Origin of the sequence: Paracoccus salipaludis (assembly GCF_002287065.1) — a bacterium.
In the GTDB taxonomy this organism is placed as follows: domain Bacteria; phylum Pseudomonadota; class Alphaproteobacteria; order Rhodobacterales; family Rhodobacteraceae; genus Paracoccus; species Paracoccus salipaludis.
This window is the reverse complement of sequence record NZ_NSJZ01000012.1, coordinates 1-54433: the sequence shown is the minus strand read 5'-3', so window position 1 is coordinate 54433 and position 54433 is coordinate 1. Positions and strand designations below refer to the sequence as shown.

55 protein-coding genes, 1 tRNA gene and 1 pseudogene (1 of these 57 cut by a window edge) are annotated in these 54433 nt (G+C 69.7%); 21 read left to right on the top strand and 36 right to left on the bottom strand.

What is annotated here, in order from left to right; genetic code table 11:
• The 5 genes from CK240_RS12885 to CK240_RS12865 all read left to right on the top strand — a co-directional run.
• Nucleotides 1-595 carry the final stretch of a replicative DNA helicase gene (locus CK240_RS12885; protein ID WP_095640742.1) on the top strand. Its footprint begins 899 nt before the window's first position, so 595 of the gene's 1494 nt are visible here — the last part of the coding sequence; its start codon lies beyond the left edge, outside the window; the stop codon is at nt 593-595.
• Nucleotides 586-942 (top strand): DMT family protein, encoded by a 357-nt coding sequence (locus CK240_RS12880; RefSeq protein ID WP_095640741.1) that lies wholly within the window; start codon nt 586-588, stop codon nt 940-942. Before CK240_RS12885 ends, CK240_RS12880 begins: the two co-directional genes overlap by 10 nt.
• Before the next feature lie 98 nt (nt 943-1040).
• Entirely contained in the window at nt 1041-2438 is a 1398-nt protein-coding gene (locus CK240_RS12875) for a helix-turn-helix domain-containing protein (protein ID WP_095640740.1), read from the top strand.
• Nucleotides 2439-2630: 192 nt separating this feature from the next.
• A complete protein-coding gene (locus tag CK240_RS12870) occupies nt 2631-3866 on the top strand; it encodes a DUF5930 domain-containing protein (RefSeq protein WP_095640739.1) in 1236 nt (411 codons plus the stop codon).
• Nucleotides 3856-4353, top strand: coding sequence for a bactofilin family protein (locus CK240_RS12865; protein WP_095640738.1), 498 nt, complete (start codon nt 3856-3858; stop codon nt 4351-4353). The genes CK240_RS12870 and CK240_RS12865 overlap by 11 nt, the downstream gene beginning before the upstream one ends.
• Before the next feature lie 51 nt (nt 4354-4404).
• Here CK240_RS12865 and CK240_RS12860 read toward each other — a convergent pair whose 3' ends face one another.
• The 4 genes from CK240_RS12860 to CK240_RS12845 form a co-directional block, all read right to left on the bottom strand.
• Complete coding sequence (locus tag CK240_RS12860; RefSeq protein ID WP_240517413.1) at nt 4405-5361, bottom strand: DUF2189 domain-containing protein; 957 nt, start codon at nt 5359-5361, stop codon at nt 4405-4407.
• Complete coding sequence (coaD, locus tag CK240_RS12855) at nt 5358-5876, bottom strand: pantetheine-phosphate adenylyltransferase (protein ID WP_095640737.1); 519 nt, start codon at nt 5874-5876, stop codon at nt 5358-5360. Before coaD ends, CK240_RS12860 begins: the two co-directional genes overlap by 4 nt.
• Before the next feature lie 82 nt (nt 5877-5958).
• Nucleotides 5959-6399, bottom strand: a complete 441-nt coding sequence (locus CK240_RS12850; RefSeq protein WP_095640736.1) for a CBS domain-containing protein — start codon at nt 6397-6399, stop codon at nt 5959-5961.
• A 55-nt stretch (nt 6400-6454) separates the two neighbouring features.
• Complete coding sequence (locus CK240_RS12845; RefSeq protein ID WP_095640735.1) at nt 6455-7351, bottom strand: LysR family transcriptional regulator; 897 nt, start codon at nt 7349-7351, stop codon at nt 6455-6457.
• A gap of 96 nt (nt 7352-7447) precedes the next feature.
• Here CK240_RS12845 and CK240_RS12840 point away from each other — a divergent pair, with 96 nt between their 5' ends.
• The gene (locus tag CK240_RS12840; protein WP_095640734.1) at nt 7448-8947 is read left to right on the top strand and encodes a CoA-acylating methylmalonate-semialdehyde dehydrogenase; all 1500 of its coding nucleotides are present in this window, start codon (nt 7448-7450) and stop codon (nt 8945-8947) included.
• A gap of 42 nt (nt 8948-8989) precedes the next feature.
• On the opposite strand, the gene CK240_RS12835 is transcribed toward CK240_RS12840, so the two are convergent.
• Nucleotides 8990-10471: an NCS1 family nucleobase:cation symporter-1 gene (locus tag CK240_RS12835; protein ID WP_095640733.1), complete on the bottom strand. Its 1482-nt coding sequence runs from the start codon at nt 10469-10471 to the stop codon at nt 8990-8992.
• A gap of 167 nt (nt 10472-10638) precedes the next feature.
• Here CK240_RS12835 and CK240_RS12830 point away from each other — a divergent pair, with 167 nt between their 5' ends.
• The 4 genes from CK240_RS12830 to CK240_RS12815 are packed head-to-tail and all read left to right on the top strand — an operon-like array spanning nt 10639 to nt 14171.
• The gene (locus CK240_RS12830; protein ID WP_095640732.1) at nt 10639-11784 is read left to right on the top strand and encodes an acyl-CoA dehydrogenase family protein; all 1146 of its coding nucleotides are present in this window, start codon (nt 10639-10641) and stop codon (nt 11782-11784) included.
• Nucleotides 11784-12791 (top strand): enoyl-CoA hydratase/isomerase family protein, encoded by a 1008-nt coding sequence (locus CK240_RS12825; RefSeq protein WP_095640731.1) that lies wholly within the window; start codon nt 11784-11786, stop codon nt 12789-12791. The genes CK240_RS12830 and CK240_RS12825 overlap by 1 nt, the downstream gene beginning before the upstream one ends.
• Nucleotides 12788-13672 (top strand): 3-hydroxyisobutyrate dehydrogenase, encoded by an 885-nt coding sequence (gene mmsB / locus CK240_RS12820; protein ID WP_095640730.1) that lies wholly within the window; start codon nt 12788-12790, stop codon nt 13670-13672. The genes CK240_RS12825 and mmsB overlap by 4 nt, the downstream gene beginning before the upstream one ends.
• Nucleotides 13673-13727: 55 nt before the next feature.
• Nucleotides 13728-14171, top strand: coding sequence for a hypothetical protein (locus tag CK240_RS12815; protein WP_095640729.1), 444 nt, complete (start codon nt 13728-13730; stop codon nt 14169-14171).
• 21 nt (nt 14172-14192) lie between these two features.
• Here CK240_RS12815 and recN read toward each other — a convergent pair whose 3' ends face one another.
• The 23 genes from recN to CK240_RS18295 form a co-directional block, all read right to left on the bottom strand.
• Nucleotides 14193-15872, bottom strand: a complete 1680-nt coding sequence (recN, locus tag CK240_RS12810) for a DNA repair protein RecN (protein ID WP_095640728.1) — start codon at nt 15870-15872, stop codon at nt 14193-14195.
• Between the two features lie 54 nt (nt 15873-15926).
• The gene (locus CK240_RS12805) at nt 15927-16772 is read right to left on the bottom strand and encodes an outer membrane protein assembly factor BamD (protein ID WP_095640727.1); all 846 of its coding nucleotides are present in this window, start codon (nt 16770-16772) and stop codon (nt 15927-15929) included.
• Between the two features lie 174 nt (nt 16773-16946).
• Entirely contained in the window at nt 16947-17882 is a 936-nt protein-coding gene (lpxC, locus tag CK240_RS12800; RefSeq protein WP_095640726.1) for a UDP-3-O-acyl-N-acetylglucosamine deacetylase, read from the bottom strand.
• Nucleotides 17883-18093: 211 nt separating this feature from the next.
• A complete protein-coding gene (gene ftsZ, locus CK240_RS12795; RefSeq protein ID WP_095640725.1) occupies nt 18094-19719 on the bottom strand; it encodes a cell division protein FtsZ in 1626 nt (541 codons plus the stop codon).
• Nucleotides 19720-19916: 197 nt separating this feature from the next.
• Nucleotides 19917-21254, bottom strand: a complete 1338-nt coding sequence (gene ftsA / locus CK240_RS12790; RefSeq protein WP_095640724.1) for a cell division protein FtsA — start codon at nt 21252-21254, stop codon at nt 19917-19919.
• Nucleotides 21255-21282: 28 nt separating this feature from the next.
• A complete protein-coding gene (locus CK240_RS12785; protein ID WP_240517412.1) occupies nt 21283-22302 on the bottom strand; it encodes a cell division protein FtsQ/DivIB in 1020 nt (339 codons plus the stop codon).
• Nucleotides 22290-23177, bottom strand: coding sequence for a D-alanine--D-alanine ligase (locus CK240_RS12780; protein WP_240517411.1), 888 nt, complete (start codon nt 23175-23177; stop codon nt 22290-22292). The genes CK240_RS12785 and CK240_RS12780 overlap by 13 nt, the downstream gene beginning before the upstream one ends.
• 198 nt (nt 23178-23375) lie before the next feature.
• Nucleotides 23376-24293, bottom strand: a complete 918-nt coding sequence (murB, locus tag CK240_RS12775) for a UDP-N-acetylmuramate dehydrogenase (RefSeq protein WP_095640722.1) — start codon at nt 24291-24293, stop codon at nt 23376-23378.
• Nucleotides 24294-24439: 146 nt separating this feature from the next.
• The gene (locus tag CK240_RS12770; RefSeq protein ID WP_095640721.1) at nt 24440-24736 is read right to left on the bottom strand and encodes a hypothetical protein; all 297 of its coding nucleotides are present in this window, start codon (nt 24734-24736) and stop codon (nt 24440-24442) included.
• 4 nt (nt 24737-24740) lie between these two features.
• Entirely contained in the window at nt 24741-26165 is a 1425-nt protein-coding gene (gene murC / locus CK240_RS12765; protein WP_095640720.1) for a UDP-N-acetylmuramate--L-alanine ligase, read from the bottom strand.
• Nucleotides 26162-27253 (bottom strand): UDP-N-acetylglucosamine--N-acetylmuramyl-(pentapeptide) pyrophosphoryl-undecaprenol N-acetylglucosamine transferase, encoded by a 1092-nt coding sequence (locus CK240_RS12760; RefSeq protein WP_095640719.1) that lies wholly within the window; start codon nt 27251-27253, stop codon nt 26162-26164. Before CK240_RS12760 ends, murC begins: the two co-directional genes overlap by 4 nt.
• On the bottom strand, nt 27250-28416 hold the full coding sequence (locus CK240_RS12755) for a peptidoglycan glycosyltransferase FtsW (RefSeq protein ID WP_095640718.1): 1167 nt from the start codon (nt 28414-28416) through the stop codon (nt 27250-27252). The genes CK240_RS12760 and CK240_RS12755 overlap by 4 nt, the downstream gene beginning before the upstream one ends.
• A 132-nt stretch (nt 28417-28548) precedes the next feature.
• Complete coding sequence (gene murD / locus CK240_RS12750; RefSeq protein ID WP_135058843.1) at nt 28549-29997, bottom strand: UDP-N-acetylmuramoyl-L-alanine--D-glutamate ligase; 1449 nt, start codon at nt 29995-29997, stop codon at nt 28549-28551.
• A 31-nt stretch (nt 29998-30028) separates the two neighbouring features.
• On the bottom strand, nt 30029-30235 hold the full coding sequence (locus tag CK240_RS12745) for a hypervirulence associated TUDOR domain-containing protein (RefSeq protein WP_095640772.1): 207 nt from the start codon (nt 30233-30235) through the stop codon (nt 30029-30031).
• A gap of 58 nt (nt 30236-30293) precedes the next feature.
• Nucleotides 30294-31373, bottom strand: a complete 1080-nt coding sequence (mraY, locus tag CK240_RS12740) for a phospho-N-acetylmuramoyl-pentapeptide-transferase (RefSeq protein WP_095640716.1) — start codon at nt 31371-31373, stop codon at nt 30294-30296.
• Nucleotides 31374-31378: 5 nt separating this feature from the next.
• The gene (locus CK240_RS12735; protein ID WP_095640715.1) at nt 31379-32764 is read right to left on the bottom strand and encodes a UDP-N-acetylmuramoyl-tripeptide--D-alanyl-D-alanine ligase; all 1386 of its coding nucleotides are present in this window, start codon (nt 32762-32764) and stop codon (nt 31379-31381) included.
• Nucleotides 32761-34248 (bottom strand): UDP-N-acetylmuramoyl-L-alanyl-D-glutamate--2,6-diaminopimelate ligase, encoded by a 1488-nt coding sequence (locus tag CK240_RS12730; RefSeq protein WP_240517417.1) that lies wholly within the window; start codon nt 34246-34248, stop codon nt 32761-32763. The genes CK240_RS12735 and CK240_RS12730 overlap by 4 nt, the downstream gene beginning before the upstream one ends.
• Before the next feature lie 13 nt (nt 34249-34261).
• Entirely contained in the window at nt 34262-36064 is a 1803-nt protein-coding gene (locus tag CK240_RS12725; RefSeq protein WP_095640714.1) for a peptidoglycan D,D-transpeptidase FtsI family protein, read from the bottom strand.
• Nucleotides 36065-36069: 5 nt separating this feature from the next.
• A complete protein-coding gene (gene ftsL, locus CK240_RS12720) occupies nt 36070-36507 on the bottom strand; it encodes a cell division protein FtsL (RefSeq protein ID WP_240517410.1) in 438 nt (145 codons plus the stop codon).
• Nucleotides 36507-37469 carry a 16S rRNA (cytosine(1402)-N(4))-methyltransferase RsmH gene (gene rsmH, locus CK240_RS12715; protein WP_095640713.1) on the bottom strand — a complete coding sequence of 321 codons (963 nt, stop codon included), beginning with the start codon at nt 37467-37469 and terminating at the stop codon, nt 36507-36509. The genes ftsL and rsmH overlap by 1 nt, the downstream gene beginning before the upstream one ends.
• Nucleotides 37469-37969, bottom strand: a complete 501-nt coding sequence (gene mraZ, locus CK240_RS12710) for a division/cell wall cluster transcriptional repressor MraZ (RefSeq protein WP_095640770.1) — start codon at nt 37967-37969, stop codon at nt 37469-37471. Before mraZ ends, rsmH begins: the two co-directional genes overlap by 1 nt.
• Nucleotides 37970-38615: 646 nt before the next feature.
• On the bottom strand, nt 38616-39716 hold the full coding sequence (locus CK240_RS12705) for an Mrp/NBP35 family ATP-binding protein (RefSeq protein ID WP_095640712.1): 1101 nt from the start codon (nt 39714-39716) through the stop codon (nt 38616-38618).
• Nucleotides 39707-40000, bottom strand: coding sequence for a hypothetical protein (locus CK240_RS18295; RefSeq protein WP_135058842.1), 294 nt, complete (start codon nt 39998-40000; stop codon nt 39707-39709). Before CK240_RS18295 ends, CK240_RS12705 begins: the two co-directional genes overlap by 10 nt.
• A 164-nt stretch (nt 40001-40164) precedes the next feature.
• Here CK240_RS18295 and CK240_RS12700 point away from each other — a divergent pair, with 164 nt between their 5' ends.
• Nucleotides 40165-40941 (top strand): 23S rRNA (adenine(2030)-N(6))-methyltransferase RlmJ, encoded by a 777-nt coding sequence (locus CK240_RS12700; protein WP_095640711.1) that lies wholly within the window; start codon nt 40165-40167, stop codon nt 40939-40941.
• Here CK240_RS12700 and CK240_RS12695 read toward each other — a convergent pair.
• Genes CK240_RS12695 through CK240_RS12685 form a run of 3 tightly spaced genes read right to left on the bottom strand, consistent with a single transcriptional unit; the run spans nt 40926 to nt 42647 of the window.
• Complete coding sequence (locus tag CK240_RS12695; RefSeq protein WP_240517409.1) at nt 40926-41375, bottom strand: GFA family protein; 450 nt, start codon at nt 41373-41375, stop codon at nt 40926-40928. The two genes, CK240_RS12700 and CK240_RS12695, sit on opposite strands and share 16 nt — an antisense overlap.
• The gene (locus CK240_RS12690) at nt 41368-41724 is read right to left on the bottom strand and encodes a chaperone modulator CbpM (RefSeq protein ID WP_095640709.1); all 357 of its coding nucleotides are present in this window, start codon (nt 41722-41724) and stop codon (nt 41368-41370) included. The genes CK240_RS12695 and CK240_RS12690 overlap by 8 nt, the downstream gene beginning before the upstream one ends.
• Complete coding sequence (locus CK240_RS12685; protein ID WP_095640708.1) at nt 41721-42647, bottom strand: DnaJ C-terminal domain-containing protein; 927 nt, start codon at nt 42645-42647, stop codon at nt 41721-41723. Before CK240_RS12685 ends, CK240_RS12690 begins: the two co-directional genes overlap by 4 nt.
• 153 nt (nt 42648-42800) lie before the next feature.
• Between CK240_RS12685 and CK240_RS12680 the strand changes: the two genes are divergently transcribed.
• Together CK240_RS12680 and CK240_RS12675 are read left to right on the top strand one after the other, a co-directional pair.
• Nucleotides 42801-42877: transfer RNA gene (locus CK240_RS12680), tRNA-Met, on the top strand.
• Between the two features lie 124 nt (nt 42878-43001).
• Nucleotides 43002-44027, top strand: coding sequence for a glycosyltransferase family 2 protein (locus tag CK240_RS12675; protein WP_095640707.1), 1026 nt, complete (start codon nt 43002-43004; stop codon nt 44025-44027).
• Nucleotides 44028-44117: 90 nt separating this feature from the next.
• On the opposite strand, the gene bfr is transcribed toward CK240_RS12675, so the two are convergent.
• The 3 genes from bfr to hemP all read right to left on the bottom strand — a co-directional run bounded on the left by bfr (nt 44118) and on the right by hemP (nt 45085).
• Entirely contained in the window at nt 44118-44603 is a 486-nt protein-coding gene (gene bfr / locus CK240_RS12670) for a bacterioferritin (protein ID WP_095640706.1), read from the bottom strand.
• Nucleotides 44604-44619: 16 nt separating this feature from the next.
• Nucleotides 44620-44874, bottom strand: coding sequence for a (2Fe-2S)-binding protein (locus tag CK240_RS12665; RefSeq protein ID WP_095640705.1), 255 nt, complete (start codon nt 44872-44874; stop codon nt 44620-44622).
• Nucleotides 44875-44959: 85 nt separating this feature from the next.
• Entirely contained in the window at nt 44960-45085 is a 126-nt protein-coding gene (gene hemP, locus CK240_RS12660) for a hemin uptake protein HemP (protein ID WP_095640769.1), read from the bottom strand.
• Between the two features lie 345 nt (nt 45086-45430).
• Between hemP and exbB the strand changes: the two genes are divergently transcribed.
• The 3 genes from exbB to CK240_RS12645 are packed head-to-tail and all read left to right on the top strand — an operon-like array spanning nt 45431 to nt 47933.
• Nucleotides 45431-46516 (top strand): tonB-system energizer ExbB, encoded by a 1086-nt coding sequence (exbB, locus tag CK240_RS12655; RefSeq protein ID WP_095640704.1) that lies wholly within the window; start codon nt 45431-45433, stop codon nt 46514-46516.
• Nucleotides 46516-46977 (top strand): TonB system transport protein ExbD, encoded by a 462-nt coding sequence (gene exbD / locus CK240_RS12650; RefSeq protein WP_095640703.1) that lies wholly within the window; start codon nt 46516-46518, stop codon nt 46975-46977. Before exbB ends, exbD begins: the two co-directional genes overlap by 1 nt.
• Nucleotides 46974-47933 carry an energy transducer TonB family protein gene (locus CK240_RS12645; RefSeq protein ID WP_095640702.1) on the top strand — a complete coding sequence of 320 codons (960 nt, stop codon included), beginning with the start codon at nt 46974-46976 and terminating at the stop codon, nt 47931-47933. The genes exbD and CK240_RS12645 overlap by 4 nt, the downstream gene beginning before the upstream one ends.
• A gap of 89 nt (nt 47934-48022) precedes the next feature.
• Here the strand turns inward: CK240_RS12645 and gltX are convergent, their stop codons facing one another.
• On the bottom strand, nt 48023-49351 hold the full coding sequence (gene gltX, locus CK240_RS12640; RefSeq protein WP_095640701.1) for a glutamate--tRNA ligase: 1329 nt from the start codon (nt 49349-49351) through the stop codon (nt 48023-48025).
• 87 nt (nt 49352-49438) lie between these two features.
• On the opposite strand from gltX, the gene CK240_RS12635 reads away from it, so the two are divergent.
• The 5 genes from CK240_RS12635 to yihA all read left to right on the top strand — a co-directional run bounded on the left by CK240_RS12635 (nt 49439) and on the right by yihA (nt 54169).
• Entirely contained in the window at nt 49439-49846 is a 408-nt protein-coding gene (locus tag CK240_RS12635) for a metallopeptidase family protein (protein ID WP_095640700.1), read from the top strand.
• Nucleotides 49843-50811, top strand: a complete 969-nt coding sequence (locus CK240_RS12630) for a 1-phosphofructokinase family hexose kinase (RefSeq protein WP_095640699.1) — start codon at nt 49843-49845, stop codon at nt 50809-50811. Before CK240_RS12635 ends, CK240_RS12630 begins: the two co-directional genes overlap by 4 nt.
• A 99-nt stretch (nt 50812-50910) precedes the next feature.
• Nucleotides 50911-52767, top strand: coding sequence for a membrane protein insertase YidC (gene yidC / locus CK240_RS12625; RefSeq protein WP_095640698.1), 1857 nt, complete (start codon nt 50911-50913; stop codon nt 52765-52767).
• Nucleotides 52764-53522: an MOSC domain-containing protein gene (locus tag CK240_RS12620; RefSeq protein WP_095640697.1), complete on the top strand. Its 759-nt coding sequence runs from the start codon at nt 52764-52766 to the stop codon at nt 53520-53522. Before yidC ends, CK240_RS12620 begins: the two co-directional genes overlap by 4 nt.
• A complete protein-coding gene (gene yihA, locus CK240_RS12615; protein WP_095640696.1) occupies nt 53519-54169 on the top strand; it encodes a ribosome biogenesis GTP-binding protein YihA/YsxC in 651 nt (216 codons plus the stop codon). Before CK240_RS12620 ends, yihA begins: the two co-directional genes overlap by 4 nt.
• Nucleotides 54170-54184: 15 nt before the next feature.
• Here the strand turns inward: yihA and CK240_RS12610 are convergent.
• Nucleotides 54185-54433, bottom strand: a pseudogene (locus tag CK240_RS12610) (ABC transporter permease); the annotation flags it as partial.

Genomic DNA, 54433 nt, shown 5'->3' with positions numbered 1-54433 from the left:
AGAGGAGTTCCGCCGCTTCGTGGAAGCCGCCCATGCGCTTCAGAACTGCCCGCTTTACATCGACGACACGCCCGCGCTGCCGATCAACCAGCTTGCCGCCCGCGCCCGCAAGCTGAAGCGGACCATGGGTCTTGACCTGCTGATCGTGGACTACCTGCAGCTTCTGCGCGCGGCCTCGGCCAAGGACAGCCGCGTCAACGAGGTGAGCGAGATCACCCAGGGGCTCAAGGCCATCGCCAAGGAGCTGAACATCCCGGTAATCGCTCTGTCGCAGCTGAGCCGCCAGGTCGAAAGCCGCGAGGACAAGCGCCCGCAGCTTTCCGACCTGCGCGAGTCCGGCTCGATCGAGCAGGACGCCGACATCGTGATGTTCGTCTTCCGCGAGGAATATTACCGCGAGCGCGAGAAGCCGTCCGACCACGACCTCGACAAGATGGCGGACTGGCAGAAGCTGATGGAGCAGGTCCACGGCAAGGCCGAGGTCATCATCGGCAAGCAGCGCCACGGGCCCATCGGCTCGGTGGAACTCAGCTTCGAGGGCCGCTTTACCCGCTTCGGCAACCTGGAACGGCACCACGTCCAGCAATGGGGCTGAGCCTGCCGGTCCCTGCCGTCACCATCGGCCTGCTGGTCGCGTCGAACCTGTTCATGACGCTGGCCTGGTACGGGCATCTCAAGTTCAAGACGGCGCCGCTGGTCACGGTGATCCTGGTCAGCTGGGGCATCGCCTTCTTCGAATATGTCCTGCAGGTGCCCGCGAACCGCATCGGCCACGGGCATTTCAGCGCGGCCCAGCTGAAGACCATCCAGGAGGTCATCAGCCTGACCGTCTTCGCGGGATTCTCGTGGCTCTATCTCGGCGAGCGGCTTGGCTGGCAGCACGCCGTCGGTTTCGGGCTGATCTGCGCGGGCGCCTGGTTCGTGTTCCACGACTGGGGCTGAAGGCCCGTGCATCGGATGCACGACCGATCTGAACGGCATCCTGCATTTTCGTTTGCAAAATTCTGATAGTTTTGCAAACGACGCGGCACGAGGAACCCATGGCCAGCCACAAGATCTATGCCGGGGCCTCGCTGCGCGAGACGCGCAACCGCCACGGCCTGACGCAGCGGGTCTTCGCCGACCGGCTGGGCGTCTCGCTGCCCTATCTCAGCCAGATGGAGAACAACCACCGCCCCGTTTCGGCGGGCGTGCTGCTGCGGCTCGCGTCCGAGTTCTCGGTGGACGTGGGCGCGCTGGCGGCGGGCGACGCGGACCGGATGGTGGTGGACCTGGCCGAGGCGCTGGCCGACCCGCTGTTCGACGACGCGCCCACGCTGGCCGACATGCGGCTGGCGGCGTCCAACACGCCGGGTCTGGTGCGGGCCTTCCTGGACCTCTACCGGGCCCACCGCGAGGGCCAGGACCGGCTGGCCGCGCTGGACGAGGCCATCGGCGCCACGGGGCAGAACGCGCTCACCTCGCCGTGGGAGGAGGTGCGCGACTTCTTCCATTACTGCGACAACTACATCGACGCCGTGGACCGCGCGGCCGAACGCTTCGCCTGCCCCGAGGGGCGGCGCGTGCCCCCGATGGAGCGGGCCGTGGCGGCGCTGGCCGAGCGCGGCATCGCGGTCCGCATCGCCGAGCTGCCGCCCGGCTCGGTCTTCCGGCGTGACGGCGAGGTGATCACGCTGAACGCGGCGGCGGACCCGGCGACGCAGGTCTTCCAGTTGCTGAACCTGGTTGCACGGGAAACGCGGGGCGAGCTTCTGGACGCGACGCTGGACCTCGCGCGCTTCCGCAGCCCCGCCGCACGCGACATCGCCCGGCTGGGGCTGGCGAACTATTTCGCCGGCGCGGCCCTGCTGCCTTACCGCAGCTTCCTTTCGGCGGCGCGGACGGAACGCCACGACCTCGAACGGCTCGCGCATCTCTTCGGCGCCTCGCTGGAACAGGTGGCGCACCGTCTGTCCACCCTGCAGCGGGCGGGGGAACGCGGCATTCCCTTCTTCTTCGTGCGCGTGGACCAGGCGGGCACGATCACCAAGCGCCATTCCGCCACCCGGCTGCAATTCGCCCGCTTCGGCGGCGCCTGCCCCCTGTGGAACGTCCACCGCGCCTTCGAGACTCCGGGCCAGTTCCTGCGCCAGCTGGCCCAAACGCCCGACGGGGTGCGCTACCTGTGCCTGTCGCGCGAGGTGGCCAAGCCCGGCGGGGCCTTCCGCGCGCCCGTGCGCCGCTTTGCCATCTGCCTTGGCTGCGAGATCGCCCACGCCCGCGACCTGACCTATGCCGACGATCTCGACGTCGCGAATCCCGCCGGCTACGAGCAGATCGGGGTCAGTTGCCGCATCTGCCCGCGCCGTGAGTGCCACCAGCGCTCGGTCCCGCCGATCGACCGCGAGGTGACGATCCCGGGCGACCGCACCGGCCCACTGCCCTACGCCATCGCCTGAGTCGGCAAGACCCTCCATCGTCGCAGCCGCGACCGTTGCGCGGAAAGGTTCCCACCCGCCCGCGCCGTTGGGCGAGGTTCCGCCGACCGGACTGCAAAGTTTTCCGCCAGCGTTGCGCCCTTGCCACGGTTTCCGCTAGCAAGCCGCAACCTCGAGGCGCTGCCCTCGGCCTCTCACGACTGGATAAACCCCATGACGCGATCGGCTTCTCTCCGTTCCGCAACCGATACTCCTGTGGCTGCGCCCCGGCGCCCGATGGTGCGCCGGGTCGGCACGGTGATGGTCTTCGGCTGGGCGGCGGTCGCCACCTCGATCCTGGCGCTGGACGCCACCGGGCCGCGCACCAGCGCCGCCGCCATGGAAGGCGGGCTTGCGCAGCTTGTCGCCGAGCGCGACGCCCGCGCGGCCGAGGCCACCGCCGCGCAGACGCGCTTCACCGCCGCACTGGACCAGATCTCGGCCATGCAGTCGCAACTGCTGGCCTCCGAGGAAAAGCGGCGCGAACTGGAAAGCGGGATCGGCGCGATCCAGGCCTCGCTGCACGACGCGCTGGCCGAGGCGCAGGACACGCGCCAGCAGCTTGCCGAGGCCCAGGCCCAGGTGTCGGGCGCCCTGCCCCGGGCCGCGCGCGCCGAGGAGATGTCGGCGGCGCTGGACGTCCTGTCCGGCGAACTGAAATCCGCCGCCGCCGAGCGCACCGCCGCCACCCTGCGCGCCGACCAGGCCGTCCGCACGGCCGAGGCGATGGCGGCCGAGCGCGACGCCATGATCGCCCGCAACGAGGAAATCTTCGCCCAGCTGGAGGAAGCCGTCGAGGCCTCGGTCAAGCCGCTGGACGAGATGTTCAAGCAGGTCGGCGTGGACAGCGAGGAACTGCTGGCCACCGTCCGCGAGGGCTATGAAGGCACCGGCGGTCCGCTGACCCCCATGGGCTATTCGTCGCGCGGCAACGCGGCGATCACCGAATCCGAGGCCCGCGCCAGCGAGGTCATGGTGTCCCTGGGCAAGGTCAAGGACTACAAGATCGCCATCAGCAAGCTGCCGCTGGCGATGCCGGTCAAGTCGGCCTTCCGCTTCACCTCGGGCTATGGCCAGCGCTGGGGCCGCGCGCACCAGGGCATCGACATGGCCGGGCCCGTCGGGACGCCGATCTTCGCCACCGGCGACGGCGTCGTGACCTATGCGGGCTGGCAGCGCGGTTATGGCAACCTGATCAAGATCCAGCACGAGCTGGGAACCGAGACGCGCTATGGCCACCTGTCCAAGATCCGGGTGAAAGTGGGGCAGAAAGTCTCGCGCAACAGCCTGATCGGTGATATGGGCAACACTGGCCGCTCGACCGGGCCGCATCTGCACTATGAGGTGCGTGTGGACGGGAAGGCCGTGAACCCCATGAGCTTCATCAAGGCCGCACAGAATGTTTTCTAAGACCCGCGTCACCGAACCCGGCCCCCGCGCCTACCCCCAGGACTCCGAAGTGAACCGGCCCGTGATGGATACCAAGCCCGACTTTCCCGCAGCCCCGCAGGCGATGCGTCCCCGTTCGGGTCCGTCGGTGCTGTCCAGCGACCTGACGGTCAAGGGCAACATCACCACCCAGGGCGACGCCCAGATCGAGGGCGTGGTGGAAGGCGACATCCGCGCCCACCAGCTGACGGTCGGCGAAAGCGCCACCATCCGCGGCGAGATCGTGGCCGACGAGATCATCGTGAACGGCCGCGTCGTGGGCCGCGTCCGGGGCCTCAAGGTGCGCCTGTCGGCCACCGCGCGGGTGGAAGGCGACATCGTCCACAAGACCATCGCCATTGAATCGGGCGCGCATTTCGAGGGCTCGGTCCAGCGTCAGGAAGACCCGCTGGGCAACGGCGTCACGCCGAAGCTGGCCCCACCTCAGCCGGTCGATCTGGACGACTGATCCTTCGGGAAGCGGTCACGGACGGGCGCCCCTGCGGCGCCCGCTTTCGTTTCAGCCCTCGTCGTCCTCGGGCGGCAGCAGGTGGCGGTACATGTGCCAGCTTGCGTGTCCGAGGACCGGCAGGGCGATGAACAGCCCCAAAAACAGCGGCGCGATCCCGGCGAACAGGATCAGCGCGATCACCAGCGCCCAGGCCAGCATCACCAGCGGGTTTGCGGTCACCGCGTCGAAGCTGGCGATGATGGCGCTGGCCAGGTCCACCTCGCGGTCGAGGATCAGGGGCAGGCCTCCCACGGTCATGCCGAACAGGGCGGCGGCAAAGCCCGCGCCGATCACCGTGCCCAGCGCCAGCATCGTCAGGCCGCGGCCCGTCAGCAGGATCTCGGGCGAGGTGGTGACGTTGGTCAGCGACTGGATGCCCATGAAGACCGCGAAGATGGTGTGGGCGACGAAGACCCAGAACATGAACATCAGCAGGATGGCCATGGCCATCGTGGGCACCTGCCGGTCCTTTTGCGCGAAGACCACGCCCAGCACGCCCGGCCAGTCCAGGGGCAGGCCGGACTCGATCCGGCGGCTGACCTCGTAAAGCCCCACGGCGGCGAAGGGGGCGATCAGCGGAAAGCCCACGACAAAGGGCATCAGCCACCATTCCTGCCCCGAGGCCGTGGCGACGGCGGTCAGCACCAGCCCGCCCAGCACGTAGAATGCGGCGAAGAACAGCCCGAAGCCGGGCGCGCGCTGGAAATCCGACCAGCCCGCGCGCAGCGAATCGGCGATCGCGTCGAAGCCGATCAGCGCGGGTTCGGGAATGGTGTCGGGCGTGATGTCGTCCCGCACCGAGCCGGGACGGTAGGGCGTCCCCCGCTCGTCATGCGCGGTCAGCCGCGTGAAGTTCTGCGACCGCCGCGCGGCGGGCTGCGGCCCGGGGTCGGGCGCCGGGTCGGGCATGGGCGGCCGGGTGGGGTCGGGGATCGGCCGGGGCCTCGGGACGCCTGGATCGCTCATCCCGCCCTCCTTTCGCCGGGAGCTGCGGCATAGCGGGCGCGCAGCGCCTGGTTCACGGCGGGGGTCACGAACTTGGACACGTCGCCGCCCAGCCGCGCGATCTCCTTGACCAGCTTCGAGGCGATGGCCTGCCGGCGCGCGTCGGCCATCAGGAAGACGGTTTCCACGCTGGCGTCCAGCGCGCGGTTCATGCCGACCATCTGGAATTCATACTCGAAGTCGGCCACCGCCCGCAGGCCGCGCACGATGACGCTGGCGCCCACGTCGCGGGCGCAGTCGATCAGCAGGTTCTCGAATGGATGGACCACGATCTCGACCCCGCGGCCCTGGCCGATGGCGTCGCATTCCGCGTGAACCATGGCCACGCGTTCCTCCAGCGAGAACAGCGGGCCCTTGTCGCGGTTGATAGCGACGCCGATCACAAGCCGGTCCACGAGGGTCGCGGCGCGCTGGATGATGTCCACGTGGCCCAGCGTGATCGGGTCGAAGGTGCCAGGGTAAAGGCCGATCCGCATGGGTCTGCTCCGTTCACGGTTCCGTCATGACGGAAGCCGAAAACCCGAGGCCATGCAAGCGCCGCGATGCAATCGCACGGGCTCAGTTGCCCATGATCATGCCGGTCAGCGCCTCCTTTTCGGCGCTCAGTTCCTTGAGCCGCCCGAACACCACGTCCCCGATGGACACGACCCCCAGCATCTCGCCCTTGTCGTTCACCACCGGCAGGTGGCGGAAGCGCCCCTGGGTCATCCGCTCCAGCACCTCGAGCGCGTCGTCGGCGCAGACGCAGGTGCTGACCTTGCTGGTCATCATGTCGCTGGCCTTGCGGTCGAGCACCTCGGCCCCGGACCGGCCCAGCTCGCGCACGATGTCGCGTTCCGACAGGATCCCCTCGGCGCGGCGTCCGTCCGAGGACACGACCACCGCCCCGATGCGGCGTTCCGACAGCAGGCGCGCCGCCTCGGCGACCGTGGTGTCGGGCCGGATCGTCACGATCTCGTCCGGGCCGGACTTCATGGCGAGGATCTGCTTCACGATCATGGCGGGGCACCTTCGCATTGGGTTCAATCCAGCGTTGCCGCGACGGATCGTTTCGTCAACCCTGCGCATCGACCAGCGCCTCGAGCCGCGCCACCTCGCGGCGCAGGCCCAGCGCCACCGCCTCGGCCAGCCGGTTCAGCCGGGCCGAGCGCCGGTCGTCGGCCGGGCGCAGCAGCCAGAAGGACCGGGTCAGCGCGACCTGGTCGGCCAGCACGCGCCGGACGCCCGGCGCGAAGGGAATGGCGAAGTCGTGGACGATCCCCAGGCCCGCCCCGGCCCGGATCGCCTGCATCTGCACGCTGACCGAATTCGAGGACAGCGCCGCATGGTCCGCCCCCGTTTCAGACAGGTAGTCGAGCTCGCGGTCGAAGATCATCTCGGGGATATAGCCGATCATCCGGTGCCCCTTCAGGTCGGCGCGGCCCCGGATCGGCGGGTGGCGGTCCAGATAGTCGGCATGGCCCGCAAGGTGCAGCTGGTAGTCCGCGATCTTCTGGATCGCCGCCCGGCCCGTCTGGGGGCGGCTGACGGCGATGGCCATGTCCGCCTCGCGCCGGGAAAGGTTGAAGACGCGCGGCAGGGCGACGATCTGGATCTCCAGCCCCGGATGCTCGTCCATCAGCCGGGCGGCAAGCTGCGGCATCAGGTAGTTGGCGCAGCCGTCGGGCGCGCCGATGCGCAACTGCCCCGTCAGCCCCCCTTGGGTGAGGGCCTCGGCCGCCGCCTGCGCCGCCACCTCGGCGGCCTCGGCATGGGGGACCAGCGCCGCGCCCTCGGGCGTCACCGCATAGCCCTGCGGCGTCTTGGCGAACAGCACCCGGCCCAGCGCGGTTTCCAGCCGCGCCACGCGCCGCCCCACGGTCGAGGCGTCCATCCCCAGCCTGCGGCCCGCGCGCGACAGCGATTCCTCGCGCGCGACGGCCAGGAAGATGCGCAGGTCGTCCCAGTCCATGCCTGCATTCCTGCAAAACGGTTTGGCCGCATCGTCGCTTTACGCCTGCGTTTGCGCAAGGGTAGGTTTCCGCCCGAAATCAGGGGAGAGCCTATCATGCGCGCCATTCACCACTGGATCGACGGCAAGGAAGCGCCCGGCACGTCCGGCCGCACCGCCGATGTCTTCAACCCCGCGACCGGCGAGGTCCAGGCCAAGGTCGATCTGGCCACGAAGTCCGAGATGGACGCCGCCATCGAGCGCGCGGCCGAGGCGCAGGTGAAATGGGGCGCCACCAACCCCCAGCGCCGCGCCCGCGTGATGATGGAGATGGTGCGGCTGCTGAACCGCGACATGGACAAGATGGCCGAGATGCTGTCGTCCGAGCACGGCAAGACCTTCCCCGACGCCAAGGGCGACATCCAGCGGGGCCTCGAGGTCATCGAGTTCTCGATCGGCGCGCCGCACCTGCTGAAGGGCGAGTTCATCGACGGCGCCGGACCCGGCATCGACATGTATTCCATGCGCCAGCCGCTGGGCGTCGTGGCCGCGATCACGCCCTTCAACTTCCCGGCCATGATCCCGCTGTGGAAGCTGGGCCCGGCGCTGGCATCCGGCAACGCGGTGATCCTGAAGCCGTCCGAGCGCGACCCGTCCGTGCCGAACATGATCGCGGCGCTGTTCAAGGAAGCGGGCCTGCCGGACGGCGTGCTGCAGGTCGTCCACGGCGACAAGGAAGCGGTGGACGCGATCCTCGACAGCGAGATCATCCAGGCGGTGGGCTTCGTCGGCTCGACCCCGATCGCGCAGTACATCTATGAGCGCGCGGCCCAGACCGGCAAGCGCGCCCAGTGCTTCGGCGGCGCCAAGAACCACATGATCATCATGCCCGATGCCGACCTGGACCAGGCGGCGGACGCGCTGGTCGGCGCGGGCTACGGGGCCGCGGGCGAGCGCTGCATGGCGATCTCGGTCGCGGTGCCGGTGGGCGAGGAAACCGCCGACCGCCTGATCGAGAAGCTGGTGCCCCGCATCGAGAAGCTGAAGGTCGGTCCCTGGACCGCCGGAAACGACATCGACTATGGCCCCGTGGTGACGAAGGCCGCCAAGGAGAACATCCTGCGGCTGGTGGAACGCGGCGTGGAACAGGGCGCGGAACTGGTCGTGGACGGCCGGGACTTCAGCCTTCAGGGCTACGAGAACGGCTTCTTCGTCGGCCCGCACCTGTTCGACCGCGTGACGCCCGACATGGACATCTACAGGACCGAGATCTTCGGGCCGGTCCTCTCCACCGTCCGCGCCGCGTCCTACGAGGAAGCCCTGAAGCTGGCGATGGACCACGAATACGGCAACGGCACCGCGATCTTCACCCGCGACGGCGATGCCGCCCGCGACTTCGCCAGCCGCTGCAACATCGGCATGGTGGGCATCAACGTGCCGATCCCGGTGCCGCTGGCCTATTTCACCTTCGGCGGCTGGAAGAAGTCGGGCTTCGGCGACCTGAACCAGCACGGGCCGGACGCCTTCCGCTTCTACACCCGGACCAAGACGGTGACCGCGCGCTGGCCCTCGGGCATCAAGGAAGGTGCGGCCTTCAACTTCAAGGCCATGGACTGAACGACGCGGGGCGCCCCCGATCGGGGGCGCCCCTGCCCTGCCCTAGTGCCGGGCGGCGCCGGCAGGCGTGACGCCCGGGACGCCGTCCGACCAGACCGGATCGCCCCGGCGCATCAGCCAATAGCTCGCCCCGCCGATCAGCACCCCGAAGAACCAGCCGTAAAGCCCCCACCAGGACGGCAGCAGCGTCGTGAAGGTCGGCAGGATCGAGCTGAACACCATGCCCACGAACAGCGCCACGAAAGCCTTGCCGTGAAAGCCGCCGTTGAACCGGAACTCGCCCCCCTCGCGGTAAAGATCGGGCACGTTCAGCTGCGTGCGCCGGATCAGGTAGTAGTCCACCATCATGATCCCGAAGATCGGCCCCATGGTCGAGCCGATGAAGTTCACGAAGCGCGTGGCCCCCGTTTCCCAGGGCGCCCAGGGGTAAAGCACCAGCGCGATCCCGGCGGCGATCAGCCCGCCCCTCTTGAAGTCGATGGCGCGCGGCGCGGCGTTGGAAAAGTCGAAGGCGGCCGAGACGAAGTTCGCCACCACGTTGATCCCCAGCGTCGCCACCACGAAGGTCAGCGCGGCCAGCAGGGCCAGGAACCAGCTGTCGAACTTGGCGCTGATCTGGTCGGGATGCAGCAGCACCTCGCCATAGACATGGAAAGCCGCGGTGGTCGTCACGCCCGCCACAAGGCAGAAGGCCAGCAGGTTCACCGGCAGCCCCCACAGGTTGCCGATCCTGAGCGAGCGTTCCGAGGTCGCATAGCGCGAGAAGTCGCAGAAGTTCAGGTAAAGCGCCGCGAAATAGGTGATCCAGGTCGCGGCCACCGCCATCAGCGTGGGCAGGCTGCCCGGCGGGGTGGAAATGCCCGCGTCCCGCGTCGCCTCGACCAGCACGTCGCGGGGGATTTCCTCGCCGAAGCTGAAGCGGCCGGATTTCACGACAAGGTAGACGGCCAGCACCAGCATCATCAGCCAGACGGCCGGTCCCGCCCAGTCCTGGAAGCGGCGCACCGTCTCCATCCCGCGCTGGATGATCAGAAGCTGCGCGGCCCAGACCAGCAGGTAGCAGATCACTTCCAGCGTGGAATGGCCCAGCAGCTGGCTGGACTGGTGGAATTCCAGCATCGCGGGCGAGCGGATCATCAGCGCGACCAGCGCCCCCGAGGCCGCGGCGGTCTGCGCGCCGTACCAGAAGCAGGCGACGAGGCCCCGGATCAGCGCGGGGATGTTCGCGCCGAAGGTGCCGAAGGACGCCCGCGCCAGCACCGGAAAGGGCACGCCGGTCCTGACGCCGGCGACGCCCACCAGCGTCATCAGCCAGTAGATGACCAGCGAGCCCGCCCCGATCGCCAGCAGGAAGTTCCAGAAGTTGCCGCACAGCAGGAAGAGGCTGGCGGCAAGGTAGTAGCCCCACAGCGAATGGACGTCCGAGGTCCAGACGTTGAAGATCGAGAAGGCGCCCCAGCGCCGTTCCTGCGCCGGGGCGAGATCCTCGTTGTAAAGCGAGGGCGAGGGATTGGTGACATGCATGGGAAATCCGCTTGTGCATGGTTGCGACGGACGCAGCCTGCGCCTGCCGCGCGCGCCTGTCCAATGTCCTTGCGCGCCGCTGGCCTTTCGGCCGCGCGCCCTGCAATAGTTGTGCAACACTGCGCCCTTGGGCGCAAAAACCGATCAGAAAGGCGATGGGAGGTCGCATGGATTTCGCACTGACCGAGGAACAGCAGGCCATCTTCGACATGGCGCGCGATTTCGGGGCCGAGCATATCGCGCCCCATTCGCGCGAATGGGAGGCCGCGGGGACCATCCCCAAGGACCTGTGGCCGCGCATTGCCGAGCTGGGCTTCGGGGGGCTTTACGTGTCCGAGGAATACGGCGGCTCGGGGCTGACGCGGCTGGACGCCACGCTGGTCTTCGAGGCGCTGGCGATGGCCGACCCGGCGGTGGGATCGTTCCTGTCGATCCACAACATGTGCGGCGGCATGATCGACAAGTTCGGCAAGCCCGAGGACAAGGAACGCTGGCTGCCCGACCTGTGCAGCATGGCGAAGGTGTTCTCCTACTGCCTGACCGAGCCCGGCTCGGGATCCGACGCCGCCGCGCTGCGGACGCGGGCCGAGCGCACCAACGAGGGCTGGAAGCTGAACGGCACCAAGGCCTTCATCTCGGGCGGCAGCTATTCTGACGCCTATGTCTGCATGGTCCGCACCGGAGAGGACGGGCCGAAGGGCATTTCCACCGTCGTGGTCGAGGACGGGGCTCCGGGGCTGTCCTTCGGCGCGCTGGAACACAAGATGGGCTGGCAGGCGCAGCCGACGACGCAGGTGCAGTTCGACGACTGCCTTGTTCCTTCCGAGAACCTGCTGGGCGAGGAAGGGCGCGGCTTCGCCTATGCCATGGCGGGGCTTGACGGCGGGCGGCTGAACATCGCGGCGGGCGCGCTGGGCGGGGCGCAGGCGGCGCTGGACCGGACGCTGGTCTACATGGGCGAGCGGAAGGCCTTCGGGAAGTCGCTCGACCAGTTCCAGGCGCTGCAGTTCCGGCTGGCCGAGTTCGAGGTGGCGCTGCAATCCGCGCGGACCTTCCTGCGGCAGGCGGCGTGGAAGCTGGACAACAAGGCGCCGGACGCGACCAAGTTCTGCGCCATGGCGAAGATGTACGTGACCGACCGCGCCTTCGAGGTCGCGAACGGCTGCCTGCAACTGCACGGGGGCTATGGCTACCTGGCCGATTACGGCGTGGAAAAGATCGTGCGCGACCTGCGCGTGCACCAGATCCTGGAAGGCACCAACGAGATCATGCGGCTGATCGTCAGCCGCGCCCTGCTGGCGGAGCGTGGCTGATGGACGACCTGAACATCCGCCGCGACCGCCACGCCGGCCGCATCACCCTGACGCGCCCCAGGGCGCTGAACGCGCTGACCCACGAGATGGCGAACGCGATCAAGGCCGCGCTGGACGGCTGGCGCGACGATCCGGCCGTCCGGCTGGTCATCATCGACGCCGAGGGCGACCGCGCCTTCTGCGCGGGCGGCGACATCGCGGCGGTCTATCACGGCGGCCGCGCGGGCGACCACGGGATCGGGCAGCGCTTCTTTGCGGACGAATACCGCATGAACGCCGCGATCAGGGACTATCCCAAGCCGGTCGTCGCCTTCATGCAGGGCTTCGTCATGGGGGGCGGCGTCGGCATCGGCGGCCATGCCAGCCATCGGGTCGTGGGCGACACGACGCAGGTGGCGATGCCCGAATCGGGGATCGGGCTGATCCCCGACGTGGGCGGCACCTGGCTTCTGGCCCGCGCGCCGGGGCGGATCGGGGAATACCTCGGCCTGACGGGCGCGCGCATGGGCGCAGGCGACGCGATCCACGCGGGCTTCGCCGACATCTACCTGCCCGAGGCGGAATGGGACGCCGAGAAGGACAGGCTGGCCGAAACGGGCGACGCCTCGGCCCTGCGTCGGCAGGCCCCGCCCCCTGCCGCGCTGGAAAGCCGCGACCTGTCGGCCTTCGGCGGCCGCACGGTCGAGGAGATCGTGGCCGCGCTGGAACATGCGGGCGACGACGAGGCGCTGAAGCCGATCCGGCGGAACTCGCCCCTGTCCATGGCGGCGACCCTGACGATGGTGCGGGCCGCGCGCGGCGACCTGCGGATGCACGAGTCGCTGTCGCGCGAATACCGCTTCACCCATCGCGCGACGGCGGACGGCGATTTCCTGGAAGGCGTGCGGGCGCAGATCATCGACAAGGACCGCAACCCGGCATGGAACTCGGCTTCCGACCGGGCCAAGGTGGACGCCATGCTGGCCGACCTGGGGCCGGCCGAACTGACGTGGGAGGATGACGCATGAAGGTCGGATTCATTGGCCTCGGCAACATGGGCGGGCCGATGGCCCGCAACCTGGCGACCGCGGGCCACGAGGTCTCGGGCTTCGACGTGGCGGCTCCCGATGTCGAGGGCGTGACCCCGGCGCTGAGCGCGGCCGAGGCCGCCCGCGACGCCGACGTGGTCATCACCATGCTGCCGAACGGTTCCATCCTGCGCAGCGTGGCCGACCAGGTGATCCCGGCGATGAAGCCGGGGGCGGTGCTTTGCGACTGCTCGACGGTGGACGTGGACAGCGCCCGTGCGGTGGCGGAACAGGCGGGGGCGGCAGGCCTGGGGGCGCTGGACGCCCCCGTTTCGGGCGGCGTCGGCGGGGCCGCGGCCGGCACGCTGACCTTCATGGTCGGCGGCACGGCCGAGGCCTTCGCGAAGGTGAAGCCCTTGTTCGACATCATGGGCCAAAAGGCGGTCCATTGCGGCGATTCGGGCGCGGGACAGGCGGCCAAGATCTGCAACAACATGATCCTGGGCGTGACGATGATCGCCACCTGCGAGGCCTTCGCGCTGGCCGACAAGCTGGGGCTGGACCGGCAGAAGATGTTCGACGTGGTGTCCACCTCGTCGGGCTACAGCTGGTCGATGAACGCCTATTGCCCCGCGCCGGGCGTGGGCCCCGTCTCGCCCGCCGACAACGGCTATCGCCCGGGCTTCGCGGCCGAGCTGATGCTGAAGGACCTGCGCCTGTCCCAGCAGGCGGCGGACAGCGCGGATGCCGACACGCCCATGGGCGAACTCGCGACCCGGCTTTACACCGAGTTCGTCGAACGCGAGGACGGCAAGGGGCGTGACTTTTCTGCCATGCTGCCGAGGCTTGCGGCGCGGGGACGGCCGGCGGGGACGGCCTGAGCGAACCCATGGCGGTGACCGGACGTTGGTTCGGACGCAGCAGAAAGGACGCAAGATGAAGCTGAGAGGTTTTCTTGCCGTCGCCGCGGTGGCGTTGGCGATGCCTGCGCTCGGCCACGCGGAAAAGCCTGCACATGCGGGGCAGAAGGGGCCGCACGGCCATGCCGCAGCGCAGGCCAGACCCGCGCCGGCCCGGGCGCCTGCGCGCGCGCGGCGTGATCAGGTCGTGGTGGCCAAGGACCAGGGCGCGCGCTGCCCGCCGGGGCTGGCGAAGAAGTCGCCGGCCTGCGTTCCGCCGGGACAGGCGCGCAACGGGCTGGTGGGGCGGGTCGTCGACTGGCGCGACGTCCATGTCGTTCGCAAGCCCGGACTTTACGGACTGGCGCAGGCCCCGAGCGGGCAGAACTACGCCATTGTCGACGGGCGGCTGGTGAGGATCGATTCGCGCACGGCCAAGGTCCTGTCGATCATCCGGACGGTTGACGCGATCCTCGACTGAGTGACCGGCGGTTGCGCCGCCTCAGGCCGGCGCGCCCGCCGTCAGAAGCGCCTGCGCCGCGGCCCGCGCGGCGGGGGTGATCTCCTCGCCCGCCAGCATCCGGGCGATCTCCTCGACCCGTTCGGGCGCGTCCAGCGCCGCCACGCGCGAGGTGGTGATGCCGTCCTCGACCGACTTGGCCACGCGGAAATGCTGCTGCCCCAAGGCCGCGACCTGCGGCGAGTGGGTCACGACCAGCACCTGAGCGCCCTCGGCCAGCCGCGCGAGGCGGCGCCCCACGGCATCGGCGGTGGCCCCGCCCACGCCCCGGTCGATCTCGTCGAAGATCATGACCAGCGGCTCGCCCCCGCGCGCAAGGCAGACCTTGAGCGCCAGCAGGAAGCGCGAAAGCTCGCCGCCCGAGGCGATGCGGTCCAGCGGCCCGGCAGGCGCGCCCGGGTTGGTCGCGACGGTGAAGGCCACGGCGTCGCGGCCGTCGGGGCCGGGCTCGCCCTCGGTCACGCGGGTCTCAAAGACGGCACGCTCCATCTTCAGTGGCGCAAGCTCGGCGGCCATGGCGGCATCGAGCCGCCCCGCCGCCGCGCGCCGTTCGGCGCTGATCTTCGTCGCCGCCGTGTCATAGGCAGATTCGGCCTCGCGCAGGGCCTGCTGAAGATCCGCCAGCCGCGCCTCGCCGGCGTCCAGCGCAGACAGGCGGGCGGACAGCTCAGAGGCCAGCGTCGCCAGGTCGTCGGGCAGCACGTCGTGCTTGCGGGCCAGCGCGCGCAGGGCGAACAGCCGCTCTTCGGCGGCCTCCAGCGCGCGGGGGTCGAAGTCCATCCGCGCCAGGGCGTCCTCAACCCCGCGCGTGGCCTCGCCCAGTTCGATCGAAGCGCGGGCGAGCGCGGCCAGCGGCTCGGCCAGGCCCTCCTCGGGGTCGTCGCCGATCTTGTCGGCGGCGCCTTCCAGCCAGCGGGTCGCCTCAACGATCAGCCCCTCGGCGCCAAGGTCCGAGCCGCTGCCTGCCAGCATCTGCAACGCGCGGGCCACGTCGCCGCGCACCCGCTCGGCCGCCTGCATCTGGCGGCGGGCTGCGTCCAGCGTCGCCTCCTCGCCGGGCTGGGGATCGAGCTTTTCCAGCTCGGCGACCGCATGGCGCAGGAAGTCTTCCTCTTTCCGGGCGGCCTCGATGGCGGCCTCGGCCTCGGCCAGGGCCGATGTGGCCTGCCGCCGCGCGGCCCAGGCAGCACGGACGCCGGACAGGTCCAGCGCCCCGAAGGCGTCCAGCAGCATCCGGTGCCCGCGCGGGTTCAGAAGGCCCCGGTCGTCATGCTGGCCGTGCAGTTCCACCAGCGCGTCCGAGAGCGCCCGCAGCACCTCGCCCGAGACGCGGCGGTCGTTGACCCAGCCGGTCTTGCGGCCGTCGGCGGCGTTCACCCGGCGCAGGATCAGCTCCTCCTCGGCCTCGATCCCCGCCTCGTCCAGGACGGCACGGGCGGGATGGCCCGGAGGCAGGTCGAAGACGGCCGTGACCTCGCCCTGCGAGGCGCCCGCGCGGACCAGTTCGGCCCGGCCGCGCCAGCCCAGCACGAATCCCAGGCAGTCCAGCAGGATCGACTTGCCCGCGCCGGTTTCGCCCGTCAGCACGTTCAGCCCCGGCGCGAAATCCAGCGACAGGCGGTCGATCAGCAGCATGTCGCGTATGTCCAGAGTGCGAAGCATCCGACCCCGTTTCCGCCGGCTTTCCCGGCCAGCCGCGCCCTATCGCCTACAGTCTTAAAGCCACCGGCCCTGGATCATCTCGCGGTAGATCCGCGTGAGCCAGCTGTTCCCCTGCGGCGTGGCCGTCAGCCCGCGCCCGCGCAACTGGGCATAGGCATCCTGGTAGAAGGGCGAGGACCGGAAGTTGTGCCCCAGGATCGCCCCCGCCGTCTGCGCCTCGTCCGTCAGGCCCAGGCCAAGATAGGCCTCGACCAGCCGCATCAGCGCCTCGGGCGTGTGGGTGGTGGTCTGGTAATCCTCGACCACGACGCGGAAGCGGTTGATGGCGGCGGTGTAATGGCCGCGCTTGAGGTAATAGCGCCCGATCTCCATTTCCTTGCCGGCCAGATGGTCGAAGGCCAGGTCGAACTTGAGCACCGAGGACTTGGCGTATTCGCTGTCGGGATACTGCTCGATCACCTCGCGCAGCCCCTGCAGGGCCTGGAACGTCAGGCCCTGGTCGCGGCCCACCTCGTCGATCTGGTCGTAATAGCTGAGCGCAAGAAGATACTTGGCGTAGGCCGCGTCCTCGTCGCCCGGGTAGTTGTCGATGAACCGCTGCGCGGCACCCCGCGCCTCGTCATACTGGCCGGCCTTGTGGTGCGAATAGGCCTGCATGATCAGCGCGCGCTTGGCCCATTCGGAATAGGGGTAAAGCCGCTCGATCTCGCTGAAATAATGGACCGCGTCCTTGGGCCGGTTGCGGTTCTCAAGCTCGTATTCGCCGCGCTTCCAGATCTGCTCGGCGGTGAAGTTGTCCAGCGGCTCGCTGCGGGCGCCAGGGTCCCGCTGCCCGCAGGCCGCCAGCGAAAGGGACACCACGACCGCCATGAGCACGAGGCGCGTATTCCTGAATGCCATGTCTGTCCTTGTCCGTCCCGTCGTCCTGCGGCTTGCGCCCGTCTGGCCTGCGCCCGGCGCGCGGCCCGGCCGTCCTAGCACACAACATAATGACGCGCAAAAGGGCAAGTCGGGTGGCTGGGGCAAAGGGTCGTGACCTGCCATGCCGGGCGGGCGGGCAGGCACCGCCGTTCGTCAGGCGACGGCGCGGCGGCGCGTCTCGGCCTCGACCGCCTGGTGCGCCAGAAGGCCCGCACCGGGCAACTGGCCCTCCAGTTCGTCGGTGCAGGTCGTCCATTCCCAGGCGCCGTCGCTGGCGAAAAGCGCGCGCAGCAGCCTGTTCGTCATCGCATGGCCCGCGCGGTTGCCGCTGTAGCGGGCCAGCAGCGGCGCGCCCGCCAGCGCGAGGTCGCCCACGGCGTCCAGCATCTTGTGGCGCACCGGCTCGTCGCGGTGGCGAAGGCCGCCGGGCGACAGCACGCGGTCGCCGTCCACCACGACGGCGTTGAAATAGGTCCCGCCCAAGGCCAGGCCATTCGCCTTCATCGCCTCGACATCCGCCTGGCGGCAGAAGGTGCGCGAATCCATCAGTTCACGCACAAAGGTGCCGTTCGCGAGATCCAGCTGCTTTTCCTGGTGCCCGATGGCCGCGTCCGTGAAATCGATGGTGAAGTCCATCCGCAGGTGGTCGGCGGGCGACAGCCGGGCGTAGCCCGCGCCTTCATGCACCTCGACCGGACGCAGGACGCGGATGGCGCGAAGCGGCTCGGGCGAATGGAACAGGCCGGCCTTGAGGATGCCCGCCACGAAGGGTGCGGACGAGCCGTCGAGGATCGGCACTTCCGGTCCGTCGATGTCGATCAGGGCGTTGTGGACGCCGGTCCCGGCCAGCGCGGCCATGACATGTTCCACGGTCGAGACGGTCGCCCCGCCTTCGCCCTTCAGCAGGGTGCAGAGGGGCGAGGGCACCACATGGTCCCAGCGCGCGGGAATGCGCGCGCCGCCCAGATCGGTGCGGCGGAACACGATGCCGTGGTCCGCAGGCGCGGGGTTGATCACCAGCCGCGCGGGCTTGCCCGAGTGGAGTCCGGCGCCCGTGAAGCGGGCTGGGGTTGCGAGAGTGGCCTGCATGGGTTTGTCCGTCGATCCTGGGAAACGACATGGCTTCCCGTTTCCACAGACTTAGGGTCCCCCCGCCTGCCGCTCAATTAACGATTTGTGACGGGTTGTAACACGCGGCCCCAGCGCGCGCCCCCAAGGGCAAATCGTTGCGCCGAAAAGGAAAAGAGGCCGCTTTCGCGGCCTCTTGCCTGTTGCGGATCGGCACCTGCTTCGGGGCGCCTCAGTTTGCCTGACGCCGCAGGAAGGCGGGAATTTCCACGTTGTCCTGGGCAGCGTCGGGCGAGGTCAGATCGTCGAAATCCGTTTCGGCCTGGCGCGCGCGGGCCAGCCGGTCGCTCACGCGCTCGGCGATCGTCTCGGGGCGCGGACGCTCGACCTCGGCCGAGGCGCCGGCGACGCGGTTCAGCATCCGGCCCAGGCCCGACATGCGGCCCTGCGGGGCGGCAGGGGCGGCAGGGGCCGCCGCAGCGCCGGGGCGGCGCGGCGCGACGGGAACGTCGCCGCCGCGGTTCAGGGCGCGATCAAGACGCTCCTTCACGGCGGGGGCGGGTTCGCCGCGCGGAGCCTGCGGGCGCGCGGGGGCGGTGAACTCGCTGGCCGGGTCGCTCAGGCGCTGGTCGATGCTGCGGGTGTCGGCGCGGACGGGGGGACGGGCCTCGGCGACGGGCTCGGCGGCCGGGCGATAGGCGGGCTCGGGCAGATCCTCGGCGGCCGGGGCCGGGCGCGCGGCCGGGCTTTCCATGACCGGGCTGCGGCGCGGCGGCACGGGCGCTTCCTCGGCGGCAGGCGCGGCCGGAGCCATGGCGCGGGTGCCGACGGAGGGCGTCTGGGTCAGCGGCTCCTTGAGACCGCGGCGCGGGGCGGGCGCCTCGGCGGCGGCGGCGCTGTCGATGCCGGTGGCGACGACCGACACGCGGACCTTGCCTTCCATCGTCGGGTCCAGCGTCGAACCCACGATGATGTTGGCGTCGGCATCCACCTTCTCGCGGATCTTTTCGGCCGCCTCGTCCATCTCGAACAGGGTGAGGTCGTGGCCGCCCGTGATGTTGATCAGGACGCCCTTGGCGCCGTGCAGGCTGATCTCGTCCAGCAGCGGGTTGGCGATGGCCTTCTCGGCGGCTTCCACGGCGCGGTTGTCGCCGGTCGCCTCGCCGGTGCCCATCATGGCCTTGCCCATCTCGTCCATCACCGCGCGGACGTCGGCGAAGTCGAGGTTGATGAGGCCCGGGCGCACCATCAGGTCGGTCACGCCCTTGACGCCCTGGTACAGGACGTCGTCGGCCAGCGCGAAGGCCTCGGTGAAGGTGGTCTTCTCGTTGGCGATGCGGAACAGGTTCTGGTTGGGGATGATGATAAGGGTATCGACGACCTTCTGCAGGTTCTCGACGCCCTCGTCGGCCTGCCGCATACGCTTGGAGCCCTCGAACTGGAAGGGCTTGGTCACGACGCCGACGGTCAGGATGCCCATCTCGCGCGCGGCCTGCGCGATGATCGGCGCGGCGCCCGTGCCGGTGCCGCCGCCCATGCCGGCGGTGATGAAGCACATGTGCGCGCCCATCAGGTGATCGACGATGTCCTCGATGGTTTCCTCGGCCGCCTGCGCGCCGATCGAGGGCTTGGCGCCCGCGCCCAGGCCTTCGGTGACCTTGGGGCCAAGCTGGATGCGCGCCTCGGACCGGCTTTGCGCCAAGGCCTGCGCGTCCGTGTTGGCGACCACGAAGGTCACGCCGTCCAGCTGCTTCTCGATCATGTTGTTGACGGCGTTGCCGCCTGCGCCGCCCACACCAAAGACGGTGATGCGCGGGCGCAGCTCGTCGTCGTCACTCATCATCAGGTTGAGGTTCATCGCCGCCTGCCCTTCCGTTTCTTGTGCCGGCGCGTCAGGGCGCCCGGTCGATTCCGCCGCTCGCGGCAAGGGTAGCAGATTGCACCCTGCCGTCACTTGCCAATCGCCACATACCCCGTCATGCCGCCCTTGGCTGGCAGGCTTTTGGCGATATGTCGCCGACGGCGCAAGCGGTTCGATCCGCCTGCGCCGTCATTTCACCAGTTGTTGCGGAACCAGCGATAGGCCCGCCGCAGGCCGACCACGCCCGCGCGCTCGACCGGCATCTCGAAATCCCACCATTCATCCTGCGGATTGGCGGCGTGCAGGGCAAGGCCCACGGTGGCCGCGTGGCAGGGGGCGGTGTGCTGCTGCGCCAGACCCTGGATCCGCAGCGGCCGGCCGATGCGGACGTTGTAGCCCAGGATGCGCGTGGCCAGCGTGTCCAGTCCGGGGATCTGGCTGGCGCCGCCGGTCAGCACCACCTGGCGCGAGGGCATCTGGTCGAAGCCGGCCGCTTCCAGGATCTCGCGCACGCCGTCCAGGATCTCCTCGACCCGGGGGCGCATGATTCCAATGAGATCGGCGCGGCTGACGAAGCGGCGCTCGCCGTCCCAGTCCTCGCCCGGCTCGCCGGTGACGTCGATCATCTCGCGGTCGTCGCGGCCCGTCGCCTCAAGCCCGCCGTGGCGCGTCTTGAGCCATTCGGCGACCGGCAGCGGGACGCGCAGCCCCTGGCTGATGTCGCGCGTGACCAGATCGCCGCCCATCCGTACGGCATCGGCGAACAGCATGTGCTTCTTGAGGAACAGCGACACGCCCGTGACGCCGCCGCCCATGTCGACGCAGGCCGCACCCAGTTCCTGTTCGTCCTCGACCAGCGCCGCTCGGCCTGCCGCATAGGCGGCCGAGCCCACGCCCGCCAGTTCAAGGTCGCAGCGGCGGATGCAGTGGACGAGGTTCGAGGCCGCGAATCCGTCGATGGTCAGGACATGCATGTCCACCGCCAGCGTGTTGCCCACGATGTCGCGCGGGTCCGCCAGCCCCGAGCGCGAATCGACGGCGAAGTTCACCGGCTGGGCGTGCAGCACCTCGCGGTTCTTGCCGAAGTCGGGCGCGTCGCAGGCGGCCAGCACGGCGGCCACATCCTCCTCGGTGACCTTGCCGGACCGCAGCGGAATGTCGCCGGCCAGCCCGTAGGAGGCGGGGCGCGCCCCCGAGATCGTGGCAATGACGTGATCGACGCGGACGCCCGCCTGCTTCTGCGCGCCCTGCACGGCGTGGCGGACGCAGCGCTCGACATCGGCCATGGTTTCGATCTCGCCGTAGCGGACGCCGCGCGACTGGGTGGTGAACTGGCCGATCACGCGGAACGACGACTGCCCCGCCATCGGCCCCACGCCGTCGGTTTCGCGGAACTGGCCGGGGCCGTCGAACTGCAGGATGATGCAGGTGACCTTCGAGGTGCCGATGTCCAGCACCGCCATGACCCCGCGCGCCATCGCCTGGCGGCGCATCTGCCGCATCGCCCGCTGAGCCTCGTAAAGATCGCGCATCCCTTTTCCGTTCCTTCCTGCCCCTGCCTCAGCCGCGTGTCGCCTGGCCGGTCTTGTCGCCGTCCTCGGCCCCCTCCTCGGGGTCGATCAGATTGCCCTCGGCGTCCAGTTCCGGCAGCCCGGCGGCGCGCCGCAGCGTGTTCTGCGCGGCAAGCCCCATCCGCAGCACCGGGCGCGCGGGGTCGCGCAGGTCCACGGCCACCACGTCGCGCGCCAGCAGGCCGTCCTCGCGGTCCATCGCCATGGCCGCCTGCAACGCGGGCAGCGGCCGGTCGGTCGGCAGCATGATGCGCTGCCCGCGGTCCAGAACGACGTCCCAGCGCCGCTCGCCCATCCGCTCGAGCCCCCGCAGGCGCGGCAGGATTGGGCCGGCCAGGTCGATCAGGGCCAGAGCCTCGGCCGCATGGGCGCCCGCGCCCTCGCCCGCGATCATGGGCAGGTCGGTCCGCATGTCGCGCGAGGTGATCGAGGCGACGCGGTGCCCCTCGGCGTCCAGCAGGTCCAGCCCGCGGGCGTGGCGCCACAGGATCGCGGGCTTGCGTTCGGTCACGACCGCCGACAGGACGCCGCCCGGCTTGATCCGCAGCTCCATCTTCTCGATGGCGTCCAGCCGCTCGACCGAAGCGCGCAGCTCGGGCAGGTCGATGTCGAAGCTCGAGGCGGGCAGCGTCACCGGCAGCATGGCGCGCAGCCCCTTCTCCACGGCAGGCGAGGCGCCCTCGATCTCCATGCTGTGGACCATGAAGGCTTCCTGCGACTGGATGCGGTCCACCATGGCCGTCATCGCGCCGGTCAGGTTCGCGCGCCGCGTGTCGTCGGCCAGCCACAGCCCGGCGAACAGGCAGACGACAAAGGCCGGCAGACCCACCCGCAACAGCCGGCGGTACAGCGGCGTCAGCCACAGACGGTTCAGCCGATAGGCCAGCCGCGACGGGCCGGGCTCGCGCCGGGCCGCGCGGACGGGGGCCGGGCGGGTGCCGACCCGGCGCACGGGCGCGGGCTGGACGGCCGCCTGGAACGACCGGGTGAAGTCCTTCAGTCCCGACACAGCGCGTCCTCCACGATCCAGCGGCAGAGCGCCGGGAAGTCCATGCCGGCATGGGCCGCCTGCTCGGGCGCGAGCGAGGTGGGCGTCATCCCCGGCTGGGTATTGGTTTCCAGGACCACCAGCCCGTCGAGGCCGCGCGAATCATCCCAGCGGAAATCGGTGCGGCTGAGCCCGCGGCAGCCCAGCGCCTCATGCGCGCGGCGGGCATAGTCGAGGCAGGCCCGGGTGACCTCGTCGGGGATCTCGGCCGGGATGACATGGCGCGAGCCCCCTTCGGAATACTTGGCGTCGTAGTCGTACCAGCCGGCGGTCACGATCTCGGTCACGCCCAAGGCCCGGTCGCCCAGGACGGTGGTGGTCAGCTCGCGGCCCGGGGCATAGGCCTCGACCATGACCTGCGCGGGCATGTCGTCGGACAGGGGCGCGGCGTTGTCGCCCTCGCGGACGATATAGACGCCCACGGACGAGCCCTCGTCATTGGGCTTGACCACGTAAGGAGGCGGCAGGACATGGCGCGCGCGGACATCCTCGCGGCGGGCCAGCACGCTTTCGACGACCGGCAGCCCCGCATCGCGGAAGACCTGCTTGGCGCGCGTCTTGTCCATCGCCAAGGCCGAGGCCAGCACGCCCGAATGGGTATAGGGATAGCCCAGCCATTCCAGCAGGCCCTGGACGCGGCCGTCCTCGCCCATCCGGCCGTGCAGCGCGTTGAAGACAACGTCGGGGCGGACCTCGGCCAGCCGCGAAGGCAGGCCCGCGCCGTCATCGGGGCCAAGAGCGATCTCGACCACCTCGTATCCCGCCACCCGCAGCGCATCCGCGCATCCGCGCCCCGACGACAGCGACACCTCTCGCTCCGCCGAGGGGCCGCCCATCAGGACCGCTACGGTGTGGGCTGTCCTGCTCGACCTGCCCGCCACATCTGCCTTTCGCCCCGTAAGCCGGGGACTGATTCGGGGATCTTCGCCCCCGGTTTTCCTGCGCCTTGGACGGCGCTTTTCGATGGGCCGATGATAGTCACAAAGCCGCAGATGGGGGAAGAGGATTCTGGGGCATTTGCACGTTTTGCGCGATCAGCGATCGCCCACCCTGACAACCTCCCAGGCAAGCTCGTGGCCGCTGGTTTCCCGCACCCGCGCGCGGACCATCTCGCCCAGGTCCTCCAGCTCGGCGGCGGTGGCGCCCCCGGTGTTGATCAGGAAGTTCGGGTGCTTCTCGCTCATCTGGGCGCCGCCAAGGCGGTGGCCGCGCAGGCCCGCGCCCTCGATCAGCTTCCAAGCCTTGAGGTCGTGGACGTCGCCCTCCTTCCCGGTCGAGCTGAACCCCGCCGGGTTGCGGAAGGTCGAACCGGCGCTGCGCTCGCGCGTGGGCTGGCTCGCGTCGCGTCGGGCCAGCTGCTCCTCCATCCGGGCGGCAAGGGCCCCGGGGTCGCCGGGCTCGGCGCGGAAGGTCGCGCGGGTCAGCACCCAGCCTTCGGGCAGCGCCGACGAGCGGTAGGCAAGCCGCAGGTCGCCCGCCGCCAGCACCCGCGATTCGCCCTGCCGCGTGACCGCCTCGACCTCGACCAGGTGATCCGCGACATAGGACCCGTAGCAGCCGGCGTTCATGCGGACCGCGCCCCCGATCGTGCCGGGGATGGTGCGCAGGAAGGTCAGGTCCAGCCCCGCCTCGGCCGCGCGCCTGGCGACGTGCATGTCCAGCGCGGCCGCGCCCGCGTGGACCAGCCCGTCCGCGATCTCGATCCCGTTGAAGCCGCGGCCCAGCCGGATCACCACGCCCCGGATGCCGCCGTCCCGCACGATCAGGTTCGAGCCGACGCCCATCGCGAAGACCGGCACCTCGGGCACGAGGTTCTGCAGGAACAGCATCAGGTCCTCGCGGTCGGCGGGCTGGAACAGCCAGTCGGCGGGCCCGCCTACGCGCAGCCAGGTCAGGTCGGCCAAGGGGCGGTCCTGCGTCAGCGTGCCCCGGATCGGCGGGAGTTCAGTCATCGGAAGCCTTCCTTTCTTGCCGCCCCGCCTAGGGCAGCGGCCCGGGCCGGGCAAGCGCCCCCGCGCCGCCGCAGCCTCCCGCAGGCGTCAGGGCCATTCTTCTTCGCTCAAATATCCCGGGGGTCCGGGGGCTGGCCCCCGGTCCCTCAGCGGTCCGGCAAGTCGATCCGGCGGCGATGCGCGTCCCAGAAGCCCGCGATGGCGCCCAGGATCAGCGAAACGACGCCCGGCACCACGACGAAGAAGATGATGCCCGCACGGCGCAACTGGTCGTCGCCCGTCAGCACGTCGCGGGTCAGGTTCCAGCCGAGGATCGCCAACGCGCCGCAGGCCGCCAGCGCCCCCAGCAGCCCCGCCAGCCCCAGTCGGCGCGCGCCCAGCCAGGCCAGCAGCCCCGGCAGAGTCCCGGCCAGGGCGGCCGGCAGGGCGAAGTCGCCGATCACCGGCTCAGGCCGCCTTCAGCGACAGCCGCTCGGGCAGGGCGTTGGCCCAGGCCGAGATGGTCCCCGCGCCGAGGCAGACCACCATGTCGCCCGGCCGCGCCTGTTCGCGCACCAGCCGCGCAAGATCCGATTCGTCCATCACAGCGCGGGCATGGCGATGGCCATGGGCGATCAGCCCGGCCACGAGGTCGTCGCGCGATGCGCCCGGGATCGGGTCCTCGCCCGCCGAATAGACCTCGGCGATGCCCACCACGTCGGCCTCGTTGAAACAGGTGCAGAAGTCGTCGAACAGGTTCGACAGCCGCGAATAGCGGTGCGGCTGGTGGACGGCGATCACGCGGCCCTTGGTCGCCTGCCGCGCCGCCTTCAGCACCGCCGCGATTTCCACCGGGTGATGGCCATAGTCGTCGATGATGGTGACGCCGTTCACCTCGCCCACCCGGGTGAAGCGCCGCCCGACCCCGCCGAAAGCCGCCAGCGCGTCGCGGATCTGCGCGCGCTTGAGCCCGAGGTGCCGCGCCACGGCGACCGCCGCCAGCGCATTGGACACATTGTGGTCGCCCGGCATCGGCAGGGTGCAGCCCTCGATCATCGGCACCTCGCCGTCGTCGCCACGCTCTCCCTGAAGGGCAACGTCGAAATGGGCCGCGCCGTTCTCGTAGCGCAGGTTCACGGCCCGCACGTCGGCCTGGGCGTTGAAGCCGAAGGTCACGACCCGGCGGTCGGTCACGCGGCCGACGAGGCCCTGCACCTCGGGGTGGTCGGTGCAGCAGACGGCAAGGCCGTAGAAGGGGATGTTCGACACGAAGTCGGTGAAGCCCTTGCGCAGTGCGTCGAACGAGCCCCAGTGCTCCATGTGCTCGGGGTCGATGTTGGTGACGATGGCGATGGTCGCGGGCAGGCGGTTGAAGCTGCCGTCCGATTCGTCGGCCTCGACCACCATCCACTCGCCCGCACCGGCCCGCGCATTGGACCCGTAGGCATGGATCACGCCGCCGTTGATGACGGTCGGGTCCAGCCCGCCCGCGTCCAGCAGCGTCGCCACCATGGTCGTGGTGGTGGTCTTCCCGTGGGTGCCCGCAATGGCGATGTTGGACTTGAGCCGCATCAGTTCCGCCAGCATCTCGGCGCGCCGGACGACGGGAAGGCCGCGGCGGCGGGCTTCCTCAAGCTCGGGGTTGCCCTTCTTGATGGCGGTCGAGATCACCACCACGCCCGCGTCCCCGATGTTCTCGGCCCGCTGGCCCTCGAAGACGGTGGCGCCCAGGCTTTCCAGCCGGTCGGTGATCTTGGACCGCTTGGCGTCCGACCCCTGGACCGTGTAGCCCAGCGTCATCAGCACCTCGGCGATCCCGGACATGCCGATGCCGCCGATGCCCACGAAATGGATCGGCCCGAGTTCTCCGGGAAGCTTGGTGGCTGCGTTCATGGGGTCAGTTCCGTCACAAGGTCATGCAGTCGGGCCGCCGCGTCGGGGCGGCCGAGGGAAAGGGCCGCTTCGGCCATCTGGCGGGCGCGGGGGGCGTCCGTCAGGATCGCGCGCAGATCGCGCGCCAGGCTGTCGGCGTCCAGCACGGATTCGGGCAGGACGACCGCTGCGCCGGAATCCGCCAATGCCCGCGAATTCGCTGTCTGGTGGTCGCCCGCGGCGGCGGCATAGGGAATCAGGATCGCCGGCCGGCCGATCACGGTGATGTCGGCGATGGAGGAGGCCCCTGCCCGGCTGACGACCAGCTGGCAGGCCGCCAGCCGTTCGGGCACGTCGGTGAAGAAGGGGCGGACCTCGGCCCGGACCCCCGCCTCGTCATAGGCGCGCGTCACGCGTTCGGCATCCTCGGCCCGGGCCTGGTGGCTGACCTCGAGGCGCGGGCGCAGATCGTCCGGCAGGGCCGCGATGGCGGCAGGCACGCAGTCCGACAGGACCCGCGCCCCCTGGCTGCCGCCGATCACCAGAAGGTGCAGCGCGCCGTCGCCCGGCGGGCGGTAAGGGGCGCCCGCCTGGTCCAGCACAGCCTTGCGGACGGGGTTGCCGACATGGCTGCCCTCGACCCCCTGGGGCAGTTCGGTCGGCCAGGTGCCGCAGGCGATCCGGTCCACCCGGCGGGCGAAGATCCGGTTCACCCGGCCCATGATGCCGTTCTGTTCATGGATCATGCGCGGCACGCCCAGGATCGAGGCCGCGCCCATGGCGGGGATCGTCGGATAGCCGCCGAAGCCCACGACCACCGCCGGGCGGTCGCGGCGCATGGCGCGCAGCGCGCCCGCCAGCCCCTGCCCGATCCGCAAGGGGGCGCTCAGCTTGCCCCCGAGCCCGCCCCGCGCCGTGGTGGCGGACCGCACGATCTCGCGCGAAACCTCGGGCGGGAAGCCCCCGGCATAGCGCGCGCCGCGGTCATCGGTGGACAGCTTCACCCGCCAGCCGTCCGCCAGCAGGCGTTCCGCCAGCGCCTGCGCCGGAAACATGTGCCCGCCGGTGCCCCCGGCGGCGATCAGGGCCAGCCGCGCCGTCCCGGTCATCGTCCCGCGCGCCCCAGCACGTCCGCCAGCGCGTTCTGCGGCCGCGTCCGGGTCAGCGCCAGCAGCATCCCCAGCGTGATCCCCGAGGCGATCACCGACGAGCCGCCGTAGCTGACGAAGGGCAGCGTCATTCCCTTGGCGGGCAGCAGGCGGACCGCGACGCCCATGTTGATCAGCGCCTGCACCCCGAAGGCGCAGGCCAGCCCGGTGCCCGCGATGCGGGCAAAGGGGTCGCGTTCCCCCAGCAGCCGCCACAGCGAGCGCACGACGATCGCGCAGTAAAGCGCGATAATCGCCAGAACCATGACGAAGCCGTATTCCTCGGCCGCGACCGCAATGATGAAGTCGGTATGCGCGTCCGGCAGCGACCACTTGACGCTGCCCTCGCCCACGCCCACGCCGAAGAAGCCGCCTTCCTGGATGGCGTTGGTGGCATAACCGATCTGGGTGCGCGGATCGATCTCGGACGACAGGAAGCCGTTGATGCGGCGGGCGAAATGCTCGCTGTTGGCATAGGCGAACAGGCCGCCCATGGCCGCAAGCCCGATGGTGCCCGCGATCAGCGCGACGGGGGCGCCCGCGATGAAATACATCACCAGCCAGGAGAACAGGATCAGCGAGGCCTGGCCGAAGTCCGGTTGCAGCGCCAGCACCACGATCACCGTCGCCGCCACGAAGAACGAATAAAGCCGCCCCGGCGGTCCGCCCACCGCCTGCGCCGAGGCCATGAACCAGGCGCAGATCGCGATAAAGCCGGGCTTGAGGAACTCGGACGGCTGGATCGAGGCAAAGCCCAGCGACAGCCAGCGCGTCGCCCCCTTGCCGAAGTCGGTGCCGATGACCGGCAGCGCCAGGACCGTGGCAAAGGCGCCCAGGAACAGCAGCACGCCCAGGCGGCGCACCTGCACGGGCGACAGCATGGACACGACAAGCATCACCCCCAGCGCCATGCCCCCGAAGGCCGCCTGCCGCGAGACATAGTAGAAGGCCGGCAGGTTGTTGCGTTCCGCCAGCGGCACCGAGGCGGCGAGCCCCAGCAGCAGCCCCAGCGCGAACAGCGCCAGCACGCAGGCCAGCGCCCACTTGTCCACCGTTCGCCACCAGCGTGGAAGAATTGGATCCCCCGCCCGTACAGGCGTGGCGCCAAAGACCATCTCGGTCATGGGTTCACCGCTGACACTGCCTCTGCCCTGCCCGGTTTGGCCCGGGTCTGGGCGCAACCATAGCGCGGATGGCCGCATGAGGCTAGAAATGATTGCGCCGGGTGGCGGCCCCCGGCCGGGCCGCCCCGTGGTTCAGCTCTGGCGCAGCGTCTCGACCAGCGCGGTGAAATGCTCGCCGCGCTTCTCAAAGTTCGGATACTGGTCGAAGCTGGCCGAGGCCGGGGCCAGCAGCACCGTGTCGCCAGGCTCGGATTCGGCGGCCGCGCGGGCGACGGCGACTTCCATCGTCTCGACGACCTCGTGGGGCGTGTCCGACAGTTGCAGCGCGAAGTCGCGGGCGGAATGGCCGATCAGATAGGCCTTGCGGATGCGCGGAAACAGCGGCGCCAGTGCGGCGATGCCGCCCTCTTTCCCCATGCCGCCCGCGATCCAGCGGATGTTGTCGAAGGCCGTCAGCGCCTTTTCCGCCGAATCGACGTTGGTGGCCTTGGAGTCGTTCACCCAGCGCACGCCGTTGATCTCGGCGACGGTCTGGCTGCGGTGCGGCAGGCCCGCGAAACTGTGGAAGGCGGCCTCGATGTCGCGCGGGGCAAGGCCGATGCTGCGGCAGGCGGCATAGGCCGCGCAGGCGTTCTGGTGGTTGTGCGCACCCGGCAGGCCCTTGATCCCGCGCAGGTCGATGGAGGCGATCTGCCGCCCCTTGCGCCATTCCGACAGGTATCCCTTGCGGGCCGAGACGGACCAGCCGAAGCCGTCGAGCTTGTCTTCCACCGAGACGCGGATCACCCGGTCGTCCTGCGGCCCCTGCCCCATCTGATTTGCCAGATAGCGGCCCTCGTCCTCGTCCACGCCGATCACGCAGCGGTCGGGGCCGCCTTCCGCAAACAGCCGCCGCTTGGCCGCGAAATAGCCGCCGAAGCCGGAATGCCGGTCCATGTGGTCGGGCGAGAGGTTGGTGAAGACCGCCACGTCCGGCGTCAGCGCGCGGGCGAGGTCCGTCTGGTAGGACGACAGCTCCAGCACCACCACCTCGCCATCCACGGGCGGGTCGAGCGACAGGACGCCGGTGCCGATGTTGCCGCCCATCTGGGTCGGACGACCCGTGGCCTGCAGGATGTGGTGGATCAGCGCCGTGGTGGTGGACTTGCCGTTCGAGCCGGTGACGCAGATGACCCTCGGCGGCGTGTCGAAGGCCGCCCAGTCAAGCGCGCCGAAGCTGCGGAAGAACAGCCCGATGTCGTTGTCCACCGGCACGCCGCGCCGCAGGGCCTGCGCGATGGCAGGGTGCGGATGCGGGTAGAGATGCGGGATGCCGGGCGAGGTGATCAGCGCGTCGATCCGGTCGCGCCAGCCGGCGTCCCGGGTGAGGTCGAGAAGCTGCAACCCCTCGGATTCCGCCTGCGCCCGCGTCTCGGCGCTGTCGTCCCAAGCGACAACGGTGGCGCCGCCCTCGCGCAGGGCTGCGGCGGTGGCCCGGCCCGAGCGGCCGAGGCCGAGGACGGCGATGGTCTGGTTCTGAACGCCTTGGACAGGGATCATGCGGCACCGGCTGCAACGGAAATGCGGGAGCCGGTGTCGCATGGACGCCGCGCGGCGGCAACCTTCGGGGCGCCTACAAAGGCTTCAGCGCCTCGGGCTTGTGGGCGGCCTGCGCGCCGTTGTCGGTTTCGACGAGATACTGCGGCTCGTCCTCGCTGGCGGCGACCTCGTGGTCCTTGATCTTCATGCGCGAGGTCAGCTTGCGCAGGATCTTGCCATGCGAGGTCCCGCCCGAGCTTTGCCAGCTGACCCGCTGGCCCGGGTGAAACTCGTCCGCCATGCGATGCTCCTCCACCATGGGCAAAGGTCGAACACCGGCAGGAGCGGGCGGTTCCTCCTCAGCGCAGCTTCAGGGTGGACAGGCCGATCAGCGCCAGGATCACGGCGATGATCCAGAAGCGGATGACGATCTGCGGCTCGGCCCAGCCCTTTTTCTCGAAATGGTGGTGGATCGGGGCCATCAGGAAGACGCGCCGCCCGGTGCGCTTGAAATAGGCGACCTGGATGATGACCGACAGCGCCTCGACCACGAAAAGGCCGCCCACGATGGCCAGCACGATCTCGTGCTTGATGCAGACGGCGATGGCGCCCAGCGCGCCGCCCAGGGCGAGGCTGCCGGTGTCGCCCATGAAGACGGCGGCGGGCGGCGCGTTGTACCACAGGAAGCCCAGCCCCCCGCCCATCAGCGCCGCGACAAAGACGGCGATCTCGCCCGTGCCGGGGACGAAGTGGACGCCGAGGTAGTTGGCGAAGTTGGCGTTGCCGACGAGATAGGCGATGATCCCGAAGGTGACGGCCGCGATCATCACCGGCCCGATGGCCAGCCCGTCCAGCCCGTCGGTCAGGTTCACCGCGTTCGCCGCGCCCACGATCACCAGCATGGCGAAGGGGATGAAGAGGACCCCAAGGTTGATCAGCACGTCCTTGAGAAAGGGCAGCGCCAGCTGGCCCGACAGGGGCGCCGGGTTCAGCCAGGCGACGGCCAGCCCCGCCAGCGCGCCCACGGCAAGCCCGATCGCCATGCGGACCCGGCCCGACACGCCCGCGTGGTGCTGCTTGGTCACCTTGGCATAGTCGTCGGCGAAGCCGATCGCCGCGAAGGCTGCCGTCACCAGCAGCACGACCCAGATGTAGCCGTTGTCGAGCCGCGCCCAGAGCAGGGTCGAGAAGAACAGCGCCGACAGGATCAGGATGCCGCCCATCGTGGGCGTGCCCGCCTTGGCGAAATGGTCCGGGCCGATCTCGCGCAGGGGCTGGCCCTTCTTCTGCTTGACGCGCAGCCAGTCGATCAGCGGCCGGCCGAAGATGAAGCCGAAGATCAGCGCGGTGAAGAAGGCCGCGCCCGACCGGAAGGTGATATAGCGGAACAGGTTGAAGACGCCGCCATCCTCGGACAGGTTCGCCAGCCAGTAGAGCATCGGGTTTACCCCTTGTTGTTATCTGATGCGGGCGTCTGCCGCGCCCGGCGGATCGCGTCAACCACGCTTGCCACGCGCGATCCCTTGGACCCCTTCACGAAGACCACGTCGCCGTCGCGGACCATCTCGCCCGCGCGGGCGCAGAGGTCGGCGGCCTCCTCGGACCAGAGGCCCCGGCGGTCGGCGGGCAGCGCGTCCATCAGGTGGCGCATCCGGGGGCCGCAGGCATGGACCAGCGCAACCCCCTGCATCTGCGGGTAATCTGCAATGGCGCGGTGCAGGGCGAATTCATCCTCGCCCAGTTCCAGCATGTCGCCCAGGATCGCCACGCGGCGGCCCGGGGGCATGGCGTCAAGCGTCGAGAGCCCTGCGGCAAGGCTCGTCGGATTGGCGTTGTAGCTGTCGTCGATCAGCGTGATCCCGCCGATCCGTTCCACCCCGCCCCGGCCCTTGTAGGGGCGCCAGTCGGCGAGGCCCCGGGCCGAGGCCTTGGGGTCGGCGCCCAGCGCGGTGATGGCGGCGAGGACGCCCACCGCGTTCATCACGAAATGCGCGCCCGCGGTTGCGAGGGCGAAGTCCAGCGTCTCGCCCAGCACGCGGGCGCGGACGCGGGTTTCCCCCTCGGCCACCTCGGTCTTCACGGGCTTGGCCACGCCGTCCCGGCCGAAGCCCACGACGATGGCGCCCGCCCGGTCGGCGGCGTCGCGCAGGATCTGCGTGACGGGCAGGTCCTCGGGAAGGATCGCGTGGCCCGCGGGCTCCAGCCCCTCGAAGATCGAGGCCTTTTCCACGGCGATGCCTTCGAGGCTGCCGAAGGCCTCCATATGGGCGGGGGCGACGGTGGTGATCATCGCCACATGGGGCCGCGCCATGCGCGACAGGGGGGCGATCTCGCCCGGATGGTTCATGCCGAGTTCAAGGATCGCCCAGTCGGTGTCGGCGGGCATCCGCGCCAGCGTCAGGGGCACGCCCCAGTGGTTGTTCAGGCTCGCCTCGGCGGCATGGACCCGGCCCTGCGGGGACAGCGCGGCGGCGGCCATGTCCTTGGTCGAGGTCTTGCCGACCGAGCCCGTGATCGCCAGCACCCGCGCCTTCGTGCGTGCGCGGGCGGCACGGCCCAGCGCCTCCAGCGCGGGCAGGACGTCGTCCACGACCAGAAGGGGCGCGTCCTCGGCCACGCCCTCGGGGATGCGGCTGACCAGCGCGGCGGCGGCCCCCTTTTCCAGCGCCTGCGCGACGAAGTCGTGGCCGTCGCGCGCGTCCTTGAGCGCCACGAACAGATCGCCGGGCCGGATGCTGCGGGTGTCGATCGAGATGCCCTCGGCAACCCACTCGGCAGTGGCCCGGCCACCGGTCGCGGCGGCGGCGTCGGTCGAGGTCCAGAGGCTCATATCGTGCCGTCCAGCGCGGCGACGGCGACCGAGGCCTGTTCCGCGTCGTCGAAGGGAAAGACGTCCGAGCCGACGATCTGGCCGGTCTCGTGCCCCTTGCCCATGATCAGGGCCGCGTCGCCGGGTTCCAGCGCATCCACGGCGCGCAGGATCGCCTCGGCCCGGTCGCCGACCTCGGTGGCGTCCGGCCCCGCGCCGGCCATGACCTCGGCGCGGATGGCGGCGGGGTCCTCGGTCCGGGGGTTGTCGTCGGTGACATAGACCACGTCGGCATGTTGCCGCGCGGCCTCGCCCATCAGCGGGCGCTTGCCCCGGTCGCGGTCGCCGCCCGCGCCCACGATGGCGATGATGCGGCCCATCACGTGCGGGCGCAGGGATTGCAGCGCCGCGATCACGGCGCCCGGCTTGTGGGCATAGTCCACGAAGACCGCGGCCCCGTTCCGGCGCTGGGCGGCCAGTTCCATCCGGCCGCGCACGGTCGTCAGCCCGGGCAGCGCCGCGATGACGCGCGCCTCGTCCGACCCGGTGGCGATGCACAGGCCCGCCGCGCAGAGCACGTTTTCCGCCTGGAAGCCGCCGATCAGGTTCAGGCGAATCAGGTGCGTCCGGCCGTTCAGCGAGAACCGCAGCTCCTGCCCGGTCGCGTCATAGCGCTGGGCGAGGATGCGCAGGTCGCAGCCCTCGGCCCGGCCGTAGGTCATAAGCCTCAGGCCCCGGTCGCGGGCGATCTGTGCCGCCTCGCGCCCCCGCGCATCGTCGGTGCAGATCACCGCCGCGGCGCCGGGTTCGAGGATATGGCTGAACAGCAGCGCCTTGGCGGCGAAGTAGCTGTCGAAGTCGTGGTGATAGTCGAGGTGGTCCTGGCTGAAGTTGGTGAAGGCCCCCGCCGCGACCCGCACCCCGTCCAGGCGGCGCTGGTCGAGGCCATGCGAGGACGCCTCCATCGCCGCATGGGTGACGCCCGACGCGGCGGCTTCGGACAGCACGCGGTGCAGCGTCACCGGCTCGGGCGTCGTGTGGGCAAGCTTGGCGGTGAAATCCCCCTGCACGCCCATGGTCCCGAGGTTGATCGCCTTCAGGCCCAGCGCCTGCCAGATCTGGCGGGTGAAGGTCGTGACCGAAGTCTTGCCCGAGGTGCCCGTGACCGCCACGACCGTGTCGGGCTGCGCCTGGAACCACAGCGCGGCCGCACCGGCCAGGGCGGCGCGGGGGTCCTCGGCCACGACCAGCGCGGCTTGGGAGGCCGCAAGCTCGGCCGCCGCGATCTCGGCGCCCTGGCGGTCGGTCAGGATCGCGCCCGCGCCCTGGCGCAGCGCATACCGGATGAACTCGCCCCCGTGCGCCGCCGATCCGGGCAGCGCGGCGAACAGGTGCCCGTCGCGCACCTGGCGCGAATCGACCGAAATGCCGGTGATCAGCGGATCGCTTCCGTCCCCTGCCCGCAGCCCCAGCCGGGACAGGTTCATGGCCTTGTCGTTGTCCATCATCCCTCGGTCCTTATTTCGCCGAGACCTTTACGGCATCGGCCGGACGGGGTTCAATCACGGGCAGCTCCAGCCCGTCCGGACGCAGGCCCAGCATGGGCGACAGCCGCTGGATCAGGGCGGCGGCCACCGGCGCGGCGGTGGCGCCCGCCGTGCGCATCTCGCCCCCGCCGGCGGCGGAAACCTTGGGCTCGTCCAGCGTCACGACCAGCACGTATTCGGGATGGTCGGTCGGATACATCGAAGCGAAGGTCGAAACGTTGCGGTTCTTGTAGTAACCGCCGCCGGGGCGCGGCTTGTCGGCGGTGCCGGTCTTGCCGCCGACTTGGTAGCCCGCGACCTCGGCCGCCTTGGCGGTGCCCTTGGTCACGACATGGCGCAGAAGATCGCGCGCCTGCTTCGCCGCCTTGGGCGACAGCACCTGCTCGCCCTGCACCGGTTCCTTGCGATGCACCAGCGTGGGGCGCACCCGGCGGCCGTCATTGGCGATGGTCGCATAGGCCGCGGCCAGGTGCAGGGGGCTCGCCGCAAGCCCGTGCCCGAAGGCCACCGTCGCCGCCGTGACCGCCGGCCAGCGCGAGGGGACCAGCGGCTTGCCGGTCGGCGCCTCGGACATCTCGACCGGGGTCGGCTCGTAGAAGCCCAGGTCGCGCAGGAACTTCTGCTGCCGCTCGGCGCCCAGCATCTGGGCGACGCGGACGGTGCCCACGTTCGAGGACTTGCCGATGATGTCCCTGACGGACAGCTGGCCGCCATAGTTGTGGAAGTCGTGGATCAGGTATTTCCCGATCTTCATGGGCGAGGACGCGTTGATCATCGTGTTGGCGTTGACCAGCCCCTCGTCCATGGCCTGCGCCACCGGGAAGATCTTGAAGGTCGAGCCAAGCTCGTACTGCCCCTGCACGGCGCGATTGAACAGCGGGCTGTCCGAAGGGTCGCCCTTCAGCAGCGGGCGCGGGCGGTCGTTGGGGTCGAAGTCGGGCAGGCTCGCCAAGGCCAGGATCTCGCCCGACTTCACCTCCATCAGGATGCCGGTCGCGCCCTTGGCGTTCATCACCTTCATGCCGTTCGACAGCACTTCCTCCATGGCGGCCTGGGCAGTCAGGTCGATGGAGAGCTGCAGGGGCGCGCCGCCATTGGCCGGGTCGCGCAGCCAGCGGTCGAAGGCCTTTTCCACGCCCGCCATGCCCAGCACCTCGGCCGAGCTGACGCCCTCGGCCCCGAACTGGGACCCGCCGAGGATATGGCTGGCCAGCCGCCCGTTCGGGTAAAGGCGCATCTCGCGCGGGCCGAAGACCAGCCCCGGCTCGCCGATGTCATGAACGGCCTGCATCTGCTCGGGCGACAGCTTCTTCTTGATCCAGACGAACTTGCGCTCGCCGGTCAGGTCGTTCTTGAGCCGCTCGGCATCCAGGTCGGGGAAGATCCTCGCCAGTTTCGCCGCCGCCGTCTGCGGGTCCACCAGGTCGCGGGGGTGGGCGTAAAGCGCGTGCGTCGAAAGGTTCGTCGCCAGCACCCGCCCGCGCCGGTCCACGATGTCCGCCCGTTGCGAGATGATCTGCGCGCCCGAGGCGTGGGCGCGGGGTTCCGCCGGCTGGCTGCTGGCCAGCGCGCCCATCCGCAGCCCCACGGTGCCGAAGGCCACCACAAAGCACACCACCATCCATTTTAGCCGCGTCTCGGCCCGGCGGCGGGCGCGGTCCTGGATCTCGGCGTGGCGCTGGGCGCGCAGTTCGGCCTCGATCTCGTCGGGGTCCTGCCCTGCCTGCCGCGCGCTGAGGATGCGGGCCAGGGGGCGCAGAGGGGTGCGGATCATGGCGGTCACTCCTGTTCCAGGGCAGGGATGGTTTCGGCGGGGGCCGGCAGGGCGGGGCGCGGCATGGGGGCGCCGCGGTTGTTGGAGGGCGTGCGCGGCACCCAGCCGGCGGTCGTCTCGCCCGGCGCCAGTTCGGTCGGGGGCGCCACGGGCTCGGGCGGCGGATAGTCGATGTTGCGGGCCGAGCCGAACTGGTTGGCCTGCACGGGGGCAAGCCGCAGGCGCTCGAAGTTCATGTCCACCAGCTGGCGCAGCCGGTCGGGGCGGTTGAGATAGGCCCATTCGGCGCGCAGCACGCCCAGGTTTTCCCGCAGACCCGCGATTTCAACCTGAACGGCCTGCATCTGGTCGATCTGGGCCTGGGTCCGGTAATTCTCGCGATAGGCCCAGAAGGCCAGACCCATCACCACCATGGCGGCCATGAGATACAGAAGCGGCCGCATCACATTCCTCCGGGAAGCTGCGGCAAGCCCAGCGCGGCAGGATCGGGCCTGCCCGCGGGCGCGTCGGTGCGGACCGCGACGCGCAGAAAGGCCGAGCGCGCGCGGGGGTTGGCGGCCAGTTCCTCGTCGTCCGCGCCGATCGCGCGGCGGAAGGGCAGCGTGAAGGCGGCGGCCTCGTGCCGCAGCTCGGGCGCATAGCGGCTGCCGCCGCCCGCCGCATTGGCGCGGGCCTGCATGAAGCGCTTGACCACCCGGTCCTCCAGCGAATGGAAGCTGACCACCGCCAGCCTGCCGCCGGGCTTCAGCGCGCGTTCCGCCGCCATGAGACCGGACAGAAGCTGGCCGAATTCATCGTTCACCCAGATGCGGATGGCCTGGAAGCTGCGGGTCGCCGGGTGGCTCTGGCCCGGCTTGGGGCGAGGCAGGCAGGACTGGACGACCTCGGCCAGCTGCGCCGTGGTCGCCAACGGACGCGCCGCCACGATGGCGCGGGCGATGCGGCGGGCGGCGCGCTCCTCTCCATAATGATACAGCACGTCGGCGATGCGCGATTCCTCGGCCGTGTTCAGCAGGTCGGCGGCGGATGGCCCCTCCTGCCCCATGCGCATGTCCAGGGGACCGTCCCGCAGAAAGGAAAAGCCGCGCTCGGGCTGGTCGAGCTGCATCGAGCTGACGCCGAGGTCCAGCACCACGCCGTCCACCGGCTCTCCGGCCAGTTCGTCGAGGTCCGAGAAGGTCCCCTGCACCAGCCGCAGCCGGTCGCCGTAACCGCCTGCCCATGCGCGGGCCATGTCGAACACAGCCGGGTCGCGGTCGATGCCGATCACGCGGTCGGCGCCCGCATCCAGCAGGCCGCGCGCATAGCCGCCCGCGCCGAAGGTGCCATCCACCCAGGTGCCGCGAACGGGAGCCACCGCCGCCAGAAGGGGGCGCAGCAGGACAGGGATATGCGGCGCAGTCATCAGCTTTCGGGGGCCGGGGGCAGCAGGGACAGCGGGTCGGCGCCGGGCTCCAGCGCGGGCATGTCGGCCTCGATGGCGCGCAGGTCGGCCTCGTGGGTTTCGGGCGTCGAGACCTTGAGGTAGTCGCCCTGCGCCATGAAGAAGGCGCGGTCGTCGAGCCCGATCTTCTCGCGCAGGCGCTGCGGCAGGACCAGCCGGCCGTCGGCGTCGATCTCGGCCTCGTCCGACAACCCGTTCATCAGGGTTTCAAGATAGCTGCGCTCGGCCGAGCCGCGCGGCATCCGGCTGATGCCCTCGTCGATTTCCTCGATCGCTTCCATGGTATACAGTCGCAGATGAGTCCAGTCGGCGAAGCCATAGACGACGACCAGCTGCGCGCGGTTGCGGGAGGGGAAATCCGGATCGGCCGATTCGAAGACGCGGCGAAACTTGGCAGGGATCGAGACGCGCCCCTTGGCGTCGACCTTGACCTCCTCCGAGCCTCTGAACCTGCGTGCCACCGCCACCTTCCACTGTCCCGACCCGAACAGGATGCCCTGAACGGGAAAGAGCGGATCGGGCCGCTGCCACTGCCCGATCCGCCGCCCTCGTCCCATCTCTGGGCCCCGAAGTTTCGGGGATCGCCCGGTCTCATGCGCCACCTCGGGGGAAGGTGCTGCTCGCGCGCGGCCAGGTCATTTTTCGGATCGCGGGTGCCTGTATGAAGCCTGCCTTGGCTGGGGTCTTTGCCGCCCCTTAACTGCCCGTCTTCCGTGGTTGAAGGGATGCCATGGGAAAGCATGGGAAGCAATGGGGTGAATGCGGGAACACCGACGATCTCGCAGGGCCGGCTTCGCGCGCGAGGCGTGAACGTCCGCCGAACGAGCGGTTAACTTTGGTAGATGTGGTGTGTGATTCAGGGCACAACAACTATATGTTGTGGAAAAGAGGCTGTGGCAGAATAGTCCCAGATTCTCCCGGTCAAGAAGAAAACTGCCTGCGGCAATGAGCCCCGTCGGCGATCTGGCGCCTGCAGCCCGGTCGATCACGCCCCATCACGGGGCTGCGATTCTGCGGGACGGCGGCCGGGCGGACCGCCTGTCCCATGATTTCCCGCCGAGGCCAAGCCCCGCGGTCCCGTGATTTCCCGAAGGAAACTCCGCAGGCTCAGGCCATGCCGCCCTGGATCAGCCGCTCGGCCAGCCGGGCATAGGCCCCGGCCACCGGCCCCTCGCCCAGCGCGACCGGCTGCCCCGAATCGCCCGCAAGGCGCACCGACAGGTCCAGCGGCACCTCGCCCAGGAAGGGCAGGCCGCGCTCGGCCGCCTCGGCCGCGACGCCGCCATGACCGAACAGGTGCGCCTCGTGCCCGCAATTGGGGCAGACATAGGAGGACATGTTCTCGACCAGCCCCAGCACCGGGGTCCTGAGCTTGCCGAACATGTCGATGGCGCGGCGCGCGTCGATCAGGGCCACGTCCTGGGGCGTGGACACGATGATGGCGCCCGTGACCGGCGCCTTCTGGCACAGGCTCAGCTGCACGTCGCCGGTGCCGGGCGGCAGGTCCACCAGAAGGGCGTCCAGTTCGCCCCATTCGACCTGGTTCAGCATCTGCTGCAGCGCGCCCATCAGCATCGGGCCGCGCCAGACGACCGCCTCGCCTTCCTTCATCATCAGGCCCAGCGACATCATGGTGACGCCATGGGCGCGGACGGGAATGATGCGGTCGTTCTCGCTGCGGGGGCGGTCGGCCACGCCGAGCATCCGGGGCTGGCTGGGGCCGTAGATGTCGGCATCCAGCACCCCGATTCGCCGCCCCTTGCGCGCCAGTGCAACGGCGAGGTTGGTGGTCAGGGTGGACTTGCCGACGCCCCCCTTGCCCGAGCCGATGGCAATGATGTGCTTCACACCCGGAATCGCTTGGGGGCCCGCCTGCGGCGTCGGATGCCGTCCGATCGTCAGGCTGGGCGGCGCACCCGCCCCCGCGGCCGGCCCCGAGCGCGCGGCCACGCCGGCCTGCTTGCCCGCAGGAGCGGTCGTGACAATGCGCACGCGGGAAAAGCCCAGGGCACGCAGCCGCGATTCCGCCTCGGCGCTGGCGGTTTCCAGCGCACGGGCAAGCGCCGCGTCCGAGGCCTCGATGACGAAGCTCACCTCATCTTCGGTCATTGTCAGCGCCCGGATCAGATCGGCCCTGACCAGATTGCTGCCGCCGGGAACCGCCACCTGTTCGAGTTCCTGCATCACCCTGTCGCGATTCACTGCCATGCGCCCGATCCTTCAACTGTCGTTGGCAGCGATATAGGGCCGCCGGCATCCGGCAACCAGACGCGCGCAAAACCATGCTGCTGCGCAGCATCGTGACGCATGGTTCCCGGAAAACGTTGCGTCACACGCATAGGTGATACATCTTCTGCGTGTTCAGGATGCAACAAGTGCCAGAATCCGTCAAAAGATGGCGGTTTTGTGACCAACGGGCGCAATTTTCCATGCATCCAGAGCATAGCAGATCGTCCGAAACAGCCGTTGTGCAAGCGCAGCATTCGGGCCATCTTGTGTTCATGGATCGCAGCCGACCTCCTCCCCGGTAGCGATCCGATGCAGCGCCGCCCCTCCTCCTCCCTGGGCGCGTTGTTGGCGGCGACCCCTCTCCTCCTCCCCGGGGTCGCCGCTTCCTCCTCTTCCCATTCCCGGATGCGCCGACTAGGGACAGGTCATGTTGTCCTATCAGCACGCGTATCACGCGGGAAACCTGGCGGACGTGCACAAGCACGCCCTGCTCGCCACGGCGCTGTCCCACCTGACGGCCAAGCCGAAGCCGCTGACCTATATCGAGACCCATGCCGGGCGCGGCCTCTACGACCTCGGGTCCGAGGAAGCGCAACGGACGCAGGAAGCAGAGGCCGGGATCACGCGCGCGCTGGCGCAAGGCTGGCTGCCGGCGGATCATCCCCTGTCGGATGCACTGTCGGCGGTCCGGGGCCGCTTCGGCCCGCAGGCCTATCCCGGCTCTCCCTTGATCGCCTCACATTTCCTGCGGCCCGGCGACTCGGCCCATCTGGCCGAACTGCACCCGGCCGAACACGCCGCCCTGTCCGAGGTCGCCGATTTCGCGCGGCTTCACCAGCAGGACGGCTTCGCCATGGCGAACGCCCTGATCCCGCCCCTGCCGCGGCGTGGACTGCTGCTGATCGACCCCAGCTATGAGGTCAAGGCCGACTACAACCGCATTCCCGGCTGGATCGCCCGCATGGCGCGCAAGTGGAACGTCGGCGTGATCGCGCTGTGGTACCCGATCCTTGCCGACGAACGGCACCGGGCCATGGCAGGCGCGCTGGCCGCCGATCACCCGCAGGCGCTGCTGTCCGAGGTCCGCTTTCCGCCGGCGCGTGCCGGTCACGGCATGGTCGGGTCGGGCATGTTCGTCATCAACCCGCCCTACGGACTGGACGCCGAAGCCGAGCGCCTCGCCGCCCTTTACGCCGGGCTGTAGCGCAGCACGCCCGCCAGCACGTCCTGTCCCGGCGGCGTCTCGCGCTCGCCTTCCCAGACCGGCAGTTCTAGAAAGTCGAAGGGGCTCACGCCGTCCAGGCAGGCGGCGCTGACGGCGACCTGGCCGGGAACCGAGCTGCGGTGGTGATGGGTGTTGATGCCGCAGACCCGGCAGAAATGATGGGCCGCGACGCCCGTGCCGAAATGGTAGGTGCCAAGGCTGTCCTCGCCTGAAAGCAGCTGGAAGCCCCCCTCGGCGACCGTCACCGAGATGCTGCCCTTCATCCGGCAATAGGAACATGTGCAGCGGCCGGCGGTGGCCAGGCCCTGCGCCAGCCTCGTGCGGAACCGCACCGCGCCGCAGTGGCAGCCCCCTTCCGCCTCGGCCATGCCAAGCGCCGGGCCGCGCGGCCGCAGGGCGACCCGCTCAGTCACGCTGGACCCGCAGGATCCGGATCTCGTGAATCACGCGGCGCAGGCGCGCGCGGGTTTCGGGCGGCTCCTCTGCCAGCGCGCCCAGCACCGCACGCATCTCTCCCCTGATCCCGTTCAACTGGTCGATCAGCGACAGCACCAGCGCCAGCGCCTCGGGGTCGAGCCGGAACATCTCCTCGAGTTCGACGGCCAGTTGCAGCCGCGCCGCGTCGATCTCGCGGAAGCGCGGCTCGCCCTCCGCCAGCAGGGGCTGGATGATGCCGGCCTCGGTCAGCGCCGCCAGCGCCTCGGGCGAGAGCTCGGGGATCATCGAAAGGATCTCGTCGCGGGTCTTGAATTGGCGGATCATCGTCCCCTCCCCCCTGCGGCGCGCGGGTTGTATGCGTGATCCTTGCGCCACGTCTCGATGAAGCGGGCCAGGTCGTCGTCGATCTGCGGCGGCATGACGATGCGCAGCTCGACATGCTGATCGCCCCGCTTGCCGCCCGCGCCCGTCAGGCCCCGGCCCCGCAGCCTGAGCTTCTGCCCCGACGAGGCGCCGCGCGGGACCGTCAGCATCACGGGCCCGTCGATGGTCTGCGCTTGGACCTTGGCTCCCAGCACCGCCTCGTCCAGCGAGATCGGCAGAACCGTGGACACGTCATCGCCGTCGCGTCGCCAGTCCGGGTCCTCGCGCACCGTGATCGCCAGCAGCGCATCTCCAGGGGGACCGTCGCCCATGCCCGCAGCGCCCTTGCCGCGCAGCCGGATGGTCTGGCCGTCACGGGTGCCGGCGGGAATGTTGACGTCCAGCACATTGCCGTCGGGCAGGGTGATGCGGGTCGTCCCGCCGCGCGCGGCGGTCATGAAATCGACCTCCAGCGTGTAGCGATGGTCCTGTCCGCGCATGTCGAAGCTGCGGGCTCCGCCCCCGAAGCCCGACTGGCGGAAGCCGCGCTCGCCGAAAAGATCGGCGAACACGTCCGAGAAGTCGCCATAGTCGGCCTGCCCCCGGTAAGGATTGTCCGGCGCCTCCGAGAAGTCGCGGTAATAGCGGCGCTGCGGGCGTTCCTGCCCCTGGGCGTCGATCTCGCCCCGGTCGAAGCGGGCGCGCTGCTCGGGGTCCTTCAGCAGGTCGTAGGCCACAGAGGCCGCCTTGAAGCGTTCGTGCGCGGCCGGATCATCGGTCAGGTCCGGGTGATCCCTTTTCGCGATCTTGCGGTAAGCCTTCTTGATCTCGGCATCGGTCGCCGTCTTCGACACGCCCAGTGCGGCATACGGATCGTCCGCCATCTGCAACCTCTTGCTTTGCCCCTGCAACGCCCCAGGGCGCGCCCAGTTTCCCTGCACGCCCGGCCGGTCCCAGGCAAGCGGCGGCATGCTGATTCCGCTTGACGGCCCGCGCGCGCCGCCCTAAATCCCCCGCACCCATCGCGGGATGCATGGGGCGGAGTAGCTCAGCTGGTTAGAGCAGAGGAATCATAATCCTTGTGTCGGGGGTTCAAATCCCTCCTCCGCTACCATCGACCTTCTCTTCAGGCACAGCATCAGGTCCCGGCGCAGTCTTGCGCTTGCAAGGCCATGCAACCATAACGCTTGCATCCTGATCGTCCCTCAACATCCCGGGACATTCGTTGCGAGCCTTTCATGCCCGAATCCAAGAAAGTTCTTTTCTCGGCCGTCAAGAACGAGGGTCCGTTCCTGGTGGAATGGATCGCCTATCACAAGGCGATCGGGTTCGACACGATCCTGATCGTGTCGAATGACAGCGACGACGGCACGACCGAGCTGCTGGACGCGCTGCATACGGCAGGCGAGATACAGCATATCCATCATTCTGTCGGTCCCGACGAGTCCCCGCAGGGAAAAGCAGCGAAGGCCGCGAATGAAAGTTCAGCGATAGCCGATGGCGACTGGGTCATCTGGCTGGATGCTGACGAATTCCTGAATATCCATTGCGGGCAGGGAAAAGTTGATGACCTCATTCTTTCCCTTGGCGGGGCGCATGGCGTCCTGATTCCCTGGCGCATTTTCGGCGACGGAGGGAACAAGACATTCCCGGGAAGGTTTGTTTCACAGGACTTCAGCCGGGCAGCCGACCGGGACTTTGCCGGCAACAAGATCATCAAGACCTTCTATCGCCATCGGGCGCGCAAGACCAGATTGTCCGAGATCGCCAACCATCGGCCGCACCTCAGGAGGTGGAAGCACTTCCAGGGCACGGATTTCGTTAATGCGTCTGGAGCTACCCTGAACCTGGACTTCTTTCCCACGGCCCGTTGGCTCAGGGGAGTACAAGGGAAAGCCAACTTCCGCATTGCCCCCGAGGATTACGGGTGGGATCTCGTTCAGATCAATCACTATGCCGTGCGGACCAGGGAGATGTTCGAACTGAAAGCGCGGCGGGGGCGAGGGTTCGTCAACATCGACAATGGCGTAGCGAAACGGAAGCCGCGCCACACCCCCACGTTCTTCGACGAGCACAATCGGAACGAAGCAGAGGACAGATCGATTCTGCGACACGAGGGCGCAACGGCCGAGCAGATGCAAAGATTGCTGGCCCTGCCCTCTGTCAGACACGCCAACGATCTTGCGCTGCAAATCACCGAAAAGCGGATTACCTCTCAGCGGGCCACGGCTGAAGACGCGCCAACGGCTGCATCCGAGCATTAGCAGGCACCGCTGTCATATGCAGGACTGCAGGAACAAATAAAAACGCCGCCTTTCGGGGCGGCGTTTCGTCCATCCGGCGGTGGCCGCCCTTTACTCGGCCTTGTCGGCGGGCTTGGCGTTCAGCTGGCCATAGTTCTGGACGCCGATCTCGCCCATCAGCGACAGCTGCGTTTCCAGGAAGTCGATGTGGCCTTCCTCGTCCTCGATCAGGTCGTCGAACAGCGACTTGGACACCTGGTCGTTGATCTCGGAGCAGTATTTCCGCGCCTCGAGGTAGAGGGTGCGGGCCTCGTGCTCGGCGGCGAGGTCGGCTTCCAAAGTTTCGCGCAGGTTCTGGCCGATGCGCAGCGGGTCCAGCTTCTGCAGGTTCGGGTGGCCTTCCAGGAAGATGATGCGCTGGATCAGCCGGTCGGCGTGGTGCATCTCCTCGATCGACTCGGCGCGCGACTTGTCGGCGATCCGGCCGTAGCCCCAATCCTCCTGCAGGCGATAATGCAGCCAGTACTGGCTGACCGCCGTCAGCTCGGACCTGAGCGCGGCGTTGAGATAGTCGATGACCTTCGGATCACCCTTCATGGACAGCCCTCTGCTTTCAGCGCGCTACGCCTTGACGCAGTCCGCGCAGCACCGGGGGCACATCCCTCTGGCCTGCATTGACGGCAAAGCCGTCGGCGGCGCGCATCGTCGCAACGAACAGTTTCATGCACCCGCCGCAATCCGCGCTCTTGCCGAGAGCATGGTAGATCTTGCCGGGCGTGACGATCGTATCAGCATCCGAAGCGCGCATCCAGCCGACGGCGGCACGGATGTCGGCATCGCTGATGCCCATGCAATGGCAGACGATCATCGGGACAACCCGGGTGCAATGGGCAGATGGAGCAAGGAGGGCATTGGCCGGGCTTCCTGTCAGTGGCTGGGCGCGGAAGAAGGGATCACTTGGTCAGGATCAGCTTTCCGGCGCGGGTGATGCGCAGGGTATAGACCTGGTCGGCCAGTGCGATCTGCGCCAGATGGCCGCCCCCCGTCAGCGTCGTCGCCTCATGCAGGGGGGTCGGCATCCGGACGGGCGTGCGATCCGTTCCGTGGAAGGTAAGATCGTTCATCTGAGCCTCCTGTTAGTTGAGAAGTTCACTCGGGTATGTTCGAGTTCTTACGTCAGGTTCCCCGCCTGTCAACGGGAAACTTGGGCGGTCACACAACCATCATGAAGGATGTCGGGCGCAGCGCAGCCGGATCGCAGTCGGAAAAAGGCTTTGGACATGAGCCCGCCGCCCGCCCTGATCCCGATAAAGGTGGGCATTCAGGGGCAGCCTTGTTCTCGTATATAGTTGACAGGAATGGTCAGGTCTGTTTGGAGCCACTTGAACGCGGCCTGCCCGCTCTTTGCCCAGCAAGGTCTGTCCATGAAGCCTGATCCGTCCCGCGCCGTCCTTTCGCTTGCAGCTGCCGTCGCCCTGGGCCTCGGCGCCCTGATGGGGTCGCCTCCGGCACTGGCTCAGGGGCAGGAAAGCGTGCCTGCTTCGACGGCAGGCGCACCCGCGCAGCCTGATTCGTTGCCCGTCGGGGCTGAAGGCACGGGCGTCCCGGCCGCCTCGGTTCCCGCGGCAGCGGCGGCTCCGGCCATCTCCAACACCGAAGCTGGGCAGTCTGCGGTCCCTGCCGCCGTGCCCGGTGCCCCTGCCGCTGCCCCTGCCCCTGCCCCTGCCCCTGCCGCTGCCCCGGCCGGGATCTCGCCGCTGGCATCCGGGCAGGACGAGGCGTCGCCGCCCCTGCCCGCCGCTCCGGCCGCCGAGGCCATTCCCGCTGATGCCCTGCCCCACGACCTGTCGCCGATGGGAATGTTCCGGCAGGCCGACATCGTGGTGAAGGCGGTGATGATCGGCCTTGCCTTCGCCTCGGTCGTCACCTGGACCGTGCTGATCGTGAAGGTGGTCGAATACCTGATCGCCATGTCCGCGATCGGCCGCGGTGCCCGCCGCATCGAATCGGCCGAGTCGCTGCGCACTGCCTTGTCGGGCGCGAATGGCCGCGGGCCCGACGCGCGGATGCTGCGCGCCGCCGCGCGCGAGTTGAACCGCTCGGCCTCGGGCCTTTCGCCCGACGGCGTGCGCGAGCGCATCGCCTCGCACCTGGGCCAGATCCAGGCGCGGGCCGCGCGGCACATCGGGCGCGGAACGGGGGTGCTGGCCACCATCGGCTCGACCGCGCCCTTCGTGGGGCTGTTCGGGACCGTCTGGGGGATCATGAACAGCTTCATCGGCATTTCCGAGGCGCAGACCACGAACCTGGCCGTCGTGGCACCGGGCATCGCCGAGGCGCTGCTGGCCACCGCCATCGGCCTTGTCGCGGCCATCCCGGCGGTCGTGATCTACAACTTCTTCGCCCGCGCGATCACCGGCTACCGGCTGCGCCTGAACGAAACGGCGGCAAGCGTCGAACGGCTGGTCAGCCGCGACCTCGACCGCGCGGCGGCAGGGATCCGGGTCTGATGGCGGGGGGCATCCGGAACCAGTCGGGCGGCGGCGACGACGATCTGGTGGAGAACCACGAGATCAACGTCACCCCCTTCATCGACGTGATGCTGGTGCTGCTAATCATCTTCATGGTCGCGGCGCCGCTGTCCACCGTGGACATCAACGTGGACCTGCCGGTGTCGAACGCGCCGGTCTCGGGCCGGCCCGACACGCCGGTCTGGCTGACGGTGGGGCCCAACCTCGCGCTGTCCCTGGGCAACCGCGCGATCGCGCCCGAGGCGCTGGCGGCCGAACTCGCGGCAGCGACCGGGGGGGATCTGGCAACCCGCATCTATCTGCGCGCCGACCAGGCGGTGGCCTACGGCGACCTGATGGGGGTGATGAACCGGCTGCGCGACTCGGGCTATCTGAAGATCGCGCTGGTCGGGCTGGACCGCGCCAGCGCGCCGCCCGCGGCGCTTCCGGCGACGCCATGAGCGGGGGGCGCCTGGGCAGCGCAGGCGGCTGGCTGGCGGTGGGCGCGCTGGTCCTGTCAGCCCATGTGGCGGCTGCCGCCTGGGCGTTGCGCCAGCCCGGGCAGGCCCTGCCCGCCGCGCCCGACGCGATCCTGCTGGACCTCGAGCCCCCTCCGCCGGGCGAGCTTGCCGCAGCCTCGGAGGAAAGCGAGGCAGCCGCCGAGGCCGAGCCGGAACCCGCGCCCGAGCCGGCGCCCGAACCCGAGCCCGAACCGGAGCCGGAGCCCCTGCCCGAGTTCACCCCGCCCGAGATCGAGCCATTGTCCCCGCCCGATTTCGCGGCGCTTGCTCCCCCGGAGCCCGTGCCGGAGTTCGTGCCGCCTCCGGTCGTGCCGCTGCCGCCCCCGGACTTCGCCAGCCTCACCCCGCCCGCCGAGGCCGCGCCCGCCATCGTCCCGCCGCCCCGCCGCCGTCCCGAGCGGCTGGTCCGGCGCGAGGAGCCGCGGGAGGAACCCAAGGAAGAGCCCCGCGAGGAGCCCCGCCGCGAGACGCGGCGCGAGCGCGAGCGCGAGCAGCCCCGCGCCGAGCGGAAGGACGAGCGGCGCGAGCAGGCCGAGGCGTCGCGCAGCGGACGTCAGGGCCGCAGCGGCGAAACCGGCGCGCGTCAGGCCCCCGCCGCCGCCTCCGGCGCGTCGCGCCAGGCGCAGGCCAGCTGGCAGCAGCGCGCGGGTGCCCGCGTCAGCCAGCACATGAGCCGCACCCGCGTGCCCGGCCGGCGCGGCGGCACCGTGCGGGCGACCGTCACCGTCAGGGTTTCGGCCAACGGGGCGACCAGCGCCCAACTGGCACGGGGGACCGGGGAACCGGCCGTGGACGCGGCGCTGGCCCGGCAGGCGGCGCGGATGCCGAAGCTGCCCGCTCCGCCCAACGGTCAGCCCTTCACCTTCCAGCAGCCGGTCCAGATTCAGCTGAGATAAAACAAGGGCGGCCCCTTGCCGGGCCGCCCTGCCAGAAGCGGAGCGCATGAAAAAGGCGGCCCCCGTGGCCGCCTTCGTCGTCCGGGACCTTACCGCCCGGCGGCGGGCACCCTTTGCAGCAGGGGCATCAGCTCGCCCATCTCGGGGCCGTGGTCCATGCCGGTCAGGGCCTTGCGCAGCGGCATGAACAGCCCCTTGCCCTTGCGCCCCGTCGCGGCCTTGACCGCATTGGTCCATTCGCTCCAGGTCGTCTCCGTCCAGGGACGCGGCGGCAGCATCGCCAGCGCCTGGGCCACGAACTCGGCATCCTCGGGGGCGATCACCGGCTCGGCGCCGTCGCGCATCAGGGTCCACCACTCGCCCAGGTCGTCCAGCCTGGTGATGTTCTGCCGCGCCACCGACCAGAAACGTTCGGCGAGGTCATCCGGCACGCCCAGGGCGGCAATGCGCTCGCGCACGGCATCATAGGGCAGGTGCTGGTTGCGCTCACGCGTGAGCGGCCAAAGGTCCTCGGCATCGAACTTGGTGGGCGAGGCGCCGAACTGGCTCAGGTCGAAGCCCTCGGCCAGTTCGTCCAGCGACATCCGCAGTTGCACCGGCTGGTTCGACCCCAGCCGCGCCATCAGCGACAGCAGCGCCTCGGGCGCGACGCCCTTCTCGCGCAGGTCGCGCAGCGACAGGGTGCCCAAGCGCTTGGACAGTTCCTCGCCCTGCGGGCCGGTCAGAAGGCTGTGGTGGGCAAAGCGCGGGGGCGTGCCGCCCAGCGCCTTGATGATCTGGATCTGCGTCGCGGTGTTTGTCACGTGGTCCGCGCCGCGCACGATGTCGGTCACGCCCATGTCCACGTCGTCCACGGAGGACGCGAAGGTATAAAGCACCTGCCCGTCCGCCCGGATCAGCACCGGGTCGCTGACCGAGGCCGCGTCGATCGACACGTCGCCGATGATGCCGTCCGGCCACTCGATCCGTTCCTGGTCCAGCCGGAAGCGCCAGTAGCCCTCGCGCCCCTCGGCCCGCAGCCGGGCGCGGTCCTCGTCCGTCAGGTTCAGCCCCGCGCGGTCGTAGACCGGGGGCTTGCCCATGTTCAGCTGCTTCTTGCGCTTGAGGTCCAGCTCGGTCGGCGTCTCGAAGACCTCGTAAAGCCGCCCCGCGCCGCGCAGCTGGTCGGCGGCCTCGGCATAGCGGTCCAGCCGGTCGGACTGCCGTTCCAGCCGGTCCCAGGTCAGGCCCAGCCATTCCAGGTCGCGCTGGATGCCGTCGGCATATTCCTGCTTCGACCGCTCGCGGTCGGTGTCGTCCAGCCGCAGGATGAACGTGCCGCCGGTCTTGCGGGCGATCAGGTAGTTCATCAGGGCGGTGCGCAGGTTGCCGACGTGGATATGGCCGGTCGGCGAGGGCGCGAAACGGGTCGTGGTCATCGGCGTCTCCTTGATCCGCCCGCTCTTTCACACCGGGCGATTCTTGTCCATATCGGCCCCAAAGCCGTTGAACGCCAAGGGAACGCCATGACCGACTGGACCGAGGCCGCCGCGCCCTCTGCCGACGACATCGAGGCGATCGCGCGCGAAGTGCTGGCGGGACTGCCGCCCGAGTTCGCGGGCCATGCCGCCGAGGTCATCCTGCGGGTCGAGGAGGTCGCCGGCGAGGACGTGCTGGACGAGCTCGAGATCGACGACCCGCTGGAGCTGACGGGCCTTTACGACGGCATCCCCCGCACCGAGAAGTCGCCCAGCCAGCCCCAGCATTTCCCCGACACGGTCTGGCTGTTCCGCCGCGCGATCCTGGACGAATGGGCCGAACGCGGCGATGTCACGCTGGGGGCGCTGGTCCGCAACGTGGTGGTCCACGAGTTTGCCCATCACTTCGGCTGGTCGGACGAGGACATCGCCCGCATCGACCGGTGGTGGGAATGATCCTGACCCCGCAGCCCCAGGCGCCCGTCCTGACCGTCACGCTGAACCCGGCGCTGGACCTGTCCACCAGCACGGACGAGGTGGTGCCGGAACTCAAGCTGCGCTGCGAGGCGCCCGACATCGATCCCGGCGGCGGCGGCATCAACGTCAGCCGCGCCATCGCCAACATGGGCGGGCGTTCGCGCGCGCTGGTGGCGCTGGGCGGCGCGACGGGCACGCGGCTCTGCGACCTTCTGCACCAAACCGGCCTGCCCGTCCTGCGTCTGAACGCGCCGGGCGAGACGCGGCAATCGCTGTCCGTCATCGACCGCAGCGACGGCGCGCAGTTCCGCTTTGTCCTGCCGGGGCCGGAATGGCGGCCCTCGGACGTGCGGGGCGCGCTGGACGCCGTCGTGGGCGCCGCGCCGCAGGGTGGCATCCTGGTGATCTCCGGCTCGAACCCGCCGGGCGTGCCGCCCGACTTCGCGGTGGCGCTGGCCCGCAGGCTGGCCGGACGCGACACGCGGATGTTCGTGGACACCTCGGGCGCGGCGCTGGCGGCGGTGGCGGGCGCCCGCGACGCACCCATCGCCGTCCTGCGGATGGACGATGCCGAGGCCGAGGGGCTGGCGGGACGTCCCCTGCCCGCGCGGAAGGACACGGCCGACTTCGCCTCCAGCCTCGTGCAGGCGGGGGCGGCGCAGTCGGTGATCGTGGCGCGGGGCGCGGACGGCAACATCGTGGCCTGCCCGGAGGGCCGCTGGCACGCCGAGGCGCCGCCCGTGACCGTCATCAGCAAGGTCGGCGCGGGCGACAGCTTCGTGGCGGGCTATACGCTGGCCGTGGCGCGCGGCATGGCCGTGGCGGATGCGCTGGCGCTGGCCGCCGCCGCCGCAGCCGCCGCCTGCATGACCCCCGCGACCGACCTTTGCCGCCCCGAGGACGTCGAGCGGCTCTATGCGGAACGCGTCGTCACCCCCATCTGACCATCGCCGCACGTGCGCCTTGCCCGCTATTGGCTTGACCTTTGCAGGGGGGTCCGGTTGAAGCGGCGCGTATTTCTCGCAAGAAGCCGGGGTCCGAGGATGGACGACAACAACCGCAACCTGATCCTTGCCATGGTGCTGTCGGCACTGGTCATGGTCGGGTGGTATGCCTTCTTCGCGCCGCCTCCGCCCGAGCCGACGGACCCGGCCGTGGCGACGCAGACCGCGCCCGGCGCCATCGCGCCCACGGCTCCGGCCGAGCAGGCGCCCGCCCCGACGCTGATCGGCGCGGCCGACGATCCGGTGCTGACGGCGCCGCGCGTGCAGATCGAATCGCCTTCGATGCGCGGCTCGATCTCGCTGGCGGGCGGCCGGATCGACGACATCCTGCTGACCGGCTACCGCGAGACGCTGGACCCGAACTCGCCCTTCGTGCGGCTTCTGTCGCCGACCGCGCAGCCCCGCCTGACCACCGAGGGCACGCCGGTCGCGCCCGGCGCGGACCCCGAGGTCGTGGTGCAGAAACCCTATTACGCCGTCTACGGCTGGATGCCCGGCCCCGGCGTGGACCCGGCGCTGGTCCCCTCGCCCGCCACCCTTTGGACGGTCGAAAGCGGCGCGACGCTGGGCCCCGACCAGCCGGTCACCCTGCGCTGGGACAACGGCGCGGGCCAGGTCTTCCGCCGCACCTTCGCGCTGGACGACCGCTACCTGTTCACCGTGACGCAGAGCGTCGAGAACACCGGCCCCGCGCCCTTCGTCGCCGCCCCCTACGGCATCCTCGCCCGCCACGGCCAGCCCGACACGCAGAACTTCTTCATCCTGCATGAAGGCGCGGTCGGCATGACCGACGGCGAGCTGGTCGAGGTCAAGTACAAGGACATGGCCAAGTTCGAGGCGGCCGGCGCCGAAGGCCCCGCCGAGATCACCGAGGTCGCGGAAAACGGCTGGATCGGCTTCACCGACAAGTACTGGATGACGACGCTGATTCCCGCGCCCGGCCAGCCCTTCACCTCGGTCGTGAAATACGCCCCCGGCGCCGACATCTACCAGGCCGAGACGCGCCTGCCGATGCAGACCGTCGCCCCCGGCACGCAACTGTCGTCCTCGAGCTATCTCTTCGCCGGCGCGAAGGAATGGGAAGCGATCAACGGCTATCAGGAGGCCAAGGGCATCGACCGCTTCGTCGACTCGATCGACTGGGGCTGGTTCTACTTCCTGACCAAGCCGATCTTCCGCCTGCTGCACTGGCTGCACGGCTTCATCGGCAACATGGGCTGGTCGATCATCGCGCTGACCTTCATCCTCAAGGCGCTGGTCTTCCCGCTGGCCCGGAAGTCCTATGTCTCGATGGCCCGGATGCGCGAGCTTCAGCCCGAGATGGAGGCGATCAAGGAACGCACCGGCGACGACCGGATGAAGTACCAGCAGGAAGTCATGGCGCTGTACCGCAACGCCAAGGTGAACCCGGCGGCGGGCTGCCTTCCGCTGCTGCTGCAGATCCCGATCTTCTTCGCGCTCTACAAGGTGATCTTCGTCACGCTGGAACTGCGCCACGCCCCCTGGGTCGGCTGGATCCGCGACCTGTCGGCGCCGGACCCCTCGTCGCTGCTGAACCTCTTCGGGCTGTTCCCCTGGGACGCGCCCGCGCAGGGGACCATGCTGCATTCGCTGTCGCTGCCGCTGCTGGCGATCGTGCTGGGCATCACCATGTGGCTGCAGCAGAAGCTGAACCCGGCCCCCACCGACCCGGCGCAGAAGATGATCTTCGCCTGGATGCCCTGGATCTTCATGTTCATGCTGGGTGGCTTCGCCTCGGGGCTGGTGCTTTACTGGATCACCAACAACACCATCACGATCATCCAGCAGTACGGGATCATGTCGATGCACGGCCACCGGCCCGACCTGTTCGGCAACATCCGCGCCGGCCTGCCCAAGCGCAGCGCCAAGAAGTGACCGCGCGGCTGGCCCACATCTTCCGCCACCCGGTCAAGTCGGTCGGGGGCGAGGCGCTGGACGAGGTCCGGCTGACCGAGGGCCAGCCCCTGCCCGGCGACCGCCGCTTCGCGGTCCTGCACGAAGCGGCGATCCAGCACCTGGACGGCGACGAGCTTCGCCGCTGGCTGCCCAAGTCCGCCTTTCTGCGGGGGGTCGCCTCGGCGCCCCTTCAGGCGATCAGCGGCGGCTGGGACGGTGACCATCTCGTCCTGTCCCATCCCGACCTGCCGCCCCTGCGCTTCGACCCCACCCGCGATCAGGCAACGCTGCTGGACTGGCTCGCCCCCTTGTGGGACCCCAGCGGCAAGGCTCCTGCCGCGCGGCTGGTCGAGGCCCCGCAAGCGCTGACGGACGTGAACCACCCGTGGCTGTCGGTCCTGTCGCTGTCCTCGCTGCGTGACCTGGAGGACCGGCTCGGCCAGCCGCTCGGCACCCACCGCTGGCGCGCGAACCTGTGGATCGACGGGTGGGAGCCCTATGCCGAGCGCGACATGCAGTTGCACCGCATCCGCATCGGCGACACGGTCGTGCTGAAGCTGACCGAGCGGATCGGCCGCTGCGCCGCGACCAGTGTGGACACCGCCACCGGCCGCATCGACCTGGACATGCCGAAGGCCCTGCAGGACCAGTTCTGGCACCAGGACTTCGGCATCTATGCCGAGGTTCAGACCGGCGGCACCATCCGCCCCGGAGACGAGGTCGAAGTCCTTTGAAGGTCGCCTTCCCCCCTGCCCCCGAGCCCGATGCCGAGGCCGCCGAGGCCGGGCGCCTGCTGTTCGCGGGTCCCGTCGATTTCATCAAGGGCGTGGTCGCCATGGACGGCCTGCCCCCGGCCGACCGCCCCGAGGTCTGCTTTGCCGGCCGGTCCAACGTCGGCAAGTCCAGCCTCATCAACGCGCTGACCGGGCGCAAGGGGATCGCGCGGGCGTCCAACACGCCGGGGCGGACGCAGGAACTGAACTTTTTCGCCCTGGGCGACCGCGGCTATCTGGTGGACCTTCCGGGCTACGGCTTCGCCCAGGCGCCGGTGGCGGTCGTGCAGAAATGGCAGGCGCTGCTGAAGCAGTATCTGGCGGGCCGCCCCAACCTGCGCCGCGCCTTCGCCCTGATCGACGCGCGCCACGGCATCAAGCCCGTGGACCACGAGATCATGACGCTGCTGGACCGTTCGGCGGTGCCCTTCCAGGTGGTCGTGACCAAGGCCGACAAGATCGGGCGCGGCACGCTGGCCCAGACCCTTGCCCAGATCGAGGCCGAGCTGCAGAAGCACCCCGCCGCCTATCCCGAACTGGTCGTGACCTCCTCGGAAAAGGGCGAGGGCATCCCAACCCTGCGCGCGATCATCGAGGGGCTGACCTGAGCCCGGGCTCGCGCCTCAGCCCAGTTCCAGCAGGTCGCGGTAGCGCCGCCACATCAGCAGCAGCCCGGACACCAGGGTCAGCAGCGACACCGCGATGACATAGCTCTCGCTGACATAGTCGGCGGGATAGACCACATAGATCCCCCGCCGCATCAGACCGACCAGGTGCAGGACGGGGTTCCACCACAGGACATCCTGCACGACCTTGGGCATCAGCTCGTAGGTGTAGAAGATGCCCGACATCAGGAACAGCGGGCGGCTGAG

What these genes read in the sequence shown, in the direction of transcription:
- CK240_RS12835 (WP_095640733.1), bottom strand. Translation starts at nt 10,471, where the DNA reads ATGCATGTCACCAATCCCTCGCCCTCGCTTTACAACGAGGATCTCGCC.
- CK240_RS12730 (WP_240517417.1), bottom strand. Translation starts at nt 34,248, where the DNA reads ATGGACAACGACAAGGCCATGAACCTGTCCCGGCTGGGGCTGCGGGCA.
- CK240_RS12805 (WP_095640727.1), bottom strand. Translation starts at nt 16,772, where the DNA reads ATGGCATTCAGGAATACGCGCCTCGTGCTCATGGCGGTCGTGGTGTCC.
- CK240_RS12755 (WP_095640718.1), bottom strand. Translation starts at nt 28,416, where the DNA reads ATGACCGAGATGGTCTTTGGCGCCACGCCTGTACGGGCGGGGGATCCA.
- CK240_RS12645 (WP_095640702.1), top strand. Translation starts at nt 46,974, where the DNA reads ATGAGCGGGGGGCGCCTGGGCAGCGCAGGCGGCTGGCTGGCGGTGGGC.
- CK240_RS12630 (WP_095640699.1), top strand. Translation starts at nt 49,843, where the DNA reads ATGATCCTGACCCCGCAGCCCCAGGCGCCCGTCCTGACCGTCACGCTG.
- ftsL (WP_240517410.1), bottom strand. Translation starts at nt 36,507, where the DNA reads ATGCGGCCGCTTCTGTATCTCATGGCCGCCATGGTGGTGATGGGTCTG.
- rsmH (WP_095640713.1), bottom strand. Translation starts at nt 37,469, where the DNA reads ATGACTGCGCCGCATATCCCTGTCCTGCTGCGCCCCCTTCTGGCGGCG.
- CK240_RS12705 (WP_095640712.1), bottom strand. Translation starts at nt 39,716, where the DNA reads ATGGCAGTGAATCGCGACAGGGTGATGCAGGAACTCGAACAGGTGGCG.
- ftsZ (WP_095640725.1), bottom strand. Translation starts at nt 19,719, where the DNA reads ATGAACCTCAACCTGATGATGAGTGACGACGACGAGCTGCGCCCGCGC.
- CK240_RS12830 (WP_095640732.1), top strand. Translation starts at nt 10,639, where the DNA reads ATGGATTTCGCACTGACCGAGGAACAGCAGGCCATCTTCGACATGGCG.
- CK240_RS12685 (WP_095640708.1), bottom strand. Translation starts at nt 42,647, where the DNA reads ATGGCGGACGATCCGTATGCCGCACTGGGCGTGTCGAAGACGGCGACC.
- CK240_RS12635 (WP_095640700.1), top strand. Translation starts at nt 49,439, where the DNA reads ATGACCGACTGGACCGAGGCCGCCGCGCCCTCTGCCGACGACATCGAG.
- gltX (WP_095640701.1), bottom strand. Translation starts at nt 49,351, where the DNA reads ATGACCACGACCCGTTTCGCGCCCTCGCCGACCGGCCATATCCACGTC.
- CK240_RS12665 (WP_095640705.1), bottom strand. Translation starts at nt 44,874, where the DNA reads ATGATCGTCTGCCATTGCATGGGCATCAGCGATGCCGACATCCGTGCC.
- CK240_RS12700 (WP_095640711.1), top strand. Translation starts at nt 40,165, where the DNA reads ATGTTGTCCTATCAGCACGCGTATCACGCGGGAAACCTGGCGGACGTG.
- mraY (WP_095640716.1), bottom strand. Translation starts at nt 31,373, where the DNA reads ATGCTCTACTGGCTGGCGAACCTGTCCGAGGATGGCGGCGTCTTCAAC.
- exbB (WP_095640704.1), top strand. Translation starts at nt 45,431, where the DNA reads ATGAAGCCTGATCCGTCCCGCGCCGTCCTTTCGCTTGCAGCTGCCGTC.
- CK240_RS12745 (WP_095640772.1), bottom strand. Translation starts at nt 30,235, where the DNA reads ATGGCGGACGAGTTTCACCCGGGCCAGCGGGTCAGCTGGCAAAGCTCG.
- lpxC (WP_095640726.1), bottom strand. Translation starts at nt 17,882, where the DNA reads ATGCAGGCCACTCTCGCAACCCCAGCCCGCTTCACGGGCGCCGGACTC.
- CK240_RS12675 (WP_095640707.1), top strand. Translation starts at nt 43,002, where the DNA reads ATGCCCGAATCCAAGAAAGTTCTTTTCTCGGCCGTCAAGAACGAGGGT.
- mmsB (WP_095640730.1), top strand. Translation starts at nt 12,788, where the DNA reads ATGAAGGTCGGATTCATTGGCCTCGGCAACATGGGCGGGCCGATGGCC.
- CK240_RS12815 (WP_095640729.1), top strand. Translation starts at nt 13,728, where the DNA reads ATGAAGCTGAGAGGTTTTCTTGCCGTCGCCGCGGTGGCGTTGGCGATG.
- hemP (WP_095640769.1), bottom strand. Translation starts at nt 45,085, where the DNA reads ATGCCGACCCCCCTGCATGAGGCGACGACGCTGACGGGGGGCGGCCAT.
- recN (WP_095640728.1), bottom strand. Translation starts at nt 15,872, where the DNA reads ATGCTTCGCACTCTGGACATACGCGACATGCTGCTGATCGACCGCCTG.
- CK240_RS12735 (WP_095640715.1), bottom strand. Translation starts at nt 32,764, where the DNA reads ATGAGCCTCTGGACCTCGACCGACGCCGCCGCCGCGACCGGTGGCCGG.
- murB (WP_095640722.1), bottom strand. Translation starts at nt 24,293, where the DNA reads ATGACTGAACTCCCGCCGATCCGGGGCACGCTGACGCAGGACCGCCCC.
- CK240_RS12845 (WP_095640735.1), bottom strand. Translation starts at nt 7,351, where the DNA reads ATGGACTGGGACGACCTGCGCATCTTCCTGGCCGTCGCGCGCGAGGAA.
- CK240_RS12690 (WP_095640709.1), bottom strand. Translation starts at nt 41,724, where the DNA reads ATGATCCGCCAATTCAAGACCCGCGACGAGATCCTTTCGATGATCCCC.
- CK240_RS12840 (WP_095640734.1), top strand. Translation starts at nt 7,448, where the DNA reads ATGCGCGCCATTCACCACTGGATCGACGGCAAGGAAGCGCCCGGCACG.
- yidC (WP_095640698.1), top strand. Translation starts at nt 50,911, where the DNA reads ATGGACGACAACAACCGCAACCTGATCCTTGCCATGGTGCTGTCGGCA.
- CK240_RS12870 (WP_095640739.1), top strand. Translation starts at nt 2,631, where the DNA reads ATGACGCGATCGGCTTCTCTCCGTTCCGCAACCGATACTCCTGTGGCT.
- ftsA (WP_095640724.1), bottom strand. Translation starts at nt 21,254, where the DNA reads ATGCGCGATCTTTACGAGGCTCAGCGGGCGATGCGGCAGATGCGCCGC.
- CK240_RS18295 (WP_135058842.1), bottom strand. Translation starts at nt 40,000, where the DNA reads ATGGCCCGAATGCTGCGCTTGCACAACGGCTGTTTCGGACGATCTGCT.
- CK240_RS12780 (WP_240517411.1), bottom strand. Translation starts at nt 23,177, where the DNA reads ATGGGCGGCCCCTCGGCGGAGCGAGAGGTGTCGCTGTCGTCGGGGCGC.
- CK240_RS12860 (WP_240517413.1), bottom strand. Translation starts at nt 5,361, where the DNA reads ATGAGCGATCCAGGCGTCCCGAGGCCCCGGCCGATCCCCGACCCCACC.
- bfr (WP_095640706.1), bottom strand. Translation starts at nt 44,603, where the DNA reads ATGAAGGGTGATCCGAAGGTCATCGACTATCTCAACGCCGCGCTCAGG.
- murC (WP_095640720.1), bottom strand. Translation starts at nt 26,165, where the DNA reads ATGAACGCAGCCACCAAGCTTCCCGGAGAACTCGGGCCGATCCATTTC.
- CK240_RS12760 (WP_095640719.1), bottom strand. Translation starts at nt 27,253, where the DNA reads ATGACCGGGACGGCGCGGCTGGCCCTGATCGCCGCCGGGGGCACCGGC.
- CK240_RS12850 (WP_095640736.1), bottom strand. Translation starts at nt 6,399, where the DNA reads ATGATCGTGAAGCAGATCCTCGCCATGAAGTCCGGCCCGGACGAGATC.
- CK240_RS12875 (WP_095640740.1), top strand. Translation starts at nt 1,041, where the DNA reads ATGGCCAGCCACAAGATCTATGCCGGGGCCTCGCTGCGCGAGACGCGC.
- murD (WP_135058843.1), bottom strand. Translation starts at nt 29,997, where the DNA reads ATGCGACACCGGCTCCCGCATTTCCGTTGCAGCCGGTGCCGCATGATC.
- CK240_RS12725 (WP_095640714.1), bottom strand. Translation starts at nt 36,064, where the DNA reads ATGATCCGCACCCCTCTGCGCCCCCTGGCCCGCATCCTCAGCGCGCGG.
- CK240_RS12865 (WP_095640738.1), top strand. Translation starts at nt 3,856, where the DNA reads ATGTTTTCTAAGACCCGCGTCACCGAACCCGGCCCCCGCGCCTACCCC.
- CK240_RS12880 (WP_095640741.1), top strand. Translation starts at nt 586, where the DNA reads ATGGGGCTGAGCCTGCCGGTCCCTGCCGTCACCATCGGCCTGCTGGTC.
- exbD (WP_095640703.1), top strand. Translation starts at nt 46,516, where the DNA reads ATGGCGGGGGGCATCCGGAACCAGTCGGGCGGCGGCGACGACGATCTG.
- CK240_RS12825 (WP_095640731.1), top strand. Translation starts at nt 11,784, where the DNA reads ATGGACGACCTGAACATCCGCCGCGACCGCCACGCCGGCCGCATCACC.
- coaD (WP_095640737.1), bottom strand. Translation starts at nt 5,876, where the DNA reads ATGCGGATCGGCCTTTACCCTGGCACCTTCGACCCGATCACGCTGGGC.